The following is a 55,540-nucleotide window of genomic DNA, read 5'->3' on the forward strand; positions in this document are numbered from 1 at the left end:
TTCTCGTGGTGGGCGCCGGGCCAGTAGATGCGTGCGCACCCGCGGCACTGGGCGAAGGTGTCGTAGGTGGCGCGGGTGCCGGGCTCGAGGCGGTGGGCGACCTCTTCGGGGGTGACCGGGTCCAGGAGTCCGTTGCAGGCCGGGCAGCGGGTCCAGGGGTCCAGGGGCGGGGCGAAGCGGGCCAGGACCTCGCGGAGTTGGGCATCGGGGTGTTGCCGGCGCACGTGGGCGCCGGCCTGCAGAGCGCGGCGGAAGAGCAGCCCGCGGTCGCGGGTGAGCAGGACGCGTTGTTCGGCGTTGGCCTGGGCGAGCAGGGCGGGGTCCTCGCGGTCGTTGTCGTAGGCGGTGTCCACGCCCAGGAGGCGCAGACGCCGGGCCAGGGCGCCCAGGTGCACGTCCAACAGCAGCCGGGGCGGGCTCGTGGGGGCCGGTTGGGGCCAGGTCCGGGACTCGACCCGGACGCTCTCGCCGGGATCGGGGCGGTGGCCTGCCTCGACGGTGCGGCCCTGGGTGTGCAGGCGCCCGACCTCGGTCAGGGGGATGCCCAGGCTCTGGACGGTGTGGCCCAGGGTGGCGTCGGAATCGTGGGGCAGGCGCAGGCGGCCCTGGCGGTGGCGCGCGGGCAGGAAGAAGCGCAGCTCCGGTGGGATGTGGACGGTGATCGGGCGCGCAGCCATGGCACCAGGATCGCACAGGGCCTTGCGCCGGGACGGAGTGTGCGGGGCCGGGTCCTGTCGGCGGTGCTCGGCGCCGGCCGGTGGCCGGTTGCGGCCAGGCGGGGCGGCCCCGTGGGTGGGGGTGTCCGGTGCAGGGCGCTGTCGTGGCAGGTGAGGGGCGGTCGGTGGTGGTGGCACCACCACCGGCGGTGGGCCATGGCGCAGATGGTTCGGGGTGGCACCGCGATCGAGTTCGGCTGCGTGCGTATCTAACGTGACCGGTGATGGTGCTCAGTGCCCCTGAAGCGGGGCCACGACCACGGGGAGATCCATGATCACGGCCGCACCGCAGCAACCGGGGCTGGGCCCGTTGACCTACCACGAGCACACCTGGCGGGGCCTGCGGCTGCTGGCCCGGGACAGCGAGGGTCCGGGGCGGATCGTGGAGGTTCTGGGCGAGGTGGCAACGGCCGACCACATAGTGGTGCTGGTGCCGGGCAACGACAACCACCTGGGCAACTACTTCGATCCGGGCCGGCGCACCCGTCCGCGGGTCAACGGGGTGGGGTTGTTGCGGACCATGGACCGCCTGGAGCCGCGGAGGCGTTTCGCGGTGGTGGTGTGGTTGGGCTATGCCACCCCCAGCGGGTTCGCGCAGGCCTCGCTGCGGGGCCCGGCCGAGCGCGGTGCGCCCGACCTGGCCCGCTTGACGCACATCTTGCCCCGCGATGCGCACATCACGCTGGTGGGGCACAGCTACGGGGCCGTGGTGTGCGGGTTGGCGTTGGGCGGGGCGCGGGTGCACGACTGTGTGGTGCTGGGCAGTCCGGGCATGGGCGGTTCCTCGGCCTCTGACCTGGGTTTCTCGGGCCGGTTGTGGGCGGCTCTGGGCGGGGGCGACTGGATCCGGTTCTTCCCGCGCGGGCGCCTGGGGCGGTGGGGGCACGGGCCTTCGCCGTTGCGGCCGGGGTTCGGTGCGGTGCGTTTTGCCACGGGAGCGATCGGGGGGCACTGCTCCTACTACACCGAGGACAGCGAGTCGGTGCGCAACATCGCGCGGATCGCGTTGGGCCGTTTCGCCCAGGTCACCCTGGCCGGGCAAGGCGGCGGCCCGCCCATCGGGGCGTCGGCGCCGGCCAGGGAGGTGGCGCGGTGAGTACGGTGATCCGGGCCCAGGGGGTGGGCAAGGTCTACGGGGGCGGGCGCGCGGCCCTGGAGGGGTTCGATCTGCAGGTCGAGTCGGGGACGGTGCACGCGTTGTTGGGTCCCAACGGTGCGGGTAAGAGCACGGCGGTGCGCATCATGGCGACCTTGGCGCGTTTCGACTCGGGCCAGGTGTGGTTGGAGGGGCGCCCGGTGCAGTCCAACACGCGGTGGGTGCGCTCGCGTATCGGGTTCGTGGGCCAGTACGCGGCGGTGGATGAGGCGTTGAGCGGGCGCCGCAACCTGGAGATGTTCGCGCGTTTGTCGCACCTGGGCCGGCGCCGGGCCCGCGCGCGTGCACTCGAGCTGTTGGAGCGCTTTGGTCTGCAGGGGGCGGCCGAGCGTGCGGTGGGTCAGTACTCGGGTGGGATGCGCCGGCGTCTGGATCTGGCGGCGGCGCTGGTGGCCGACCCGGTGGTGTTGTTCCTGGACGAGCCGACCACGGGGTTGGATCCGCGCAGCCGCGCCCGGGTGTGGCAGGAGGTGCGTGAGCTGGTCGGGCGTGGCACGACGGTGGTGTTGACGAGCCAGTACCTGGAGGAGGTCGACCGGTTGGCCGACCGTGTCTCGGTGGTGCGGGCGGGGCGTGTGGTGGCCGAGGGGAGCCCGGGCCGGCTCAAGGAGCGTATCGGGGGCGGGCGTATCGAGGTGGTGGTCGAGCCCGGTGATCTGGCTGTGGCCGAGCGGGTTCTGGGCCGGGTGGCCGGTGCGGCGGCGCGGGTGGAGGCCGAGGCGGGGCGGGTGAGTGTGCCGGCCGGTCAGGGGACTCTGGGGCTGACCGAGGTGGTGCGGGCCTTGGACAAGGCGGGGTTGGTGGTGCAGGACGTGGCGTTGCGCCGTCCCACCTTGGACGAGGTGTTCTTGAGCCTGACCGGTGAGGAGGGGGCCTGATGGGTGAGGGGCAGGGCCGCTCCGGGCCCGGAGCGGCCGAGCGGGCGGGGTGGATGGTGGCCGACACCTGGGTGGTGGCGGGCCGCTACCTGTCTCACCTGGTGCGCAAACCCGAGGAGATCGTGGGCACGTTGTTGATCCCGGTGCTGGCGGTGTTGCTGTTCGGGTTCGTTTTCGGTGAGGCGATGGGTGCGCTCCTGGGCGGGGGCGGTGATTACCGCGAGTTCCTCATGCCGGGCTTGTTCGTGTTGACGATGGCGTTCGGGATCGGTAACACCACGATCGCTGTGGTCACCGATGTGGGCCGTGGTGTGGTGGACCGGTTCCGGACGTTGCCGATGGCGCCGTCGGCGTTGTTGGCCGGGCGCAGTGTGGCCGATGTGGTTTCGGCGCTGGTGGATCTGGCGGTGCTGGTGGCCATGGGGTGGTTGGTGGGTTGGCAGTGGCACAACGGGCTCTGGGCGGCGCTGGCGGCGTTGGGGTTGTTGTTGTGGTTGCGGTTGGCCTTCACCTGGATCGGGATCTGGTTGGGGTTGGTGGTGCGCAGTCCCGAGGCGGCGATGAAGTTCTTCTCGTTGGTGTTTCCGTTGGCGATGGTGGCCGAGACCTTCGTTCCGGTGGAGACGATGCCGGGGTGGTTGGTGCCGGTGGCGGAGTGGAATCCGTTGTCGGCCACGGTGGTGGCGGCGCGGGAGTTGTTCGGTAACCCGGCCGGCCCGGGCCAGGGGTGGCTGGCCCAGAACGCGGTGTTGGTGGCTCTGCTCTGGCCTGCGGTGTTGTTGGCGGTGTTCGTTCCCCTGGCGGTGGGCCGGTTCCGGAGGATGAGCCGCTAGGGCCGGTGCCGGGCCGGGTAGGGCGCAGGGCGCTGCGGCCTCATCCGGGGTGTTGTCCCCGGGCCTGGATGAGCCAGGCCGGTTCCCACCAGTAGTCGCACAGGTGGTGGGCTCCCACGTCGGTGAAGCCGGCCTCTTGCAGGTCCTGGACCCAGTCCTGGACGGAGTGTTCGTAGTTGGTGCGGGTGTGGGTGGCGAAGTGGCCCAGGACCACGGGCAGGATGAAGCCGCTTCCCACCAGGTCGCGGTCGTCCTCGTACTCGCGCAGGCCGCGTTCGAGGCGCTGCAGGCAGGAGTTGAACCACTGCGGGTCGAAGGGGTCGGGAACGTGGGCGACGTCGAACTCGACCACGGCCAGGTGCCGGGTGCGTTCGGCCAGGGCCTGCAGGAGGGGGCCGCGCTCGTGCGGGGGCAGCGACTGCAGGGCGAAGGTGGACTGGGTCAGGTCCCAGCGCTGGTCGGGGTGGCGGGTGAGTAGGTTCTCGACGGTGGTGTTGAAGGCCCGGTGGCCGATGCCCTGTGCCTGCAGGGCGTCGGTGGCCCCCTCGAGCAGGGCGGTGCTGGGTTCGACCAGGTCCACGTGTGGGGCGGGCCCTGCGGCGTCGTTCAGGGCGGGCAGTAGGGCCAGGCCGTCGCCGGGGCCGACGTCGAGCAGGGTGCGCGGGGCGTGTTCGTCGAGGTTGCGGGCCAGGGCACGGGAGGTGGCGTGGTAGAGCTCGACGTTGCCGCCGCCGCGGATGAAGGCGCCGAAGGCCTCGGGTGAGTCGTAGACGCCGGTGTGTTCGTGCTCCAGGTGGTGGGGCAGCAGGCGGGCGAACTCGCTGTGGGGGTCGAGACGGCGGGCCAGCTGTGCGTGCTCCCGGGCCGGGTCGGGGCGGCCGTCGGCGTGGGCCCACAGGGCCAGGTACAGGGCGGCCGGGGCGGTGTGGGGCGGGTGTGCGGCGGCGGCCTGGTGCGCGCTCAGGCCTTGTTGGCGGGCGCGGTGCAGATCTGTCAGTGGCATGGCCTGCTCCGTTGCGGTGTCGGGGCTCAGGTGTCCAGGCGTTCGGTGAGGCGCGGGTGGCGTTGGCGGGCGGCCTGGGCCGAGCCCAGGCCCAGGTGCTGGCCCATTCTCTGCCAGGTCATGCCGCGTCCTTTGGCCATGGTGAGCAGGCCCAGTTCCCTCTGGTCGAACTCGGCGCGGGCGTGGGGCAGCAGGGTCAGGGCATCGGCCAGGTCGCCGACGCGGCGTACCGCTCCGTAGGGAGTGAGGGGCAGGCCGGCCTCGCTCCAGCGGGTGTGGGCGGGGCCGGTGGCGTGGCGTTCGGTGAGGCGGATCAGGGCCCGGTGGCGTTCGGTGGGGGTGGGTGGGGTGTCCATGGCTCCAGCGCGGATTTTCAACACTTCGTTGTCAACGAAAAGTTGAAAACAAGGTGGTGGATCCGGATGGTCGAGGTCGTGCGCGGGGCCGGGCCAGAGGCCACGCGCGCCCCTGGTAACCGTCACTGCCCAAGGCGCAGAACTCGGCGAAGGCCTGGCTGGCCACCTTCCGGTCCGGGGCCAGATGCTCCCCGCGGCGGAAGGCGGCCATGACCGCCCCCGGAAGAGGCACCGGGACCGGGCGCCGGCTCGGGCCCACCGAATCCAGATACTGGCGGGCCAGCTCGGTGAAGGGCTGCACCAGCGGCCCGCCCATGTCGGCGACCCGCCCCTGCGGGGCCTGGGAGGCCAGGTGGGCCAGGCGCGCGGCGACCTCGGCCGTACCGATGGGCTGCACGTCCATATCGGGCACCGCCATGACCGGCAGCCGGGCACTGGAGCGCAACAGCAGCCGCACCAGGTCGTGGAACTGGGTCGTGCGCAGCACGCTCACCCCCAGGTCGGAGGCGAGCAGGGCCTCTTCCACCACGTGTTTGGTCTTGTAGTAGCCCAGCGGAACGCGGTCACAGCCCACGATGGAGATGTGCACCAGGTGCTGCACGCCGGCGGCCCGGGCGGCCGCGATGAGGTGGCGGGTCGCGGTGATGTCGCCGCCGGTGGGGGAGGAGGCGCAGTGCACGATCGTCTGGGCACCCTCCAACACCGGGGCCAGACCCTTGCCGGCAGCCAGGTCCACCGGCGCGGTGTCCTCGCCGTCCGGGTGGCGGCTGGCCGGGCGCACCTGGTGGCCCTGCCCGCGCAGCTGCTCGGCCACGGGCCGGCCCAGCGTCCCTGTCGCTCCGGTGACCACGATCGTTGCCATGTGTCCTCCCGCGGCCAGATGTGGTTTCTGGATCGAGAAGCTGACGCTAACACCGGCACGGCCACCAGTTCGGGTTCTGAACGCGTGTGGCGCGGGGAGGGGCCCCGAACCTGCGCGCCCGGGCACGCGGGGGTGCCCGTTAGGCTGCGCCCAACGTCGCCGCAGCAGGTGCGGGGACCCAGGCGTGAAGGAGCGTGCCCATGTCGGGGGTGGCCGAACAACTGCGGGAGGCGATCGGTACCGATCAGGTGGTGACCGACCCCGAGATCATGGAGGGCCTGGCCCACGACGAGGCCGAGTGGGCCCCCTACGGCAGCCCGGCCGCGGTGGTACGGCCCCGCCACACCCAGGACGTCTCGGAAGTGGTGCAGGTGTGTGCGGAGGCCGGGGTGCCGGTGGTCGCACGCGGGGCCGGCACGGGCCTGTCCGGGGGCGCCAACGCCGTGCAGGGCTGGGTCGTGGTCTCCTTCGAGCGCATGGACCAGGTTCTGCAGGTCGACCCCGTCCAGCAGACCGCGACCGTCCAGCCCGGGGTGGTCAACGCCCACCTGCGCGAACGGGTGGCCCGGGACGGGCTGTGGTACCCGCCCGACCCCGCCTCGGCGCCCTGGTCCACGCTGGGCGGGAACGTGGCCACCAACGCCGGCGGTCTGTGCTGCCTCAAGTACGGCGTCACCCGCGACTACGTGCTGGGCATGGAAGCGGTCATGGGCAGCGGTGAGGTGGTGCGGCTGGGCCGCAGCACCGCCAAGGGGGTGACCGGCTACGACCTGGCCGGGCTCATGGTCGGCTCCGAGGGAACGTTGGGGCTGGTCACCGAGATCACGCTGCGCCTGGTACCGCTGCGCACCGGGGTGGAGCACACCGTGGTCGGCTACTTCGACTCCCTGGTGCAGGCCGGGCGCGCGGTCGCCGCGGTCTCGGCCGCGGGGATCGTGCCCTCGGCGCTGGAGCTGATCGACCGGTTCTGCCTGCAGGCCGTGGACGAGTGGAAGAACATGGGCCTGTCGGCCGAGGGCGAGGTGCTGCTGTTGGCACGCAGCGACCTGCCCGGGGCCTCGGGCGAGCAAGAGGCCGAGCAGATCCTGGCCTGCTTCGAGGGACAGGGCGCGGTCTATGCGGTGCGCTCCACCGACCAGGAGGAGGCCGAGGCGCTCTTTGCGGCCCGGCGCCTGGCCTACCCGGCGCTGGAGCGGTTGGGGCCGTTGCTGACCGAGGACGTGTGTGTGCCCAAGGCCTGCGTGCCCCAGATGCTGGGGCGTATCGAAGAGGCCGCGCGCCGCTTCGACACCCACATCGGCAACATCGCCCACGCCGGCGACGGAAACCTGCACCCGCTCTTCATCGTCCCGGCCGGGGACGAGCAGGCCAAGAAGCGCGCGCAGGAGGCCTTCGAGGTGATCGTGGAGGAGGCCCTGGCGCTGGGCGGCACGGTCACCGGCGAGCACGGGGTGGGGTTGTTGAAGAAGTCGGGGGCCGCGAAGGAGCTGGGCCCGCAGGTATTGGGTATGCACCGGGCCCTCAAGCAGGCGTTGGACCCGGCGCAGGTGTTCAACCCCGGAAAGGTGTTCTGAGCCGCGGGCTGGGGCCGTCACCGGGCCGAAAACCCGGTGACGGCCGGTGGGCGCCCGGGTAATGTGCCCGCCCATGGACGCAGATGCAGCACAGCCGCCCCACTGGCGCGAGAGCAACCGCAGGCACTGGGACGAGAGGGTTCCGGTGCACGTGGCAGGGCACTTCTACGACCTGGAGGGTTTCCGGGCCGGGGATGAACCCCTGCGCGGCTTCGAACTCGCCGAGGTCGGCGACGTCACCGGCAAGACCCTGGTGCACCTGCAGTGCCACATCGGCACCGACACCCTGGGGTGGGCGCGCCACGGGGCGGAGCGGGTGGTCGGGTTGGACTTTTCCGGCGCGGCGGTGCGGGCCGCCCGCGACCTGGCCCAGGAGGAGGGCTACTCGCAGGAGCGGGCCGCTTTCGTGGAGGCCGACGTGCACCAGGCAGCTTCGGCCCTGCCCGAGGACTCCTACGACATCGTCTACACAGGCGTGGGCGCCCTGTGCTGGCTGCCCGACATCGACCGTTGGGCGCAGGTGGCGGCCTCGCTGGTGGCCCCGGGCGGGTTCTTGTACCTGGCGGAGTTCCACCCGCTGACCGATGTGCTCGATGACCGCACCGGCACGCGGATCGTGCACGACTACTTCTGTCGGCAGGCCCAAGTGCAGGAGGCCCCCGGCACCTATGCGGACTCTCAGGCCCCGACCGTGCACGACCGCAACGTGCAGTGGCACCACCCGCTGGGCGACGTGGTCTCGGCGCTGGCCGCCCAACGGCTGCGTGTGGACTTCCTGCACGAGCACGAGGTCTCGCTCTTCGCCCGCTTCGAGGCCTTCGAGCGCGCCGAGGACGGCACCTACCGGTTCCCCTCCTCCTTCCCGAGGGTTCCGTTGATGTACTCGCTGCGGGCGAGCAGGCCCGCCGGGGCCTGAAAGGCGCCCTCCTCAGGGCCGCAGGTGCTCGGGAAAGCCGCTCCAGCGCAGCTCCTCGGGCAGGTGGGAGAGGTCGTTGTAGACGGTGGGGCTGGCCGGTGCGTCGTGCGGATAGCGGATCACCGTCAGGGAGGCGTGGGCCGGGGCCAGGCTCACCCACCGCCAGTCCGGGGCGCCCAGAGCGTGGGCGAGCAGGAACCCGACGGTGAAGGCGTGGGTGATGACGGCTTCGCGCCGCTCGGGGCCCTGGAGGCAGGGACCGGCGAAGCGTTCCAGCGCCGCCCGGGTCAGGTCGGGCTCCTCCGCTCCGTCCACGCCCTGGACGAAGTCCAGGATGCGGTCGGCGTGCTCGGGCGGTAGCTGCGCGCGGGTGGGTGCGTGCGGGATCAGGTCGCCGGCCTCGGCCCTGACCTGTACCTGGATGCCGGGCAGGTGGTGGGAGAGCGTGTGCGCGGTGGCCCGGGCGCGCGCAGAGGGCCCGCAGTGGAGTGTGTGCGGGGCCAGGGCGGCCAGGCGCCTTCCCAGTGCGTGGGCCTGGCGTTCTCCGGTGGCGCTCAGGCCGCCATGGTCGGGGCCGGCTTCGGCGTGGCGGGCCAGATACAGGTGGCGGGTGGCACTCATGGGGGCCTTTCGGTCGGTGCCGATGGGATGCCTGCGGTGCAGGGATGGTTCACCTCGCCGGGCTCGGGTCTTTGCGCGGTTGAGCTCGTGCCGGCGTGAGGGGGCGCCTTCTGCGTGTCGGTGGCTGCTGGGGCCACCGCGTTGCGCGGGCCCCGGGTGCGGGCCTCCTGGCACGTGGAGAGGGTGGGCCACCTCATGGGGGCATGCATGTGTGAAGTGGGGGCCGCGGTGGGGTAGGGGCGAAAGAGGAGAGCACACGAGTGTGGAGGAAGGAGGCTCTCATGGCTGGGGAACTGAGCGCACGCAAGGTCGCTGTCCTGGCGGCGGACGGGGTCGAGAGGGTCGAGCTCGTCCAACCCCGGCAGGCGCTGCAGGAGGCCGGCGCCGAGGTGGAGCTGGTCTCCACACACGCAGGGCAGATCCAGTCGATGAACGGCGACATCGAGAAGGCCGACCGCTTCGACGTGGACCGGCAGGTCTCACAGGTGGGGGCCGGAGACTACGACGCGTTGGTGGTGCCCGGCGGCACGATCAACCCCGACCAGTTGCGGGTCGATGAGGACGCGGTCGGTTTCGTGCGCGCGTTCGTGCAGGCCCAGAAGCCGGTGGCGGCGATCTGCCACGGGCCCTGGATCCTGGTGGAGGCCGACGTGGTGCGCGGGCGCACCGTGACCTCCTACCCCAGTATCCGTACCGACATCAAGAACGCGGGCGGCACGGTGGTGGAACAGGAAGTGGTCACCGATCAGGGTGTGACCACCAGCCGCGACCCCAACGACCTGCCGGCGTTCTGCGAGCGCATCGTGGGTGAGTTCGCGCGCTCCTGAGCACGTGCTCGGCCCGGCCGGTGCACGCAGCACCGGTCGGGCCTTGGTGTGTCAGGGGATCAGGCCAGGGCCAGGAAGAGTTTTTCCAGTTCCTGCTCACTCATGGGGGGTTCCTCGCCGTTGGCGTGGGCGACGGTGCAATCGCGCATACCACCGGAAACGATCTTGAATCCGGCGCGGTCCAGGGCTCGGGAGACCGCGGCGAGCTGGGTGAGGACCTCCGAGCACTCCTGGCCTTGTTCGATCATGTGAATCACCGCCGAGAGCTGGCCGTGAGCACGGCGCAAGCGGGTGAGGGCGTTGCCGGCCATCTCGGGTCTCATCTGCATGGATTGACTCCTTCCCTGGCCAACATACCGACCCCGGTATGGAGCCGCCCGCAGCGGGTGGCATGCGGGCGGCTCGCGGTGGTGCGGGATGCTTCTGTGGACCTCAGTCCTGCTCGGGTTCTTCGGGGTGGCGCAGCAGGTGGAGTACTGCGGCTGCCAGCCCGCCCCACAGCAGGAGCATGGACAGGACCATCATGACGATCGCGCTGGTGCTCATCGGCGCTCCTCCGCGTCCTGCTCGTTCTCGCCCGACTCTTCCCGGGCGTCGTATTCGGCGATGCGGTCGGCCCGCTTCCAGGGCAGCAGGGCCATGACGATACCGAAGGCGATCGCGCCGAGGGCCACGCCCCACCCGGTGAGCAGCAGGAAGGTGTCGGGGTAGCCCTCATAGTTCTGCGTCAGTTCCACACGCAGGCTGTCGAACATCATGAAGCCCAGCAGCAGCGGGGTGATCACACCCAGCGCCACCCGCCACCAGGTGCCCAGCCGCACGAGGGAGACCTCGTTGGCGTGGCGCTGGAAGTAGGGCAGGCGGCGCAGCACCCAGCCGAAGACGATGATGAGCACGAGCCCGGCCAGGGCGATGCCGTACTGGTTGATGAAGTGGTCGAAGGCGTCAAGGATGTAGAGGCCTTCGTGGGTGGGAAAGAGCAGGATCGAGGCCAGGGCGGTGGCCCCGCCCACCAGCGCCACGGACTGCACGCGCCCCAGGCGGGCGCGGTCCTGCACCGCCGAGACGATCACCTGCACGATGCTGATCAGCGAGGTGAGACCGGCGATGGTCAGCGAGAGGAAGAAGAGCACCCCGAACAGCGTCCCGCCCACGGGCAGGCTGGAGATGATCTGGGGGAAGGCCACGAAGGCCAGGCCGATGCCGTCGGCCACGACGGTGTCCACGCTGGTGCCGGCGGTGGTGGCCATGAAGCCCAAGGCGGCGAAGACACCGATGCCGGCCAGCAGCTCGAAGGAGCTGTTGGCGAAGGCGGCCGTGATGGCCGTACCGGTCAGGTCGGCCTTGCGCCGCAGGTAGGAGGCGTAGGTGACCATGATGGCGAAGCCGATGGACAGGGAGAAGAAGATCTGTCCGTAGGCGGCGATCCAGACCCCGCCGTCGAGCATGGCTGACCAGTCGGGGGTGAACAGGGCGTTGAGGCCCTCCACGGCGCCGTCCAGGGTCAGCGCCTGCACGACCATGACCAAGAAGAGCACGACCAGGACCGGGATGAAGACCTTGGTGGCCTTCTCGATACCGTTGCGCACACCCAGACCCAGAACGAGCAGGACGACCACCCACACCCCGATCAGGGGCCAGGCCACGCCGGAGACGTAGCCGGAGATCATCCCGGGCTCCTCGGCCACCTGCAAGAACTCCGCGTTGAAGAAACCGTCGGGGTCATCGCCCCATTGCCGGCCCACGGAGAACCAGGTGTAGCGCACGGCCCAGGCCACGATGACGGCGTAGTAGACGGCGATGACGAAACAGATCGCCACCTGCCACCAGCCGATCGCCTCCGCGGGGCGTTTGACACGCCGGTAGGACAGCGGAGCCGAGGAACGGTAGCGGTGCCCGATGGTGTATTCGAGGATCAACAACGGGATACCCGCGCTCAGCAGGGCGATCAGGTAGGGCAGCAGGAAAGCGCCGCCCCCGTTGTCGTAGGCGACGTAGGGGAATCGCCAAATATTTCCCAGTCCGACGGCCGAGCCGATAGCGGCCATCAGAAAGCCCGCGCGCGTTCCCCACTGCTCGCGAGTCTGTTGGACCATGTTCAGGTCTCCTAAATCATCCCGTAGTTCGCGAGCCGCACGCTAGCAGGAGTTGCGCCCTTGAGCACGATCACAAGTGCAGAGTGATCAGGATGTCGTACAACCGTGGGCTTTTCATGATGCTACGTCCAATCCCTGCTCAGAGCAGGCAAGGGCCAAGCCTTCCTTGAGCAGAGCGTGTAGGCACCCTGAAGCCCGGGCAGGCGGCACCAGATCCTGCCACCGCGCGCCCGCCCCACCACGGCTTGCCCCCGCCCGGGACCCGGCCCGGCAGCGGACCTACTCGGGCCAGGGGGAGTCCTTGATGGCCTGGACGAAGTCACCGCGCACGAACCCGGGCACACAGTGGGCGAGCACATCGGCCTTGACGTTGCCGAACGTGGTCTGGGGACGATGCCTGAGACCCTCGGTGAAGGCCCCCAGGATCCGGTTCTTGAAGTCGGGCCGGGGATGGGCCGCCACCACGGCCTCACGCTGCTGCTCAGAGACCGCGTGGTAGCCCACCCCCAACACATCCAGCTCCACCCCGCGCGTGAGCAGGGCGACCTCCGACTCCATGTGCAGCGGAACCTCCGGCGTGGTGTGCAAGGCGATGGCCCTCCAGACCCGCTCGGCCTGCGGACCCCAGACGCCGTGGGCCTGCAGGAAACGCCGCGCCTCATCGGCACCATCGATCTCAAAACGCTGGTCGCTACGGCCAAAGCGCTCGGTCAACCCCAGGTCGTGGAACATCGCTGCGACGTAGAGCAGCTCCGCATCAAAGCCCACCCCCTGTTCGCGTGCGCGCAGCGAGGCCCACAAGAACACGCGCCGGGAATGGTCGAACAGCAGTCCCGGCGCTGTCTCACGGAGCAGTTCGCCCGCCTCCCGCGCCAAGGCACTGTCGGGGATGGCCACGCCTGCGATCGACTCGCTCATGATCTCTCCACTCCAAGCTCATACGGCCTGCCCCGGGCCGCTCCCGCGCGGTCACCGTGCACCGGCCCGGCGCCCTGTCCTTGCGCGCTCAGGCCAAGGCACACGAGACCGGCCCAGGGCACACCTGCCCGCCCCCCGTGCGCGGGTCCGGCACTCACCATTTCATGTGCACGTGCTCGGCGAAGCCCGCCAGAGCGCGCACGGCGATGACGGTGCCCTGGTCGGTGCGCACGGTGCCCTCGTAGTGGCCGAAACACTGGGTGGTGTCGTTGAGCACCAGCCCGGCATCAGTACGCTCGGCCCGCTCGTGGAAGGGGGTGAAGGCCAGATCCACCTGCGCGGAGCCGGGGGTGTAGAGCCGCCAGGGGCGCAGGGGCGCGGCCAGGTCGTAGTCCCACCGCAGCTCCTGGCCGATCTTGGTCAACTGCCCGTCCACGCACAGGGCGTTCTCGGTCAGGCCGGTGCCCTGGGTCCACTTGCCGCCGAACTGCAGCCCCAGGGTGTGGCCGCCGGTGTTGCCCGCGGCCGCGCCCCAGTTCCAGGTGCTCTCGTAGGGCCAGCGTCCGCGCCCGTGGTCGAGCACACCCCAGGCGTCGGTGAAGTCGATGTCGCGGCCGGCCAGGCGCACGGTGCCGTGGGCGGGGCGGGCCGTGTGCTTGGAGGTGTACTGGAACCGGGTGGGGCTCCAGGGGATGACCACGTTCATGCTCTGGTGGCCGGGCGGGCGGGTGATGGTCAGATCGGCGCTGAGCGGGCCCTGGGAGGTGGTGCAGGAAAACCGCAGGCGGGTGCCCTGGGCCCTCTCGTGCACACGGGCGCGCAGCGGCCCCAGGGCGGTGACCGGCCCCGATCCCAGGCTCTGGGGCACGTGCACACCGTGGGCCAGGGGGCGCAGGGCGGTGCGGGTGAGTTCCCGGCCCCCGTGCTCGAGCAGGTAGATGCTGCTCAGGCCCAGGTAGTCGATGTCGGCCACGGTCAGCGCGATCGAGTGCGTGGGGGAGCTGACCAGCCAGTACTCCCAACGCTTGGTGCGCCCCCATCCGGGCAGCGGGGTGGAGTGCAGCGGGGTGCGCGACCAGCCCACCGCCTCGGGGTTCAACCGCCCATCGGGGGTGGCCAGGGACACGGGTTCGGTGAGTTCGTGTTCGTGTGTGGACATGGCCGAACCCTAGAGCGCCCGGCTCCACCGGTGCTGTTGCCGGGGCCGCGGGCGAGCTTGGCCCCGCAGAGCCCGCCGGTGCGAAATGGTGGTGTTCTTCCAGGCGGTGGGCGGTGTCGAGCACGGCAAGGGCATCGGTACCCTGCAGAGGGCAGGCCTTCCCACAGCTGCAGGGCCTTGCGGTTGAGTGCGGCGGCCCGGTCGGTGCAGAGGGAGCCGGGCCGGCTCCGGATGTCGTGGCCCCCACACGGCCTGCGCGGGCACAGCGACCCAACTGCATATGGTCCATCTCACCTGCGTCCGAGTATGACAGAGGTGAATGCAGGCGCCCCCCGGGAAGAGCAGTTCGGAGTCAGTAACCCGGCACGAGCACAGGTCAATGAGGACCGAAAGCCTGGTCAGTGACCGAATAGGCCCCAAGGTCACCGAGTAGACAAGGAACTGCGGGGAAATATCCCGAAACACCCTCGGACACGCGTGTGTGTTTCGGGTCGGCCACAACGGCGTGGTGTACAGCAGAACAGCCACAAGAAGGGACCTGGTACCTCCATGGCCAGCGAGTCCGACCTCCACGACCACCACACCGGTGTGCGTTCGGCCTACAAACACGTGGTACGGCGCAACCCCTACGAGCCCGAGTTCCAGCAGGCAGTGCTGGAGGTGCTCGACAACCTCTCCCCGGCACTGACACGCCACCCCGAGTACGACGACCAGCGGATCCTGCAGCGCTTGTGTGAGCCCGAGCGCCAGGTCATGTTCCGCGTGCCCTGGCGCGACGACAACGGCAACGTGCACGTCAACCGGGGCTTTCGGGTCCAGTTCAACAGCGCCCTTGGCCCCTACAAGGGCGGACTGCGTTTCCACCCGAGCGTGAACCTGGGCGTGATCAAGTTCCTCGGGTTCGAGCAGATCTTCAAGAACGCGCTGACCGGGATGAGCATCGGCGGCGCCAAGGGCGGCAGCGACTTCGACCCCAAGGGCCGCTCGGACAACGAGATCGAGCGTTTTTGCCAGTCCTTCATGACCGAACTGCACCAGCACCTGGGTGAGCACACCGACGTCCCGGCCGGCGACATCGGGGTGGGCGCCCGCGAGATCGGTTACATGTTCGGCCAGTACCGGCGCCTGGCCAACCGGTGGGAGGCCGGGGTGATGACCGGCAAGGGCCTGGACTGGGGCGGCTCGCGCGTGCGCACCGAGGCCACCGGCTACGGCACGGTGCTGTTCACCCAGCGCATGCTCGAACGCAACGGCAAGGACCTGGACGGGCGGCGCGTGGTCGTGTCCGGGGCGGGCAACGTGGCCCTGTACTCGATCGAACGCGCCCAGCAGCTGGGGGCCAACGTCGTGGCCTGCTCCGACTCCAACGGGTACGTGGTCGATGACAAGGGCCTGGACCTGGATCTGCTCAAGCAGGTCAAGGAGGTCGAGCGCGCAGGCATCGACGTCTACGCCGAGCGGCGCGGCCAGAGCGCGCACTACGTCCGGGGCGCCGGCGTGTGGGAGGTGCCCTGTGATGTGGCCCTGCCCTCGGCCACCCAGAACGAGCTGGACGCGAAGGCGGCGCGCACCCTGATCGACAACGGGGTGATCGCGGTCGCCGAGGGCGCGAACATGCCGACCACCCCCGAGGCGACCTCGCTGCTGCGCCGGGCCGGGGTGCTGTTCGGCCCGGGCAAGGCCGCCAACGCCGGCGGTGTGGCCACCAGTGTGTTGGAGATGCGCCAGAACGCGCGCCGCACCTCCTGGTCCTTCGACCACGCCGAGCAGGAGCTGGCCGAGACGATGGCCGGTATCCACGACCGGTGCGAGGAGGCGGCCGAGCGCTACGGCTGCCCGGGCGACTACGTGCTGGGGGCCAACGTGGCCGGTTTCGAGCGGGTCGGTAACGCGATGCTGGCCCAGGGCCTGGTCTAAGGCTTGCTGGCTGGGGCGCCGGAGGTCTTCCGGCGCCCCAGCAGCCCCACCCCTGCAGCGGGGCAGGGGCGCTGGGCATCAGGGGCGGGCCCGAAAACCAGGTGACAGGGCCACAGGAGCCCGCCACCATGGACCGATGGTCGATGCCCACTACAGCGATCCGGACCTGGCCGCGCTCTACGACCTCTTCAACACCTGGCACTCCTCGCCCCAGAACCCCTTCTACCTGGAACTGGTCATGGCCGCCGGCGACGCCCTGGATGCAGGGTGTGGGACCGGCAAGCTGCACCGCACCGCGCGCGAACGGGGACACCGCGGGCGCCTGGTGGGCCTGGACCCTGCCGAGGCGATGCTGCGGGTGGGGCGCGCCGACCGCGAGGACATCGAGTGGAGGCTCGGCGATCTGGTGGCGGGCCCCTCCCAGGGGCAGGACCGAGGGCCCTACACGGCCGAGTTCGACCTGGTCACGATGTCCGGGCATGCTTTCCAGGTCTTGCTCACCGACCAGGAGGCCCGCGCCCACCTGGCTGCGGCGCGGCGTGCGCTGCGCGCCGGCGGGATGTTGGCCTTCGAAACGCGCAACCCGGCCGCGCGCGCCTGGCAGAAGTGGACGCCGCAGCACGAGCGCAGGGTCACCGCGCCCGAGGGGCGCACGGCCACCTCGGTGCACACCCTGGAGCGCGTCGAGGGCGAGCTGGTCACCTTCTGCACCGCCTATCGGATCGATGGGTGGAAGGAGCCGGGCCACAGCCGCAGCACCCTGCGCTTTCCCGGGGCGGAGACGGTGAACGCGCTGTTGACCGAGGCGGGCTTCGCGGTGCAGGGACAGTACGGGGACTGGGACCGCGGCCCGCTCACCGACGCATCTGCGGAGATCATCACCCTGGCCCGGGCCCTCTGAAGGCCCGCGCACGGTTGCGCGGCCGCCGGTGGGCATACTGGACCCACATGGCCCCGGCGCTGTTACTGGGAGGCGCACGTGTTCTTCTTCTACAACGGCCGGATGGGTTGCGCGGGCTCGTTGCTGGTCTCCATCGCCCTGAGTGCGGTGCTGTTGCTGGCGCTGCGCGCGTGCGGGATGTGGTGAAGGCCCCGGCCCCGAAAACCTGACTCGGCCTCCCCGCTCGCCTGTGCCCAGGCGCGGGCCTGGGCGGTGGTGGAGGCTGCCGCGCCCCGATATCCCTGGCCTGGGGGTAGGGGCGACTACAAAAACAGAATGATCCGGACAATAGCGATCATTCTGGGGAAAGTGAATTTTCTTCTTGCGTGTGCGGGGGTTTTTCGAAAAACCCAGCGAACTGGTGTTCGGCGCGCTAGCTTGAGCTGCGTAAACAAAAAGCCCCGGACGGTGCGACAACACCGGTCCGGGGTTTGGTCGGCCCCTGTGCAAAACAGGGCCCGACTGCGCCACCTCCCTGCTCAACCAGGAAGGCGACCTCGCCACCTCCCTGCAACACCAGGAAGGCGACCTCGCCACCTCCCTGCTCAACCAGGAAGGCGACATCGTGGATCCTACACTCGATGCCCCTGCCGCAACACCCGGAACCGGTTTTTCGGCCGGGCCGACCCAGCGCCCCCGCGGATGCATGCGCCCCGTCGGGTTCGCTCCTGCCATCTGGGTCAACATGGCGCTCGCACAAGGCCTCTTTCCCACCGCGCGCTCCTTCGCCGTGGCCTCGGCCCTCGCCCGCGCCGTGGACGCCGACGGGCGCTGGTGCTTCAAGCACCTGAGCACCCTGGCCTCCTCCTCCGGCCGCATGCTGAGCAAACGCACGGTCCAGCGCGGGATCGAGGACCTCATCCGGGCCAAGATCGTGCGCAAGCTCGACGACCCGCAGACCCAGACCTTCTTCTGGCGCACGATCGCCTCCGGATGGCGCTCGGCCGAGCACATGCCCTGCGTGCTGGAGCTGTGCATCCCCGCCCGGGACTTTCCCGATGCGCAGCTGGAGCAGATCAACCGGGTGCGCCGCGAGCTGGGGGAGGAGCCCCTGGAGGAGACCACCCGCCCGCGGCTGTATCCCGCGCCCGAGAAGGAGCGCTGCGCCCCGGCGAAGAAGGCACCCGCCCCACGCACCAACTGCACGAACCAGGACGCCGACACCCCCACCCCGTCAAGCACAGAGAGTAGTATTTCAACTACAGAGAGTGAAGAGAGTGGACACTTTGACCAGACCCCCTGGTCAAGTTGGCCACCAGACCTTTCCCCCACTGACTTCTTTTCAACAGGGGCGGGCACGTCCGTGCGTGGGACCTCCACCACAGGGCGGCGCGCACACGCGCTCATCGCACGCATCCCCAACGCCCTGCTCAACAACCCCGCCGGCGACCGCGACCTGCTCGGCCGGGCCGTTGAGGCCCTGGCCGAGCACGGCATGGACGAGCAGCAGCTCACCGCCCTGCTCAGCGGCGCCGAGCAACTGCGCAAGCCCTTTCCCGGGCTGATGAGCAGGCTGAGCTCGCCCCAGCGCGCCCTGGCCTTCCTGGAGGGGCAGCTGGGCCGTGGAGTCAACTCGTCCTGGCCCCACGGGCCCACCCGGGGCCCGCAACCACCGGCCCGGCCCTGGCCCGAGTACGAGCAGGAGGCGGAATTCGTCCTCGACGCTCACGGGCGCGCCGCCCGTACTTGCCCCGACCATCCCGGGGTGCGCAACCCACCCGGTGGCACCTGCTCGGTGTGCGCCCGCCCCTGCCGCACCGATCCCGGCCACGAACCACCCGAACCCGCCCCGCCCCAGCCCGAAGAAGCCTGCCCGGAAACCGAGCCCGAACCCGCCTCCGAAACTGACGGCGACCCCGAACTGGCCCGGCGCATGCTCCAGTCCCTGGAACAGGCAGGCAAGGCAGAGCCCACCGCACCCGCCGCCGACCAAGCGCCCCCGCGCAACCCGCCCGCACGCCAGGCCACCATCGACGCCCTGCGCCGGCGCCTGAGCCCGCCACAGCAGGCCCCGCACCCCGAGCCCGAGCCCCCGACGGCGAGCCCGCCGCCGGCTCGGCCTGCCCCACCCGGAGCCCGGGACAGGACCCCGCTTCCAGGAACAAGCCCGCCCCGAACGGGTATGCCACTACCCGGCCCGGCCCCCACCGGGGCGCACGCTGTCCAAGACCCCCGACCACACCTTCAGGAGGCCCCGATGAGCACCCTCACCACCCGCACCGGCACGCCGCACGTTCCCGCGCCCCGCCTCGGGCGAACCGGCAACAACACCCGCGCGACAACACCGATGACCGCCAAGGCCGCCACCGTGGCCGGGGCGAGCCTTCTGACCATCGCCCTGGCTCCCGCAGCGCCGGTCTCCGCGGCCCAGGACACCTACGCCGACTACGCCGAACTGGCCGCCAACGAGAGTGAGGGCACCGACTACCGGCGCACCACACGCCAGGGCGAGACCGACGTGGCCCACATCGCCATCCACGGCGGCGGTATCGAACGCCCCACCACCGAACTGGCCGACCACGCCGCACAGGAGGGCGAGCACGCCTTCGCCACGTTCGAGGGCATCAAACCCACCGGAAACAGCATCCTGCACATCACCTCCACCAACTTCGACGAACCCATGACCCTGGAGGTCGTCGCCGACGCCGAGCACACCCTCTCCTGGCACGGGGCCGCCGGCGAGGACTCCACCACCTACGTCGGCGGTCTGGACACCGACCTGCGCGAGCGTGTTCGCGAAGAACTGCGCGCGGCCGGATTCGATGCCCCCGAGCAGATCCCCGACGGCCTCAAGGGCGAGAGTCCCGACAACATCACCAACCGCAACGCCCGTGGCGAAGGTGTCCAGCTCGAGCTCACCCGAGCCCAGCGCGATGCCTTCACCGATCAGGACGGCAGCCCCACCGAGGCCTTCCATGACTACACCGCCGCCGTGGAGCGGGCCGTGGACCAGCGTTGACCCGCTCGGGCGGTCNCCACATACCTCAGGTACTTCTCGTGCACCGGGTCGAAGGGGCACCGCGCGCTGTGGGCAGGCCCACGCCCGCAGAACTGCCCCCGACCCGGCGCTGGGCCCTGCGGCCTGGTCCAACCACCTGCGACAGACCGACCCAGGGCACTAGCGTCGAAGTCCCACCACCGACGACAGGAAGAGCCCATGTCCACCCAGAAGGAACGCATGCTCGCCGGCCGGCTCTACAAGGCCGGCGACCCCGAGCTCCAGGCCGATCTGGAGCGGGCCGAGAACCTGACCGTGGCCTTCAACGCCACCCCGGTCAACACCGAATCGCGCATGAAGGCCCTGGGCGAACTGTTGGGCAGCGTGGGCGAGGGCGCCTACCTGCGCCCACCCCTGGCGGTCGACTACGGCTACCGCATCAGCCTGGGCGCACACACCTTCGTGGGCACCGGCGCCGTCATGCTGGACGTGGCCCCCATCACCATCGGCGAACACACCCAGATCGGCCCGAGCGTACAGCTGCTCACCCCCACCCACCCCCTGGACCCCGCCCAGCGCAAGGAAGGCTGGGAGAGCGCTGAACCCATCACCATCGGCGACAACGTCTGGCTGGGCGGCGGGGTCATCGTCTGCCCCGGCGTGAGCATCGGCGACAACACCGTCGTGGGCGCCGGCTCGGTGGTGACCAAGGACCTGCCCCAAGGCGTGGTGGCCGTGGGCAACCCCGCCCGCGTGGTCAAGAGTCTGTGAGCACACCCTCCGGACGCAGGGCCGGGGTGACCTCGCAGCGCTCCTGCCACCCCAGAGAGCGGTAGAGGGCACGCCCGGCCTGGGTGGCCACCAACACCCCCCGCTCGGCGCCCTGATCCGCGCTGATACGGCCCAGCACCCCCATCAGGGCCCGGCCCAGACCGCGGCGCCGGTGCGCCGGAGCGGTACAGACCCGATCAAAGACCGCATGGCCCCCGTGCAGGGCCGCCCACGCCTCAGCGGCCGGCTCGCCCCGCCCGCTCAACGCCAACGCCCGGTGGGTGCCCCCCTGGGACTGGATCTGCAGCCGGTAGGGCTCAGGGGCCGGATCGCGCCACACGCTCAACGGGGCGGTCATCAACACCTCACTCCGGCCCACCCGCCACCCGGGCCCCAACGCCGCCACCGCCTCCGGGCGCGGACCGAAGACCTTCACGACCGTGCCCGGTCCCCTCCAAGCGGGCACGTGCCAGGCCAGGACCCGGGCCGAGGCCACCACATAGCGCACACGGTGCTGGGGCAGACCCACCTCCAAACGGTGGGCCTGCCCCGAACGCGTGGGAGCCCCGACATCGCGGGCCAGGGCCCAACCATGGGCCCAGACCTCGGCCAGGTGCGTGATCTGTTCGCTCGCGGCCTGCATACCTTCCAGGATGTCACCACCGGGGCAAGGCCCGGTCCCGTGGCGTGGCGCCGCCGACGGGACCGGGGCGGGCCCAGGTGTGCCCGCACACGCCTGGGCCCGGTCTTGCTCAGAGACCGGCCTCCACAGGCTCCTCCTCTGAGAACTGGGTGCGATACAGCTGGGCATAGCGCCCACCGCGGGCCAGAAGCTCGGCGTGGGTGCCGCGCTCGAGGATGCGGCCCTGCTCCACCACGCAGATGGCATCAGCAGCCCGGATCGTGGACAGGCGGTGGGCGATCACCAGCGAGGTGCGCCCGGAAAGCGCCTCACCCAGAGCCTGCTGCACCGCCACCTCGGAAGTGGAGTCCAACGCCGAAGTGGCCTCGTCCAGGACCACCACCTGCGGCTCGGCCAACAGCAGCCGGGCGATGGTCAACCGCTGGCGCTCACCCCCGGAGAAGCGATACCCCCGCTCACCCACCACCGTGTCCAACCCCTGAGGCAAACCGGCCACCAACCCACCCAGACGGGCACGCTCCAACGCCCGCCAGATCTGCTCATCACTGGCACCGGGCGCGGCAAGGGCCAGATTGGCGCGGATGCTCTCGTGCAGCAGATGGCCGTCCTGGGTAACCATGGCCACCTTCGAACGCAACGTGGCAAAGGTCAGATCACGCACGTCGTGCCCGCCCAGGCGCACGGTCCCGGCATCAGGGTCGTACAGGCGCGGGACCAGCGCGGCGATGGTGGACTTGCCCGCCCCCGAAGAACCCACCAGCGCCACCATCTGCCCGGGCTCCACGGTGAAGGAGACCTGGTCCAACACTTGAGCAGAACGAGTGGCATCCAAGGTGGCCACATCCTCCAGCGAGGCCAAGGAGACCTGCTCGGCACCGGGATAGGTGAAATCCACCTGCTCCAACTCCAACGACAGGGGCCCCTCGGGCAGGGCGCGGGCCTGCTCCTTCTCAGCGACCAGGGGATGCAGATCAAGGACCTCAAAGACCCGGCTGAAGCTGACCAGGGCGCTCATGATCTGCACCCGCGCCCCGGCCAGCTCGGTCAGGGGCGCATACAACCGGGTCAGCAGCATGCCCATGGACACCACCGTGCCCGCCTGCAGACCCCCCGAGAGCGCGTAGAAACCACCCAACCCGTAGACCAGCGCCAGCGCCAGCGCCGAGACCAGCGTCAGGGCGGTGAAGAAGACCTCCTGGACCATGGCCGTGCGCACACCGATCCGGCCCACCCTCTCGGCGCGGCGGGCGAACTCGGCCGACTCGGCCCCGGGGCGGCCCCAGAGCTTGATCAGGGTGGCACCGGGCGCGGAGAAACGCTCGCTCATCTGGGTGCCCATGGCGGCGTTGTGCACGGTGCGTTCGCGTTCGATCCGCGCCAGACGCGCACCCATACGGCGGGCCGGCAGCACGAACAGCGGCAACAGCACCAGGGTGATCAGGGTGATCTGCCAGGACAGGACCAGCATCACCCCCAGCGCCAACAACAAGGTGACGACGTTGCTCATGATGTTCGAGAGCACGTCACTGAAAGCGCGTTGGGCCCCGATGACGTCGTTGTTGAGGCGGCTGACCAGAGCGCCGGTGCGGGTACGGGTGAAAAACGCCACCGGCATGCGCTGGACGTGGTCGTAGACGCTGGTGCGCAGATCCACGATCAACCCCTCACCCACCCGGGCCGAGAGCAGGCGCACCCCCAGCCCCAGACCGGCCTCGGCCAGGGCCACGGCGGCGATCAGGGCGGCGATGGCCACCACCGTGCGCAGGGGCCCGCCGCCCACGATGACCTCGACCACCTGCCCGGCCAGCAGGGGAGAGGCCACCGCCAGAGCTGCGGTGAGCACGCTCAAGGCCAAGAACAACACCAAAGGCCGAGCGTAGGGACGGGCGAAGGCACCGATGCGTCTGAGCGTGGCCGCCGAGAAGGGGCGACGGTCCTGCTCGGCGTGCGTGGCGTGGTACATGGCGCTCCACGCGGCCATCTCCATACTCATGGGCCCTCTTCCGTGGCTCGTGCGGTGTCGTCGCCACGAACGTAGAACCTCAACCTTTGTTCAGGTCAATAGGGGAGTGGCACCCCGACCCGGCCCCACCCCTGCACGGCCCTGCGTACGAGCCGCCCCACCAGGGCGGTACTGTGGCCAGCGACGTGCGAGGGGAGGGGAGCCCTTTGACCACCACCGACACCGGCCAGAGCCAACCAGAGCTGAGCTACCGCGCCGCCACCGAAACCGACGCCGGCGCCCTGGCCGAACTGGTCAACTCCTGCTACCGGGGCGAGAGCTCCCGCCAGGGCTGGACCACCGAGGCCGACCTGCTCAGCGGCCAACGCATCGACGCCGAGGCCGTAGGCGCCCTGATCCAACGCCCCGACACCACCATCCTGCTGGCCGAGTCCGACCGGGCCCTGGTCGCCTGCTGCGAACTCCAGCGCGGGGTCAACGGCACCTACTTCGGCATGTTCTCGGTCTGCCCCCGCTCCCAGGGCATGGGCCTGGGCAGGCGCGTACTGGCAGAGGCCGAATACACCGCCGCACGCCTGTGGCGCTCACGCCTGATGCGGATGAAGGTCATCAAGCAGCGCACCGAACTCATCGCCTGGTACGAACGCCGCGGCTACACCAGCACCGGACGCACCGAACCCTTCCCCTACGGCGATGCCGCCTTCGGCGAACCCCAACGCCAGGACCTGGCCTTTGTGGAACTGACCAAAGAACTGCAACCCATCGCCTGAGCCCGGGCGCCGGCCCGGGTGCCTTCACCCGTTCTCCAGGTTGGCCGACATCTGCTCCAACACCTGCACCGCCGCCCGGTAATCGCGCTCACTGACGCCCTCGCTCAAGCGCCGCTGCGACTGCTGGATCCGTTCGAAGAGCTCTTGGTGCACCCGCCCCCCGGCCTCGGTCACCGACAACGAGCCCTGGCCCTGCACCCAGCGGCGCGCGCGCAGCTGCTCTACCACCGGGGCCACGGTCTGCTCCTGCTCCTGCAGGAACGGGGCCAGACGATCATCCAGCTCATCCACCGTGGCCGAACCCCCGTGCAGCGAGTGCAGCACCTGCCAATGGCGCCGGCCCAGCGACTCAGCAGCCAGGATCCGATCGAAATCACTCTCGATGAGCCGGTCCAGATGCTTGAGCCAGTAACCGATCGGCAGCTCGGACATGGACTTCCTCCCGCGCGTGGGCGACCTCGCCTCCGAGCGCCCTGTCAAACACGCCCCGAGGTGTGGTGGAGCCCTACCCGCCCGCCCCGGCCCCTCCACATCCGCCCCCCGGGCCCCTCACACCCGGCACAGCAGAGCCCCGCGCGCAACCACGAACACCCCGTCGGGATCCTGGCTCCAGCGCAACCACCCCGCCGAGATCTCCTCCAACTCCTGGCGCGTGGCCAACCCCTCCTCCAGGGCCTGGCGGGCGGTGTCCGAGTCCAGGATGCGCCGGGCCCACATCTGCCCCCACCAGGTACGGCGCCCAGGACTCGAATGGTTCCAGGACTCGACCACGTAGGTGGGGTCGGCGAACCCGGCCGCACGGGCCCAGGCGAGCATGCGCCGGCCCGCATCGGGCTCGCCCCCGTTGCGCCGGGCCAGGCTCTGGTGCAGTGCCATCCACGCCTCCAACTCGGGCAGAAGCGGATACCAGTACATGCCCGAATAATCGGAGTCGCAGGCCGCCACCACCCCACCAGGGCGGGCCAGGCGGCCCATCTCGGACAAGGCAGCCACCGGATCACCCACGTGCTGCAACACCTGGTGGGCATGGACCACGTCGAACATGCCATCTTCCAGATCCAGCGCATGCACGTCACCGACCAGGAAATCGATGTTGTCGACCCCCGCCTCGGCCGCGCTCTGACGGGCCAGCTCCACCGCCGAAGCAGAAGAGTCCAGGGCCATGACCCGCCCCGGGGCCACCCGCGCAGCCACATCGACAGTGATACTGCCCGGCCCGCACCCCACGTCCAGGACCCGCCGGCCCGGAGTGAACTCGGCCAAAGCATAGGCCGCGGAGTTGGCCGCGTTGCGCCAGCGGTAGGAATCGGTGACGGTGGGATGCTGCCCATGGGTGTAGCGGGCCATGGTCCGCCCTTCTGCGTGATCGTGCGAGCAAAGCGACCCTAACAGCACCATCTCTTCAGGTAAGACCGCCGTCTCTGCATGCGAGAAACACAGGGTGTTTGTCGCCCGGTACCACCCACCCGCGCCCGCGGCCCCGAGCTCGAACACACGAGCCCGGCCGGCCCGGGCACCACCGCCGCCGAAAGGACGATTCGTTGGCAACCGGCCAGAGGAGCCACCTCACCCACACCCACATCGACACAGGCACCACCACCCTGCACGTGGCCCAACAAGGCAGCGGCCCCCTGGTGGTGCTCCTGCACGGCTTCCCCGAGAGCTGGTACTCCTGGCGCCACCAGTTCACCGCCCTGGCCCGGGCCGGCTACCGGGTCGTGGCCCCCGACCAGCGCGGCTACGGCTCCAGCCACAGCCCAGAAAACATCCAGGACTACACCCTGCCCCACCTGGTCGGCGACCTCATCGGCCTCATCAAGGCCCTGGGCCACGAACAAGCAACCGTCGTGGGCCACGACTGGGGCGCCCCCGTGGCCTGGGCCGCGGCCCTGATGCGCCCGGACATGGTCCGCGCCGTGGCCGGACTGAGCGTGCCGCCCTCCCCGCCCGCCTTCATGCCCCCGCCCTCGCTCACCCGCCGCCTCTACGGCGAAGGGTTCTACCAGATCCGCTTCCAAGAACCCGGGGTGGTCGATGCCGAACTGGCCGCCGACCCGGCCGCCACCCTGCGCCGCTTCCTCGTGGGCGCCTCCGGCGACGCCCCGGGCCTGAAGGAACCGGCACCGTGGGTGATACCCCAGGACAAGCAGGTGCTGGACACGATGCCCGAACCCCAGTCCCTGCCCCCATGGCTGGACACCGAGGACATCGAGACCTTCGCCCGCGACTACGCCCACCACGGCGAGCGGGCCTTCACCGGGCCGCTGAACTGGTACCGCAACATCGAACGCAACCAGCACCTGATGTCCCCCTTCGCCGGACGCACCATCGACGTGCCGGCCCTCTACATGGTCGGGGACCTGGACATGGTCACCTCCCTGCACGGGATCGCCGAACTGCGCCAGTCCCTGCACCTGATCGCCCCCCAGCTGCACGCCCAACACACCCTGGCCGGATGCGGGCACTGGACCCAGCAGGAACGCCCCGAGCACGTCAACGAGGCCCTACTGGACTTCCTCGCCCACGTACACGCCTGAGCCGCCCGGGGCGGGTTGTTCACCCCAGAGCGCAGTCCCCGCACAGCCCGCCCCCACCCAACCGGTAATACAGGCAACACGTGGTCCGGACGAACCGCTCCTGCCCCGCCGGGCCGGTGCAAGAACCCGACAGCTCCAGGCCCGGGCGGGCCAACAACTCCCCCGCCAACTCTCGGCCCGCCCGCCCCCACCCAGGCATCCCGGCGCCCAACGCACCCACCGCCCCCACCAGAGCCGAGGCCGCATTGCCGCGCAACAACCGTGGTGAGACACGCCCCGCCCCGGCCAGAGCAGCCTCCACACGCCCCAACACCCCCTGCTCGGGGTCCAGGACCGTGCGCCCCACCCAGTCCGCGGCCCCGCCCAGAACCCGGCTCCCCTCAGGCACGCGGACAGCACGGCCCTGATCAGTAGCCAAAGCGATCGACCCGCCGGTGCGCTCGGGATCCCAATGCAACCGGTGCGCCTCGATACCCACCCCGTGGCACAGGGCCGCGGCCACCACCGGTGAGAGCACCCGAGAAGCCAGACCCTGATGCAACAGCGAAGCAGCCACCCGCCACTCCACCCGCTCCACGCCGGTGCCCGACAACAGGGCCAACCGGGCGCGGGTGCGCTCGACCTCCCCAGCCACCACCGCCACACCCAGACCCGCTCCGTCCAAACGGCGCCGACCCGGCGCGCACGCCGCCTGCTCCAGGGCGAACATCATGTTGATGCGCCCCACCCGCTCCAACACCGGCCCCACCGCCACGTCCTCACCCACCGCGCTCCACCCCTCCTTCGCTCACCAGGCCCGGCCCGCCCCCGCCCGCGGTGGTGATCGCACTACCCCCGAGCCACGTGCTGGTGGCATCGATCAACACCGGGCCCCGAGCCTAGGTTTGAGAGTGTGAGCAGCCACCAGCCCCACACCCCGGCCGCCGAGCCCCAACGCCCCGGCCCCGAACCCGCCTGGCGCACCCGGGCAGTGCAGGTCCTGCACCTGCTGACCTCCCTACCGCTGGGGCTGTTCTACCTACTGCCCGCACTCATGCTGGCCACCGCCATCACCGCACTGGCACTCACCTTCGCCCACCCCTGGCTCGCCTGGACCCAGGAACTGAGCATCACCCCCCTGACCTGGCACACACCCATCTACGCCGCCCTCCTGTGCGTGGCAGCCACCCTCACCGCCCGCCTGGCCTGCCGGATCCAACGCGAGCGCCTCGACACCGTCTTCGGCATCGTAGAAACCCAAACCCCCGACCCACTACCGGCCCCCGGCCCCGCCCTGCGCACCTGGCGCCTGCTGTTCGGCCCACACGCCTGGTCCATGGTCCTCTACAGCACCGCGGCCGGCCTGCACGGCCTCCTGCTGGCCGGAACCACCGTCCTGCTCGTGGTCTGCGGCACCGCCACCGCCGCCGGAGCCCTCCTGGCCCTGGTGGTGATCCTGGCCGAGACCGCCCCCGCAAGCCAGGCGTGGTGGCCCCTGGCCCTGATGCTGGCCGCACCCCTGGCCGCCCTGGCCGGCATCCGCCTGGCCCCCCTGGCCGTGGCATCGGAAATGTACCTGCACCGCACCCTGCTCCTGGAAGCCCCCCAAGCCCGAGTACGCCGCCGCCTACTACACGTGCACAACAGCCGCCTGCGCATGGTCGACGCCGCCGAAACCGAACGCCGCCGCATCGAACGCGACCTGCACGACGGCGCCCAACAACGCCTGCTCGCCCTGACCCTGACCCTGACCCGCGCCCGCGCACACCTGGCCACCGACCCCGACAGCGCCCTGGACCTGATCACCCAGGCCCAACACGCCTCCCACGAAGTCATGGACGAACTACGCCGAGTCGCCCGCGGCCTGCACCCCAAGGTCCTGACCGACCACGGCCTGGCCTGGGCCCTGCCCGTGGCCGCCGAACGCGCCCCCGTCCCCGTCCAGCTGCACCTGCACCTGCACCAACGCCCCTCCCCACGAGCCGAAGGGGTGGCCTACTACGTGGTCTGCGAAGCACTGACCAACGTCGCCAAACACGCCCGCGCCGACCAGGTCACCGTGCGCGCCGAACACATACCCGCCACAGGCCCAACACCCGCCCTGCTGCGCGTGAGCGTGGCCGACAACGGCCGCGGGGGAGCCGACCCCGACCGGGGAAGCGGCCTGTACGGACTCTGGGACCGCCTGGACGCCCTCGACGCCACCCTGAACGTGACCACCCCCCAAGAGGGAGGCACCGTCCTGACCGCACACATCCCGTGGAAGGCATGAACATGCACGGCCCCAGCGAACACGAACCCGCCCCGGCCCAAGGCCCGCGCGTGATCATCGCCGAGGACTCGGTCCTGCTGCGCGAAGGCATGGCCCTGCTGCTGCAGGAATCAGGCGTGCACATCCTCGACCAGGTCGGCGATGCCCGAGCCCTCCTGGAATCGGTGGCCACCCACCCCCAAACGGACCTGTGCCTGATCGACATCCGCATGCCACCCACCTACTCCGAGGAAGGCATCGAGGCCGCCGTGCACATCCGCCGCCAACACCCCCAGGTGGCGGTCCTGCTGCTGTCCCAACACGTGGTCAGCCGCTACGCCGCCGACCTGCTGGGAGCCGGCTCCACCAAAGTCGGCTACCTGCTCAAGGACCGCATCGCCCACATCGAAGAATTCTCGGCCACCCTGCGCCGAGTCGCCGACGGCGGCGCCGCCATCGACCCCGAAGTGATCACCCAACTCCTGAGCCGCAACCGCGACCACGCCCTACAGAACCTGACCCCCCGCGAGAACGAAGTCCTGCAAATCATGGCCCAAGGACTCAACAACGCCGGAATCGCAACGGAACTGACCATCACCGAACGCGCCGTGGAAAAACACATCCGCTCGATCTTCACCAAACTCGACCTGGGCCAGGACGAACACGAGCACCGCCGCGTCCAAGCAGTACTGCACTTCCTACGCGGCGCCCACCATCTCTGAACGAGCACACAACGAACACCTGAAGGACCACGACCCCCCACGGAAGGCAAACACCGTGACATTCAAGGCACGAGGCCTCTACGCCTCCTCCAGCAAGGTACCGCGCCGCCCGCGGATGGGCCTGTGGCTGCTTCTGGGCGCCCTGCTGGCCCTGGCCCTGGTGGCGGCCACGGTCCTGTCGGTACTGGGCAACGTCGCCCTCACCCGCCAGCAGACCTCCGACACCTACCAGAACCAGGAACGGGTGGAAATCGACAACCGCACCAGCGGCTCGGTCGAAATCACCACCGCCGACACCGACCAGATCCACATCGAACGCACCCTGAGCACCAGCCCCCTGCACCACGTCGAAGAAACCATCGACGAAACCGGCGACAGCGTGCAGCTACAAGCCCACTGCCCCGGACCGAACCTGTTCTTCACCACCTGCGCGGCCGACTACGAGATCACCCTGCCCCAACAGAGCGATACACAAGTACACACCACCACCGGCCAGATCCACACCCACGGACTCCAAGGACAGATGCAGGCCAGCACCACCACCGGCCAGATCCACATCAGCAACCACCAAGGACCGGTACAGGCCGAATCCACCTCCGCGCTCCTGCAGCTGTCCCACGTACAAGGCCCGGTCCAGGCCCAGACCGTCAGCGGCGACATCGAACTCACCGGCCAGGGCGAACAGGCCCGAGCCTCCACCACCTCCGGCCAGGTGGACCTGAGCGGCTTCACGGCCCAGAACGTGGAAACCACCACCACCAGCGGCGAAGTGAACATCGGCGACTTCACCGAAGCCCAGGCCTCCAGCGTCTCGGGCAGCATCCACATCCGCAGCAACCAGCCACTGCAGTCACTGACCGTGGACACCACCAGCGGCAACGTGAACGCCCAAATACCCGAGGAGGACTACCACGTCAGCGGCAACTCCACCTCCGGCGACCGAGAAATCGCCGTGGCCACCTCACCGCAGGCCGGCGCCCGCATCACCATCGACACCGTCAGCGGCTCGGTGCAACTCACCCACCCCCCGAGGTGAGCGGCCCCTACCCCTGCACGGGCTCGAACCGCAACGCCGCCCAATCCGAATCGATCGGCACCTGGGCGGTACTGCGCCAACCCGCATCGACCAAACTGTCCCACCCCTTCTGAGCAGTCAGATCGGTGATGATGGTGCCACCACGCTGAGGAAAACACACCCACAACCGAGTGCCCGGACCCACCGCCGCCAACACCCGCGGCGTCTCACGATCGACCGTGCCCCGATCCAAAGTGAACAAGTGCACGTCGTCATAGACCACACCCTCGATCGGACCCAGATCGATGTGCAACTCAGCAGGCGGATCCAGCAACCGCACATAACGCTCAGGGGCATTGAGGACGAGCAGCCGGTCGCCGGCCTGCACCCCCAGTCGCTGGGCGAGCGTCTCCGACATTCCTCCTCCTTCGGTGTGCCGCACGGGTTGGCCAGCAACCCCTCTCGGAGGCAACAGTACGACCCCCGAGCCACCAAACCCAGGATCTACCCCTCTCCCACCCTAGAGGGCCCCATTCTCAGGATGCCTCCATGGCAAAGGAGAACCCCGCCCCCCGCTGGGGCGTGATGGGAACAGGCGGGCGCGCCCACGCCCTGGCCCGGGCCCTGGGCCCACACCTGACAGCCGTGGGCTCACGCTCACACGGGCGCGCCCGCGCCTTCGCCCACACCTGGAACCTGCCGACGGCCCACGACAACTACGCCGACCTGGCCGCCGACCCCGGCGTGGACGTGGTCCACGTGGCCACACCCCACCCCTGGCACCACCCCCACACCCTGCTGGCCCTGCACGCGGGCAAACACGTACTGGTCGAGGCACCCCTGGCCATGAACGCCTCCCAAACAACCCACCTCCTCCACACCGCACACGCCGCCGGATGCTTCCTCATGGAAGGCTCACCCCCGCGCCACCTTCCGATACACCGCCTGGTACACCGAATCGTCGCCCAAGGGGCCATCGGGCAGGTCAGCTCGGTGCACGCCCAATACCACCTACAGATCCCCTACGACCCCGCACACCGCCACTTCGACCTCGAACAAGGCGGCGGAGCCCTGCTCGACGCAGGCATACACCCGCTCCGGCCGACCCACTGGTACCTGGGAGAACTGACCGTGGTGGGAGCCACCCGCCCCCTGGCCCCGGGCCAGATGGTGGACACCGCCACCACGGTGCTCGCGCACGGGGCCGGCGGGGCCACGGCCACCCTCTCCTGCGCCTCACAAACACCCAGCACCCAACAAGCCCTGATCACCGGCACCACCGGCCAGATCCAGATCCAGGGACTGTACAGAGCCGAGCACGCGGTACTGCACCGCCAGGGCCATGCCCCCCAACCCCTGTACCGGCCCGCCCAGAACGGCGCTCACCCGCACCAGAGCCAAGAGGTCACCCGGTGCCTGCAACAAGGACGAACACAGAGCCCGGTGATGCCCTGGGCCCACAGCCGAGCCCTGGCCCAGACCCTGGACCGGGTCCGCGACACCGCCACCCTGCTGCCCGACCCCGCACACCTCACCAGCACCCCCCGGACCTGAGCGCACCCGCCCACCCGCGCGCACGCTCGCGCACACACCGCGAGGCGAGGGCCCCGGCCAACAACGGCGCGTTCATCCGCGCCACGACCATGAGCGCGTCCTTGCCCGCGACCCGGTCCGTGAAGTAGGCATCGATACGCTCATCCCCGCACACCGGCTCACACCCATACACCTGGCCCTGAAACATCCTGTAGGCATCACGCACCAACAGCTCCTCCGGCTCCAGATTGGGACCATCCCCCAACCAGTGGGCCGCCTCCTCCGCCACACGCCGGACCTGAGCGGGGACGGCCCGGTACTCGTTGGGAAAGACACGGCCCGCACCCAGGCCCTTGCGCCACCCCGCATACACGGCCGGATGGCGGGTGCGCAGCAGCACATACGTACTCACCAGCGGATGACGCCAGACCTCCCGGACCATGAAATGCAACGTCAGAGCGGCCGAGAGCCCGAACCGGCGGTGTTCGGGCACCACCCCGGCCGCATCCAGATACAAGGCCCGACGGCCGGCGAAACAATGCCGGTGGTAGCCGCCCCAACCCACCGGCCTACCGTCCGGCCCCAGGATCAGGGCCAGAGTGGAGATGCGGTCGAAGAACCCGCCCGCCACACGCGCATCCCAATAGTCGGAATGGTCGACCTCGAACGCGCGCGCGGCCAAGGACCGCAACAACACCTGCACACGTTCGCGACACCGGGCCCCCAAAGCCCAAGGCTCCTCCCACAAGGCCAAGCGGTAACCGGAACTGAGAGCACGGACCTCGGGCTCCACACTGAGACCACGCAACTGCGGGCACGGGGGCCGGATCTGAGCAGGCAACCGAACTCCCTACTTTCCTCACTAGACGCAACCAAACGACTCCTCAACGTAGTTGATCACCCGCACGCACGCCCGCAGTTCCCCCACACAAACGATCGATCATCACCGGCCCGGTCTGCGCCGAACCCGCCGGGCATGTTCAACCAACACCCGTCCCCCGAGGAGAGCGGTCGCTACCATGAGCTCCGAGAAACACGAGCGCAAGGAGCAGAGCATGGGGGCCCAACCCGTACCCGACTGGATGGTTCCGCCCGTCGACGGGTTCAGATCCCAGGACTTGGACACCCTGCCCGATCTGCCCCCGCACACCGAGCTCATCGACGGGAGCCTCGTCCTCGTGAGTCCTCAGAAGGGCTTCCACAGCATCGTGCTGGACCACTTGGTTCAGGCTCTGCGCACGGCCGCCCCCGATCACTACCGCGTCCGCCGCGAAATGACTGTGACCTTGGGCCCGCGCCAACGCCCCGAACCCAACCTGATGGTGGTGCGCGCCTGCTCCATCGACAACGAGCAGACCACGTTCGCACCCCAGGACGTGGCCCTGGCTGTGGAGGTCGTCTCCCCCGAGTCCACCGAGCGCGACCGCAACCGCAAACCTTCGTTGTACGCCGGCGCGGGTATCGCGTACATGTGGCGGGTGGAGAACATCGACGGACTGCCCGTGGTCTACACCTACGAGCTCGACCCCGCCGGACACGCCTACGGCCTGACCGGCATCCACCACGACCGTCTGCGCACGGTTCGCCCCTACCCGCTCCAGGTCGACCTGACCGAAGTCACACGCCTGTGACAGCCCCTGAGCCCGGCCGCCGCAACGACAGCACCCCGTGCGTGAGCGCGGCCAGGAGGTGAACTCCGGCCGCCACCGCCAAGCACAGCATCACAGAGCGCTCGACCAACGGGCCCGCTACAGCGGCCCCCAGGGCGAAAGCCGAGATCTTCAGGCTCGCACCGACGGTGAAGACCTGCGCCCGCAAATGCCCGGGAGCATGGCGGTGGCGCACCGAGAACAACGCGGTCAACTGCGGGCCCTCGGCCGCGCCCAACACCAGCGCGGCCACGGCCATCCCCACCCACGACGGCGCCACCGCAACCAGAGCCGTCCCAGCCGCCTGGGCCAGTACGCACACCAGGATCAAAGCGCCCGGGGACGGGGCACAAGTGCGCCGCGACAGCACCAGGTTGGCCAGAAGCGAGCACACCGCCATCACCGACAACAGCCACGCCCCGTGGGCGGCCGCGCCCAGAAAACGCTCACCCAGCATCGGCACACACACCACAACCATGCCGGTCCCGGCCAGCGACAGGGACGTGACCGCGGTGGCACGCAGCAAAGGAGGCGAACGCAGGCACACGGCCGCCCCCGCCAGAAGTTGAGCCCCGACCCGCCCCTGCTCTTTCACATGGCCCACCACGGGCAGGGAACGGGCCAGAGCAGCCGCCAACACCAGAGCCCCCGCCGAAGCCCACACCGCCACCCACGGTCCGGCCCCGGCGGCCACGGCCGCGGCCAGAGCGGGCCCGATCAGGGCGGCCGCCCCGAAGGTCATCGCGTCCCAGGTCGTGATGTGCTCCAACCGATCGGAGCGAACCAGGGCGGGCAACTGGGCCGTCCATCCACCCGAGAGCACCGGCCCCAGCACCCCCAGGACCAGCGCCGTTGCCACGGCCCAACCCAGAGGAAGAGCAGAGCCCAACACGAGTGTGAGCGCCACCAAACCGAACGCGTACAGAGCCAACAACCACGCCAGCAACCGGGCGGGGCGGGCACTACGATCCAGAGCCAACCCCACCAGCGGCCCACCCAGAGCCGAAGTCGCAGTCAGCGCTGCCCACAGAGTCGAACCGGTACTGATCGAACCCGTCGCGCTCAAGCCGAGCAAGAGCAGGGCAGGCCCGGACATCTCCTCACCGGTGCGGGCCCAGGCGGCACCGATCAGATACCGCACCGAGGAACGGGGCATGTGCATGACCGCGACACTAAAAGGTAACGCCTCAACACAGAAGAGGCGTTACCATGGCCGCATGGACACCACTCACCGGTGGCATGCGGTCTCGGGGCAGTCGGTCCGGTCCGTGGCCGAGCGCACCGCCGACCTGCTCAACACCCTGGCTCAGGAGGATGCGGGCCCCGCCCAGATCGAGGAGGTCCTGCGCGCCCACGGCGAGAGCGAACCACACCTGAGCAGAACCGACCTGCGCTGCCTGCACCGGGCGGCCGCGCAACTGCGCCACGTGCTGCGCGCGAGCACCACAGAACAGGCCGCCGAACGCCTCAACCACCTGTTGACCGCCACAGCCCACCCGCCACGCCTGACCGACCACGGCGGCACCACCCACTGGCACCTGCACCTGGACAGCCACGACGACGCCCCCTGGGCCGAATGGGCGGCCTCCTCGGCCGGCATGTGCCTGGCGCTACTGCTGAGCGACCGCCAACGCCCACCCGGGGGCGTGTGCGCGGCCCACGGGTGCGCCCGGATCTTCATCGACACCGGCAGCGGCAGCCCGCGCCGCCACTGCTCACGCCGGTGCGCCACACGGGCGCGCGTGGCCGCGCACCGGGCCGCTCCTCAGAACTCGGCGAGCACCGCCACCGCATCGACCTCCACGAGCTGGTCCTCATAACCCAGCGCGGCCACCCCCAACAGGGTGCTGGGCGCATCGTGCTCACCCATACGGGCCCGCACCCCCTGCCAGGCCGCCACCAGATCCTCCTGACACGAACTGGCCACATACACCGTGGTCCTGACCACATCGGCCAGTCCCGCCCCCGCATCGGCCAGGGCGGTGGCCAGGTTGTCCATCACCTGTGCGGCCTGCCCGGCCACATCGCCAACGGCGACCGTGCCACCCCGCGCATCCAACGGGCAGGCACCCGCGGTCCACACCACCCGCGCGGGTGTGTGCGCCACCGCCGCATAGGCATAGTCAACGTGTTCGCTCAGGCTCTGACTGCGTACGAGCACGACATCCTCCACCAGTCGGAAACACTCTCCCCCCAGGAACGGGCCCGGACCGGTCAGAGTTCGCCCTTCTGCGCCCGGCAGAACCCGCCCAGCACCGCGCACCAGCACACCCAGACAGCTCACCCGGGCCCGGAGCGCCTCGCACCCGCAGATGTCGACGCCCAGCACCGACCCCAGGTGTTCGCGCCCCCCGGCCCCGGGCAACACCAACCCATGGACGTGATCGTTGTCGGCAGCGGCATCGTGGGGGCCAGCACCGCCTACCACCTGTGCAAGAAAGGCATCGCGACCCTGCTGGTGGAGACCAACCACACCGGCCAGGCCACCCAGGCCGGCACCGGAGTCATCCACCCCTGGCCCTTTCCCCGGGACACCCCCGCCGACTGGGACTTCAAACTCGCCGCCGCCACCCACCTGCCCCACCTGATGAACGAACTGGACCAGGACGGCCACCCACCCGGCTACGAAATCACCGGCTCCCTGTCAGTGCAGACCCAGGGCTCCCGATCGGCCTTCGAGCTGATGGACTCCCTGTCCCGACGCGAGGGCTTTGAGACCATGGGGCACGTGCACCGCCTGGGCCCGGGCCAAGCGCGCGAACTCTTCCCCCTGCTGAACGAACACGACCAAGGCGTGCACATCGAGGGCGGGGCCCGCCTGGACGGCGCCCTGGCCCGCCACGCCCTGCTCGAGGCCGCCCAGGAACGCGGCCTGCACCTGCGCGCCGGCCAGGCCCACCTGCTGTGGGAGAACCAGCGGGTGAGCGGGGTGCAGGTGGGCGATGAGCACCTACGGGCGCCGGTGACGGTGGTGGCCGCAGGCGCCTGGTCGGCCCAGCTGCTCTCCCCGACGGGCGTGCAGTTGCCCCTGTTTCCCGTGCGCGGACAGATGGCCCACTTCACCCTGCCCGGACAGCAGACCCGCACCTGGCCGGGGGTGCGCTTCGGCGACCACGACTTCCACGCGCTCGCCTTCGCCCCCAACCACGTGGCCACCTCCGGCACACGCCGCCCCGAGGCCGGATTCACCCACCAGGCCACCGTCACCGAGCTGTCCCAGCTTCTCGACACCGCGCTTCAGACCATGCCGGGCCTGGGCCAGGCCTGCCTGTCCCGGACCCGGGTGGGTTTTCGCCCGGCCACCCACGACGGCCACCAGCTCCTGGGCCCGCTCCAGGATGCGCCGGGGGTGCTCATCGCCACCGGACTGGACTCCCAAGGCCTGACCCTGGGCCCCTTCCAGGGCAAGGTCGCCGCCCAACTGGCCCTGGGCGAGCCCACCGGCCTGGATCTGGCACCCCTGCGCCCCGACCGGCCCACCCAGGCCCCCTGAACAGGCCCTCGACCCTTGGGCGCGCTCGCGCTCCCGTGGTCCACCCCCCGTGCCTCTGGGCGGGCACCACCGGCCGCGGCCAGATCTGGTGCACACCCCCGAACTCGGGGATCGGCCGTGGGGCCGCGGCAGGCACGGGCCGGGTCATGGTTCTTCTCCTGCACTCTCGGGCCCGGTCAGGTTGCGCTCCTCATAACTGTGGCGGGCCCTCTTGTCGGCCAGCGCGGCGATCTGGTCGGGCACGGCCAGACGCAGCAGGAAGTCACGCAGCCCCTGAGGCAGGACCTGGGCCCACCTGGCCAAGGGCCCCACATGAGCGGGCAGACTGACCTCGAAGCGCGGGCGGCGCACCAAGCCGGCCACGGCCCGGGCCACCTCCTCGGGGGTGAGCAGCCGGGCCGCCCCCGTGGCGGTACCGGCGGCCAGCTCGGTCCGCACCACCCCCGGCAGCACCACCGACAGCTGCACCCCGCTACCGCGCAGCTCCGAGCGCACCCCGCTCAGGTAGCCGAGCACCCCGTGTTTGGTGGCCGCGTAGGTGGATTCACCCGCAGGTGAGAGCCTGGCGGCAGCCGAAGCGATCGTGATGATGTGGCCGCGGCCGCGTTCACGCATGGCCGGCGCGGCCAACTTCACGCCCCGGATCGTTCCGTGGAGGTTGACCTCGATCTGCCGGCGGGCCGCTTCCTCCGGTTCCTGATCGAAGGGGCCCACCCACATCAGGCCGGCGTTGTTGACCAGTACATCGATCGGGCCCAGGCGCTCGCGCACACTCTGCAGGAAGAGCGAGAAGGAGGAGGTGTCGGTGACATCGCAGCCCAAAGCCTCGACCTTCCCGGGAAGCTGCCCAGCGCTCGCACGCGCCTGCTCCAGATCGCGGTCGCCGATGGCCACACGGGCACCGCTGCGGGCCAGGTGGGCCGCCACCGCCCGTCCGATCCCACGCGCTCCTCCGGTGATGGCCACGACAGGGCCCACCAGTACTCGGCCCACACCCGTCCTCCGATCCGGGGATTCCAATCTGACATGCACACGTGTCAGATGCGCGGACAGCGTGCCACAGCCAACAGGACAGGGGAAGAGGTTTGACCGGCAAAACAGCACAAACGCAACCCAGCAGGAGCCGATACTCAGGACTGGACGCCCCAGAACGCACACGCCGACGCCGACAGGCACTGCTCGAAACAGCCCTGGAACTGTTCACCACCCAGGGCTATACAGCCACCTCGGTCAAAGACCTCTGCCGCCGAGCCGGACTCACCGAACGCTACTTCTACGAATCCTTCCGCGACCGCCACGCCTGCCTGGTCCAGCTCTACGACGAACTGGCCGCACAACTGCTCGAGAACACCACCACCGCCACCCGGCAAACAGGCGACCTCGACACGGACCAGATCACCGAGCGAGCACTGTCGGAGTTCATCGACCACCTGGCCCGCGACCCCCGGCGCGCACGCCTGATCCTGCTCGAGGTCGTAGGCGTGTCCCAGGAACTGGAAGAACGCAGACACACCGTCCTGCGCAGCTTTGCCGAACTGACCGCCAACGTCTGGACGCAACAGCTCGCACACACCAACCCCACCCCCCACCAGCACCTGGCCACCATCGGACTCGTGGGCGCCCTCAACCACCTGCTGGTCGACTGGCTGCACCGGAACCAACAGGAAACACAAACCGAACTCGTGCAGGTCTGCACCCGCATGTTCTGCGCCGTCCGCCGCCAGATGGAGCAATGACCCGACCAGAGGCGAAGAAACCCCAGCACAACAGGGTTATGGTGACTTATTGCGCCCCCTGGGGTGACTTAGGTCAAGTATGCGTAGTAAGGTCCTGCGCAGCCGGTTCGACCTCGGCCACCTGCCATATCGGCCCCACACCGGCCCACCCATACACACACCGCCCGGCACACCCCGCCCACCCCCCACGGGCACCGGGCGCCACACCCCTGGGGGAAGGAAACCACCATGAGCTCAACCGACACAGTCGGGGACCCGCGCCCCGGCACCGGAGGGGCGAGCCTGACCCACATCACCCTCATCGCTGCCGCCGCAGCCATGGGCGGGTTCCTGTTCGGCTACGACAGCTCCGTCATCAACGGCGCCGTGGAGGCCATCCAAGGCCGCTTCGACGTCGGCCCCGGCACACTCGGCTTCACCGTGGCCTCGGCCCTGCTGGGCTGCGTCCTGGGCGCAGCCCTGACCGGCCAGATCGCCGACCGGCTCGGCCGCCTGCCCGTCATGCGCATCGCCGGCACGCTGTTCCTCCTCAGCGCCATCGGCTCCGCCCTGCCCTTCACCATCTGGGACCTGACCGCCTGGCGCATCCTGGGCGGGATGGCCATCGGCCTGGCCTCGGTCATCGCCCCCACCTACATCGCCGAAGTCTCACCCGCCCCCTACCGCGGACGCCTGGCCTCCCTGCAACAACTGGCCATCGTCCTGGGCATCGCCGCCTCCCAACTGGTCAACTACGCCATCGCCCAGATCGCCGACGGCAGCGCCGCCAACACCCTGGGCCCCCTGCAGGCCTGGCAATGGATGCTGGCCATCGAGACCCTGCCCGCCCTGGCCTACATCGCACTGAGCTTCCTCATCCCCGAATCACCCCGCCACCTGGTCCGCGTGAACCAGACCGACCGGGCCCGCCAAGTCCTGGCCCGCATCGAGGGCCCCGACGCCGTCCAGGACCGCATCAGCGAGATCCGCCGCGCCCTGGGCACAGAAGTACGACCCAAGCTGGGCGACCTGGCCGGACGCTACGGCCTACTGCCCATCGTCTGGATCGGCATGGGCGTCTCCGCCTTCCAACAACTGGTCGGCATCAACGTCATCTTCTACTACTCCAGCTCGCTGTGGCAGTCGGTAGGCATCGACGAAGGCAGCTCCCTGCTGCTGAGCCTGTTCACCTCCGTGGTCAACATCATCGGTACCCTCATCGCGATCGTGCTCGTGGACCGCATCGGCCGCAAACCCCTGCTGCTCATCGGCTCAGCCGGCATGACCCTGGCCCTGGCCACCGCCGCGCTGGCCTTCAGCAACGCCACCGGCCAGGGCGAGGACGTGGCCCTGCCCTTCGCCTGGGGCGTGATCGCCCTGATCGCGGCCAGCTCCTTCGTGCTCTTCTTCGCCCTGTCCTGGGGCGTGGTCGTGTGGGTGCTGCTGGGGGAGATGTTCCCGCTGCGCATCCGCGCCGCCGCCATGGGCGTGGCCACCGCGACCCAATGGCTGGCCAACTGGCTGGTCACCGTCAGCTTCCCCGCCATGAGCGACTGGAACCTGAGCCTGACCTACGTGATCTACGCCCTCTTCGCCCTGCTCTCCCTGCTCTTCGTGTGGAAATTCGTCTCCGAGACCAAGGGCAAGACCCTGGAAGAAATGCAAGGCTGCCCCGCCCCACCCACCCCGATCCGCCCCCAGGGCCCAAGAACAGGCCCTGGGGGCACACCTTTGCCCCAGAACACCATGCGCCCGCCCCCGCCCTGAGGCCCCCGAGCCCCCGCCCCGAGCAAAGACACCCGCACAAAAGCAAGGAAGAGGCCAGAGCCGACCCCGCCCGGGCCCGCCCCAGAGCGGCCTTGCACCGCAAGAACTCCTCACGGCCCCCGCACCCGAGCACAAGGAAGACCATGGACCACAACACCGCCACCCAAGAAGCCATCACCGCAGAGCTGCACCTGCTCGACCCCCACCTGCGCGCCGACCCCGCCCGCGCCCGGGCCCTGCTGGAGGAAGACTTCACCGAATACGGCTCCTCCGGGACCGTCTACGACCGCGAGGCGATCCTGGACCTGCTCGCGCGGGAAAACAGCGGGGGAGCGGTGCGGCACCGCCCCCACGTACACGGACTGACCGGCCACGAACTGGCCCCCGGCCTGGTACAGCTGACCTTCACCACCAGCTCCGCCGAACACCGCTCCCTGCGCAGCAGCCTCTGGCGCCAAGGCACCGACGGCATCTGGCGCTGCCTCTTCCACCAAACCACCCCCACCCGCAGCTGACACACGCACCAACCCGGCAACAGGGCCCGCCCCCACGTACACGCCACAGCCCCGCGCACCAAAGGGCCGCCCCACCGCGCACACGGTACGGTTACGGCCATGGACAACGCACCGACACGACCGTCCACGTCGGTCGAGGACTACGTGAAAGTCATCTACGACCTGCAGGAGAGAGGCACCAAACCGGTGACCATCTCCGGCATGGCCGAACGACTGTCGGTGTCCAACTCCTCCGTCTCAGGCATGCTGCGCAAACTCAACGAACTCGGCCTGGTCCAACACCAGCGCTACGGCACGGTCAACCTCACCGAAGCCGGCACCAAGGCCGCCCTGTCGGTCCTGCGCCGCCACCGCCTCCTGGAGACCTACCTGGTCGCCGAACTCGGCTACTCCTGGGACGAGGTCCACGACGAAGCCGAAATCCTCGAACACGTGGTCTCCGACAAATTCGTCGACCGCATAGCCCACCACCTGGGCCAACCCATCGTCGACCCCCACGGCGACCCCATCCCCACCCGCGAAGGCGACATCGTCCAACGCCCCTCACTCCTGCTCTCCCAAGCCGAGGAAGGCACCACCGGCACCATCGTCCGGGTCAACGACACCGACCCCGACCTACTGCGCTACCTCGCCGAAGTCGACCTGGGCATCGGCATGCACCTGCGCGTGGAACGCCACCAACCCTTCGCCGGCTCCATGGAGATCACCGTGCACACCCCCACCCAGGACGAGCCACGCCACCAAGCACTGGGACTGGTGGCAGCCCAAGCCCTGTGGATCAGCCCCGAAAACCCCTGAACCACCCACCCCGGCACCCGCACAGGACCAGGGCCTGGCACCGAGAACGAACCTCCCCCTACCCTGAAGCCATGCACAAGCGACGCTGACCCACCACCGGAGGTCGGTCGACCCCGCGGGCACGCGGGCCCCCACCAGGGCCCGCCACCACCCGCGCCCGGCGACCCGAAAGACCTCCATGCGCGCCCCGTTCACCCGCACCCACCACGCGCGCCTGCAACGCCTGACCCGCCCCCTGTACACCTACGCCGTGTGCCAGGAGTTCGTGCTCCTGTACCCGGTCTACACACTGCTGTTCGAACAGAACGGGCTCTCGCTCACCCAGATCAGTTCCCTGTTCGTGATCTGGTCCCTGACCGGCGTCCTGCTCGCCGTGCCCGCCGGCGCCTGGGCCGACCTCCTGCCACGCCGACACCTGCTGACCCTGGCACCGCTCCTGACCGGCGCCGCCTTCACCCTGTGGCTCCTGGCCCCCTCCTACACCGCCTTCGCCACCGGGTTCGTGCTCTGGGGCGCCGGCGGAGCCCTGGCCTGCGGCGCGCTGGAGGCCCTGGTCCACACCGAACTGGCCCACCGCGGCGCCACCGGCCACTACGCCCGCATCATGGGCACCACCCGCGCCCTGGCAGTGGCCTCGGCCGGCGCCGCCACCCTGCTGGCCGTACCCGTCATGGCCCAGGGCGGTTACACGGCCCTGGGCACGGCCAGCATCGCGGTGTGCGCACTGGGTTCCCTGACCGGGCCGGCCCTGCCCGAGGAACGCACCACCCACCGCCACCCACCGCAGGACCAGCAGCCCGAACCCGAACCGGGCTACATCCGCACCCTTCGCGCCGGCCTGCACCAGGCCCGCACCAACCGCCCGGTCAGGTCCGCCCTGCTCCTACTCATCGTGGCCACCGCCTTCTGGCAGAGCCTGGAGGAATACATCCCCCTGCTGGCCTCCGACAGCGGCGTACCCACCGCCACCGTGCCCGCGGTCCTGTTCCTGGTCTGGGCCTTCCTCACCATCGGCGGCCTGATGGCCGGGCGCGCGGCCCGGTGGCCCCACCCGGCCCTCTTCACCCTGTTCGCGCTGCCCTACGCCGTGGTGGGCCTGCTCCTGCTGTGCCCGGGCCGGCGCACACGCACCAAGGGCCGCCCCCGCCTCCGACCTCAACAGGACCGGGGCAAGGGCGGCCCCCGCCTTCGCCCAGGACCGCTAACCGCCCCCGGGGCCCCTGCCCGAAGCAGGCGAGGAGAGCCGCTGCTGAGCATGCTCCTCCTCATCCTCCCGGTCCCTCTCACGCAACATCCCCTTCTCGGTGGAGGCGACCACACGCGTACCCGCCAAATCACCGGTGACGTTGCACATGGTGCGGGCCATGTCCAACAACGCGTCGATACCGGCCACCAGAGCCACCGGCGCCATGGGCAGACCCACCGACGTGGTGGCCATCGTCAACATGACCAGCCCCGCCCCGGGCACCCCGGCGGTACCGATGGAGGCCAACACACCCACCAGCACGACCGTGGCCAACTCGCCCACACTCAGGCTCTGCCCGGCGATATTGGCCACGAACACCGTGGCCGCACCGACATAGATCGCGGTGCCGTCCATGTTGACGGTCGCACCCAGCGGCAAACTGAACCCGTACACACCCTCGCGCACACCCATACGCCGGGCCGCCGCCGTGGACACCGGCAGGGTGCCGCTGCTGGAACGGGTCACGAACGCAGTCACCATCGGATCCTTGGCCGCACCGAAGAAACGGACCAACGGCACACGGAACAGCAACAGGATCAACGCATAGACCACGACCATCAACACGACCGACCCGTAGACCACACCGGTCAGCTGCAGCAGCGGACCGATCGCCTCGGCCCCGGTATCGGCCAGCACCGCCGCGATCAGCGCGAACACACCCACAGGCGCATACTCCAGCACACCACGCACCACCCGAAAAACCAGGTCGGCAGCGGCGTCGATGCCCTTGCGCAAGAACAGCCCCAACTCCTGGGCGCGCTCGTCCTCGCTGTTCATCATGTAGGTCAGCGCCAGACCGAAGACCAACGCCAAGAACATGATCGCCAGCACATTGCCCTGAACCAGCGCCTGGAAAGGGTTGGCGGGCACAATCCCCACCAGCGTCTCGACCACCGAGGGCACCTCAGCGGCCTCTTCCTCGGCCCGGCCGGGCATGCTCAACCCCGCACCGGGCGAGAGAGCCAAAGCCAGACCGAGCCCCACCACGAGGGAAAAAGCCGACGTGAGCAGGTAGAACGCGAAAACTTTCACCCCGATGCGCCCCAACCTCTGCGGGGAGATCGAGGTCACCCCCACGATCAACGTGGTGATGATCAGCGGGAAGATCAGCATCTGCAGCAAGTTCAGGAAGATCTCACCGAGCGGATCCAGCACGGGCAGAGCCCGCTCCTGCACACCGGCGGCATTGATCACCAGACCCGCCACCACGCCCGCCACCAGGGCCACGGCCATCTTCCAGATCAGGGCGATGTTCAAGTATCGACGCAGCAACGAGGCAGAAGCTGCCGGGGGTTGGGTGGACATCGGTGTCCTTCATCGTCTTGGCCATTTACTCGGAAAAACACGGCGAGGACCACCAAAACAGGTGGTTTCCCCTCAGCCGCCCACAGCAGATACCCCTACAACCCGGCCACCAACCGCTCCGGGCCACCCGTCACCACTTCGATACACACCCGCCACACTCCGCCCCCACCTGCACCGAAACCACCCGCCTGACCCAGCACAACCAGCAGGAGCGCAGGTCAGCACAGAGCAAATCCTTGGACAAGGTCCACCTTCACCCGCACACACCTATGTCCACATCGCACCCAGTGCCCGAGGATGGACGACAGGGCCGACCCCAAGAAGGAGGTGGAGCAGGGCGGGGGGAACACACGCCCTGCACACACATGGACCTGGGTTTCCTGCGACCTCTCTACAGCACCGAAGCCCCCGTGGCCTCGGTACACCTGGACACCAGCCGCCAGAGCACCGACTCCGACAAGGAAATCGAACTGCGCTGGCGCCACCTGCGCGAACACCTGGCCGAACTGGGCACCGACCACGCCACCCTCCAAGCACTCCACGAAGCCGTGGGCCAAGGCGCCTCACGCTCCTACGGCACCCACGGCCAATCCCTGTTCGCCTCCCGAGGCCAACTCCTGAACACCCACACCCTGGCCGTTCCACCCCAACGCGACCACGCCACCTGGATGCCCGTACCCGACCCGCTACCACTGGTCCTGGACCGCGCACGCCACGTCCCCTACGTCCTCATCGCCCTGGACCGGGTCAACGCCGAGATCGTGGGCTACACCGACCAACCCGCCCAAGGCCCCGTCCTACAAGAAAACCCCACCGGCCAAACCATGCACGACCTCGACGGCCCCATCGGCCGCAGCGGCCCAGGACAACACCGCGGACTGGGCGCACGCGGCAACGCCCAACACGCCGCCCAACAGATGTGGCGCGAAAACACCGCCGCCTTCGCCGAACACGTACGCGAAGCCGTACGCGCGGTCCAGGCCAAGATCATCCTGGTGGGCGGCGACGAAGAAGCCATCACCTACCTGCGCCAGAACCTGGGCCCGCGCCAACTGAGCATCCCCATCCGCATCATCGCGGGCGGACGCGGGGGACAGGCCGCCCGCGACCGCCTGCACCAGGCCGCCGAACAGGCCCTGAACGACTTCATCGCAGACGAACACGCCCGCGCCCTGGCCGACTACCAGCAAAAACTCGCCAACGAACAAGCCGTGCAAGGAACCGGAAAGGCCGCACACATGCTCACCGAGGCCCGCGTGCAGACCCTGCTGCTGAGCCCCGACCGCGAAGAGGAGGAGCAACTGTACGCAAGCCTGCACCAACCCGTCCCGGTGGCCCAGCACAGCGCCGACCTGGGCCAACCCGACCAGGACGTCTTCACCGCCCCGGCCAGCGCCCTGATGCTGCGCTCAGCGGTGGCTTCCGACGCCTCCTTCACCGAGCTGACCGAGCAGGAGCGCACCGACCACGGCGCCCTCCTACGCTTTGCCGACAACAACCACTGACGGGCCGGCTCAGGCCCGCCCCAACCCCAGCAACGCCAAGAAGTGCGCCTCGTCCACGACCCGCACCGCCTGGCCCCGGGCAGCATAGGCCTCGGCCTGGCGCTGCTTGGCGCTCTTACCGCCGTGGTCGTTGCGCCCGGCCACCAGCACACCGGTCTTCTTGGTGACGTTCTTGGCCGGATGCCCGCCGGCCTCGGCCACCCGCTTCCACGCCTCGGTCTTGTCCATGGACTCCAGGTCACCGGAGACGCACACCACCTGCCCGAACAGGGCACCCTCCGCATCGGCCTCGGGGTCGGCCCGGGGCAGCTCGGCCCGGGCCTGGCTCTGCCAGCGACCGAAACGCTCCGACCCGGACTCGGGCGCCGCCTCGGGCCCGACCTCGGGAGCGGCCACCGCAGCCCCGGCCGGCAGATGCGACAGGGCCAGCCCACTGGCCCCGGACAACTCCAACAAAGAGGTGGTGCCGTGGTGGGCCATGGCCGCCAACATCACCTGCGCAGCCGCCTCGGCATCGGCATCGGCCCGGTGGTGGGCACTCAACACATGACCGATGTGCGCACACACCGTGGGCAGCTTGTGGTCGGCCAACTGCCCCCAAGTGCGCCGCGACAACGCCAACGTGCACACATAGTCCCACTCGGGGCGGGCCATGGCGCTGTGCGCACACGCCCGGACCAGCACCCCCATGTCGAAGGCGGCGTTGTGCGCCACCAGCGGGCTCCCCGCGCAAAAATCGACGATGTCGCGGTGCACCTCCGGCCAACCGGGGGCCTGGGCCACATCAGCGGCAGTGATGCCGTGCACGGCCGTGTTGCGGGCACTGAAGAAATCCACCGCCCGCGGCGGACGGATCAGGGAACTGTAACGCTCGAGCACACGCCCGCCACTGACCCGCACCAACCCCACCGCGCACGCACTGCCACGGTCGTTGTTGGCGGTCTCGAAGTCGATCGCGGTCCAGGTGTCGAGCACCACGTACCTCCTGTAAGGCAAGGGCGGGAATCGACCACGAGGATACCGCCCCCACCCCCGCCCCCGGCCCCCGGCGCATCGCCGCGCAACCGTGCTCAGAACACCCTCAGACCGCGCTCTCGACATGAGCACCGGGACCGGCCCCGGGCTCACCCTCAGCCAGGAAATCACGCACCAAGGCATTGACCAGGCCGGGGGACTGGCGGTGCAGCCAATGCCCGTGCCCGCGCAACATACGCAACCGCGCCCCCGGCACCCGGCGCATCGCCGCGATGGTGGCCCGGGGCGAGAGGACCACGTCCCGATCCCCCTGCAGGAACAACACGGGCGAGGCGATACCCCCCAAGTACGGACGCAGATCCACATTCAGCCCGAACGGGTTCAACGAAGCCTTCTGCCAATCCGAGGGGCCGGCACCGTTCTGGCGCGCCTCCGCCCAGATCTGCTCCACCACCTCATCGAAATCGGCCACGGGACCGTGGAAGAGCACACGGCGGGCCATGGCCGCCACCCGGCAGCGCCTGCGGCTGAACATCGCGGGCACCGTGGTGTTGAGCAGACGGCTGCGCCCACTCAACCACAGCAACTGGTGCAGCCCCGGCGCGTAAGAACTCACCCCGCCCGGAGCCATGGCCACCACCCGCCCCACCCGGCCGGGACGAGCAAGGGCCTGAGCCAGAGCCAGAGCCCCGCCCTGGGAGGACCCCACCAGATGGGCGCGCTCGAAGCCGAAGTGGTCCATGAGCGCTTCCACCACCTCCACCAGGCCGGGATGGTCGGCCACACCGTTCCAGGGGCGGCTCCGGCCCTGCTTGGGCCAGTCAGGAGCCACCACCCGGTGATCGGCGGCCAGATCAGCGATCAAGGGCCCCCAACTGAGCAAGGCGTTGTCCAAACCGCCCCCGCCCAGCAACACCACCGGACTGCCCCGCTCTCCGGCGCTCAGAACACTGAGCGGGCCCTCGGGCAACTCCAGGGTGGTGCGCTGCAACGGCTCAGTGGTGGTCATGGTCGAGGAGTCTAGGGCCCGGGCGCACAGCAGGGCGGGCCACCACGCCCACCCCGGCCCGGACCGTACCCCCGGCTGCGCGCGCTCACCCACCACCGATGTGTTGTGCGCCCAGCCCGTGATAAAAAGTTAGGCGAGGCGAACTTGAGAGATTGGTGCGCTTCATACCCAGGATCGCGCCCCGGCCCGCCACCCCGGCCGACACGGCCGAGGACACCGGCACCCACGCCCCCCTGCAGGCCGCCCCGAACCTTTTGCACCACCACACCCAAGGACCCACACCCCCAGAACAGGAACACCCATGAACCCAGCAGCCATCGACGTCACCGACACCACCGTCCACCACGGCCACATCCTGGCCCTGGACCGCCTCGACCTGCACATACCCCCCCAAACCGTCTGCGGCCTACTGGGCACCAACGGCTCAGGCAAATCCACCCTGTTCAAAACCATCCTCGGCCTGACCCGCCCCGACCACGGCCGCACACGCATCATGGGCCACACCCCCACCGCCGCCCGCCGAGCCGGCCTCCTCGCCTACCTCCCCCAAGCCGAACAAGTCGACTGGACCTTCCCCCTACGCGTGGACGACGTGGTCATGATGGGCCGCTACAACCACATGGGCCCCAGACGAGACCCCCGCCCCACCGACCGACAAGCCGTCGACCAAGCCCTGCACCGCACCGCACTCACCGAACTCGCCCACCGCCAGATCGGCGCCCTGTCCGGCGGACAACGCAAACGCGCCTTCCTCGCCCGCGCCCTGGCCCAGAACGCCCCCATCCTGCTCCTGGACGAACCCTTCGCCGGCATCGACAAACACTCCGAATCCACCATCACCGACCTACTACGCACCCTCCCCGCCCAAGGCCACACCCTGCTCATCTCCACCCACGACCTGACCCAGGTCCCCACCCTGTGCGACCAAGCCCTGCTACTCCAACGCCGCGTCCTGGCCCAAGGCACCCCCGAACACGTCCTACGCCCCGAACTACTCATGCAAGCCTTCACCACCCACACCCCCCAAGAAGACCCAGCATGAACGAAACCCTCACCGCCCTGACCGACTTCTTCGCCCTGCCCCTGCAATCCCCCCGCATCCAACGCGCCCTCCTGACAGCCGTGGCCGCCGGCCTGGTCTGCGCCGTCCTCTCCTGCTGGATAACCCTCATGGGCTGGTCCCTGATGGCCGACGCCATCTCCCACGCCGTCCTGCCCGGCGTCGTCCTCTCCTACATGTTCGGCCTGCCCATCACCCTGGGCGCCCTGATCTTCGGAACCGGATCAGTCGCCCTCATCGGCACCGTCAACCGCACCTCACGCATCAAAGAAGACGCCGCCATCGGCGTCGTCTTCACCACCATGTTCGCCCTGGGCCTGGTACTGAACTCCCGCATGCCCACCCGAACCGACCTGGAGGACATCCTCTTCGGCAACATCCTGGACGTGAGCAACACCGACACCGCCCAAGTCCTGACCCTGACCGCCCTCGCCCTGACCCTGCTCTGGTACAAACACCGCGACCTGACCCTGTACGCCTTCGACCCCGTCCACGCCCACACCCTGGGCCTGCACCCACGCCGACTGGAAGCCCTACTGCTGGGCCTGCTCGCCCTGACCGTCGTGGTGGCCCTCCAAGCAGTCGGCATCATCCTGGTCGTGGCCATGGTCATCATCCCCGGCACCACCGCCCGCCTGCTCACCGACCGCTTCGAAACCATGCTCGCCCTCGCCTCGGCCATCGCGACCACCGCCGCCCTGCTGGGCGTACTGACCAGCTTCCACCTCAACACCCCCACCGGCGCCACCATCGTGCTGACCCAATCCGGCGCCTTCACCCTGGCCTACCTGCTCTCACCCCGCCACAGCCCGCTCACCCGGCCACGCCAACGCACCCGCACCTGAAGAAAAACCCAGCACACAGCGACCACAACAACACACCCACCCCCTCGCCGCCCCGGTTGCCCACACCCAGAGCCCCCCATAACGTTCTGGCGGAAAAGACCAGTTCAACCACCAAACCGGCAACCCACCCACCGGCGAAGGAAAACCCCGATGACACTTCTACTCGCCCACATCAGCGACCTGCACCTGGACGAAGGCACACGCGCCACCGAACGCGCCACCCACGCCCTGAACCACCTCACCCAACTCTCCCGCCGCCCCGACGCCCTCCTGGTCACCGGAGACGTGGCCCACACCCCCGCCACCGCCCGATACCACCAGGCCGCCCACCTGCTCGACCTGCCCTTTCCCGTCCTGACCTGCCCCGGAAGCCACGACGACCGCGCCGCCCTGAGACAACACCTGCTCGGCCTGGCCCCCACCACCGGCCCCCTCAACCAACTCCACCACCTCAACGGCACCGCCGTCCTGGTATGCGACTCCACCACCCCCGGACGCGAAGGCGGACACCTACGACCCTCCACCCTGATGTGGATCAACCACACCCTGCAGGAACTGCCCGAGAACACCCCCGCCCTGCTCGCCCTCCACCACCCACCCGCACGCGTGCACCACCCCCTGGCCGACCACCTGCGCCTGGACAACGCCCAAGACCTGGCCGGACTCCTACGCGCCCACCCCCGCGTAGCCGGCATCCTGGTCGGCCACGCCCACACCGGCGGCGCCACCACCTTCGCCGGACGCCCCCTGCTGCTGGCCCCCGCCCTGATCCGCAGCGCCCCCATGCCCTGGGACAGCGAACACACCGCCGCCATGGACCAGCCCCCCGGCGTGGCCTTCCACCTGCTCGACGACGAGCACCGCCTGACCACCCACTTCCGCGCCCTCGTGTGAGGAAGAGGCCACAAAAAAGAGGGGGCCACCGGCCCCCACCCCCTCACACCAACATCGCCAACTGACGGGCCTGGGCCACCAGCACACCCGAGCGGTCCCAGATCTCCATGTCCTCCTCGTGCAACCCACCGCCCACATGCTTGGTGAAGACCCGGCAGGCCAACCACCCCGCCACCGGACGCGCTCGCACGTGCACAGTCAACTCCACCGTCACCGTGGAGAACTCACCGACCTCCAACACCGCCGGCGCAGCGAAATCCACCATCGAGACCAGAGAGCGGGTATCGGCCGGACGCCCATCGGCAAAACGCATCCAGAACTCCGCATGGGGACACCCCCCGACCTCACCGTCCAACCAGCCGGGCCGCTGCGCGTACCGGTACTGCACACTCGAAGCGATCGTCAGCTCCCGGGGCGCCTCGAACTCGGCCGGAACCAGGCACTGCTCGGGATCGGGCAACTGCGGGGGCCGGTCCAGACTCAACACCCGCGCCTGGGGATCGGGGGAGAGGTCGCCATAGGTGGCCCCGGCACGCACGACCTCCTTACCGCCCTGCTCCAACACCACCTGGCCCGTGGCCGTACGCCGCCCCTGGCGCACCACCTCGGTACGCACCACGGCCCCACCCGGGGCGGCCGGACGCAGGAAGAAGGCCGAGACCACCAAAGGATCGGGGTGAGGCAGCTGCCGGTCCAGCCCGGACAGGGCCGCGCCCAGCACATAGCCGCCGTTGGGATGGGTGGTGAAGGTCCTCCAAGCATCGGTGAGGGTGGCGGTGAACTCACCCTCGGCGCGCTCCTGCACCGCGGTGTCGCGGTCGAAGCGGTACTCGTGGCAGGTGTCGTGCAGGCTCATACCCCTATGTTACCGAGCGGTAGGAAGCGTGGGGGCGCCCACCCTTCCCGCCCCCACGCGCCTCATGCGCGCCCCGGCCCACCGCCCCGGACAGGCCTGCACCGCGCCCCCACGAGCCGGCCGGAACACCCCTGACCCACGCACGCACCAACCTGTTCCCGCAGGTCATGAACCCGAGCCACCCCGCCCGCGCGAGACCCGGTGAGAAGTTCCACAAACCCCGCCTTTCCGGTAACGTTACCCCCGCGTTACTCATAGGCTCAGCGCTCGGACCCCGCAAGAGTCCTCCTCAAGCGCCCACACGCACCCCTTGTTCACCCAGGTCGCCCTTGCCCACCCGGCCCCGACGCCACCTCCCGGGACCCGGACCGACCACCAGGGGGCACACGCCCACGGCACGGCCCACGGCCACCAGGGCACACCGCTCACCCTGTTCCCGTTCGAAGGACACACCTGATGGGCACACACCAACCCGACTCCGGCCAGGACGAGGCCACCACCCTGGGCCCGCGCCGCGCAGCCACCCGCCACCGCAAGAGGCGCGCACTGTTCTTGGGCTCGGCCCTGAGCGCGACCCTGCTGGTGGCCGCCACCGCCGCGGTCATCGCCACCGACACCGGCCCCGAGGACGCCACCCAGGCCGCCACCGTCCCCGAAGCGGCCACCGACCCCCTGCAGCCCTCCGGCCAGGACGAGGACGAGACCGGGGGAGAGCACCCCCAGGCCTCCGGCGAGCGCACAGAGCACAACGCCACCTCCTCCTCCCAGGGCCAGGCCATCACCGAAGAGGACGAACCCACCCACAATCCCTCCCAGACCCAGGACAACCACACCCCCGATCCCTCCGACTCCTCGGCGCAACCCACCGGAGAAGGCGGCACCTGCCAAGCCTCCTTCTACGGCGACGGCTTCCACGGCTCCACCACCGCCAACGGCGAAACCTTCGACACCCACGCCATGACCGCCGCCCACAAAACCCTGCCCTTCGACACCAAGGTCGAAGTCACCAACCCCACCAACGGCCGATCCGCGACCGTACGCATCAACGACCGCGGCCCCTACATCGACGGCCGCTGCCTGGACCTGTCCACCGCCGCCTTCGACCAAGTCATCGGCACCGGAGCCGGCGTGGGCACCGTCCAATGGCAAGTCCTCCAATAACCCCCCCACCCCGCCCACCGAGCCCCACACACCCGCACCACCACCAGAAAAAGCCCCACCACCACCCGGTTTCGGGCACCGACCCGCGTGGAGTACGTTGGTCACACAAGGCGCCACCACCTGCCCCACCAGCACCGGGGCACCCACCCGAGCCCCACCCGCAAAAGGGGCGCCCACACCAACCCAGCCGCCATGGCCCGCGCCGCAGAACCCGAAAGGCACCACGGCCCCCGTGTCTGACCGTCCCTCCACCACCGGCGGTGGCCACAACACCCGCCACCCCACCGGAATCCGCATCGTCCTGGCCATCCTGGCCACCCTGGCCCTGATCCTGGGCCCAGCCGGCTACCTCATGGGCCTGCAAGCCACCGCCCACGCCGGCTCAGCCGCCGAATGGTTCACCATCGCCTTCGGCGCCGCCGTCGGCCTGCCCTTCCTCGGCGCCGCCGTCGCCACCGTCGCCGGCGACCGCAAAGCCGCCCTGTGGTGCCTGGCCCTGCTGGCCTGGCCCATCGTGTTCGTGTCGGCCATCCACCTGCTCTCCCTGGGCGGGTAAGCTCCCCGGCGTGTCACCCAAGAAACGCAAACGCCACCAACACGAGCCGCCCACACACAGCCACGACACCAGCACCGCCACAGAACCGGCCCGGCGCCCCAACCGCGAACCCGTTCTCGTACCCGACCCGCCCGACCGGCGCATCACAGCCCTGTGGCTGGTCCTGGCCCTGCTGTGGGCCCTGGGCACCCCCCTGGCACTGGCCCACCTGCTCTTCACCTTCATGGACGTGCAGCAAACCCTCGCCAGCACCCACGCCGACCCCAGCACGCCCCTGCCCGGCGACCACCTCAGCGCCCTGGGCACCGCCCTGATCTGGGTCCTGGTCCTGGCCCTGGCCATACCCCTGCTCGCCACGATCCTGGCCGCACTCCTACGCCGCAAGATCGCCTTCTTCGGCTTCGCCGCCGCCCTGGCCGCCACAGCCCTGCCCCTGTTCCTGCTCATGCCACCAGCAGAACTCTGGCAAGCCCTGACCGCCCACTTCAGCGGCCCCTGAAGGCGAAAAGAACCCACATGCACCCACCCCAGGACACCAACGACCACCACGACGAGCACGCCCTGCCCGCCCCCGTGGCCCAACGCCTGCACAAAGCCACCCACAGCGTCCTGGTCGACCCCGACGCCCTCCAAGCCGTCCGCGAACGCTTCGACACCGAACAAGCCCACATCCTGGGCCACTACCTCACCCAGGCCCAATCACCCAACACCCTGCGCGCCTACCGCACCGACTGGAGCCACTTCACCACCTGGTGCCTGGCCGAACACCGCCAGAGCCTGCCCGCCGACCCCGTCGACGTCGCCGTCTACCTCGCCGCCTGCGCCCACACCCGCACCACCACCGGAACCTGGGCCCTGGCCACCTCCACCCTCCAACGACGCGCCGCCGCCATCGCCGCCGTCCACGCCGCCCACGGCCTGGCCTCACCCACCCGCACCGACGTGGTACGCACCACCCTGCGCGGCATCCGACGCACCCGCCGCACCCGCCCCCAACGCAAGAACCCCCTGCTGCTGCACACCCTGGAACACCTGCTCACCCAACGCCCCACCGACGGATGGCCCGGGGGAGTGGCACGCAGACGCGACGCCCTCCTCCTACTCACCGGCTTCGCCGGCGCCCTACGACGCAGCGAACTGGCCGACCTGCACCTGGCCGATGCGCACCTGCGCACCGACCCCACCACCGGCCACCCCACCCTCCTCATCGAACTGGGCGCCACCAAAACCGACCAAGAAGGACAACGCGGCCACCAGGTCGCCCTCCCACGCGGACGCCACCCCCACACCTGCTGCCTGTGCGCCTACACCGACTGGACCAACCTCCTGGCCCTGCACCACACCCACGGCCACCACACCTTGCGCACCCACCTGCAACACACCGCCCCCACACCACCCCCACCCACCACACACCACTGCCACACCCTGCTCACCCACCCACCCCAACTCCCACCCAACACACCCCTCCTACCCACCATCGACCGCCACGGCCGCATCGGCACCCGCCCCATGTCCGGCCGCGCCGTCACCGAACTCGTCAAACGCTACGCCGCACGCGCCGGCCTGGACCCCGCCGACTTCGGCGGCCACTCCCTACGCGCCGGCTTCGCCACCCAAGCCGCCCTCGGCGGAGCAGGCGACCGCGAAATCATGCGCCAAGGCCGCTGGACCAACCCCCGCACCGTCCACGACTACATCCGCACCGCCGACCCCCTCGAAGACAACGCCGTCACCCGCCTGGGCCTGTGACCCCCACCAACAGACCGGGCGAACCCACCCCAGCGACACATTAAGTTAGTAAGGGGAGAAAGGGGACGGACGTATGGTCGAACAATTCCGCACCGCATTCCAACAACTCATCGACGCCTCAGCCGCAGCAGACCCCCACCACTTCCCAGACGCCCTCCACCGCGTCCACACCCAAGCCGCCCACGTACCCACCAACGAACGCGAACTCGCCCTCGAAGCCCTCACCACCCTGCTCCGAACCACACACCTGGCCCCCGGCATCACCGCCGACCTGTCCGTCCTGGCAGGCGCCCTCGTCGAACTCGGCACCGACCCCGGCCCCACCGGCCCCCACATCCTCCACCTACTACACACCGTCGGCCAAGACGCCCTCACCTTCCTCCACGCCTGGAACCACACCGGCGAGGACACCCCACCCGCACCCGACCACACCACCGCCGACGCCGAAACCCGCGTCGCCACCCACCTGGGCCCCCACACCGCCCCCACCGCCACCATGAGCTGGTGGACCCTGGGCCGCCACACCCTGGCCGCACGCACCATGCTCA

57 protein-coding genes and 1 pseudogene (2 of these 58 only partly in view) are annotated in these 55,540 nt (G+C 69.8%); 33 read left to right on the forward strand and 25 right to left on the reverse strand.

Features of this window, described 5'->3' with window-relative positions; translation table 11 throughout:
- A protein-coding gene (locus tag D473_RS0103415; protein ID WP_017607692.1) for a Mut7-C RNAse domain-containing protein crosses the window boundary here: on the reverse strand, positions 1-677 show its 5' portion. It extends 85 nt beyond the left edge of the window; the window shows 677 of its 762 coding nt (coding positions 1-677); its start codon is at positions 675-677; the stop codon falls past the left edge of the window.
- Between the two features lie 310 nt (positions 678-987).
- On the opposite strand from D473_RS0103415, the gene D473_RS0103425 reads away from it, so the two are divergent.
- From D473_RS0103425 to D473_RS0103435, 3 genes are read left to right on the forward strand one after another with little or no spacing between them, the layout of a single operon-like run.
- Positions 988-1,812, forward strand: a complete 825-nt coding sequence (locus D473_RS0103425) for an alpha/beta hydrolase (protein ID WP_017607694.1) — start codon at positions 988-990, stop codon at positions 1,810-1,812.
- Entirely contained in the window at positions 1,809-2,750 is a 942-nt protein-coding gene (locus D473_RS0103430; protein ID WP_017607695.1) for an ATP-binding cassette domain-containing protein, read from the forward strand. Before D473_RS0103425 ends, D473_RS0103430 begins: the two co-directional genes overlap by 4 nt.
- Positions 2,750-3,583 (forward strand): ABC transporter permease, encoded by an 834-nt coding sequence (locus tag D473_RS0103435; RefSeq protein ID WP_017607696.1) that lies wholly within the window; start codon positions 2,750-2,752, stop codon positions 3,581-3,583. The genes D473_RS0103430 and D473_RS0103435 overlap by 1 nt, the downstream gene beginning before the upstream one ends.
- A 40-nt stretch (positions 3,584-3,623) precedes the next feature.
- On the opposite strand, the gene D473_RS0103440 is transcribed toward D473_RS0103435, so the two are convergent.
- The 3 genes from D473_RS0103440 to D473_RS0103450 are packed head-to-tail and all read right to left on the reverse strand — an operon-like array spanning position 3,624 to position 5,804.
- Complete coding sequence (locus tag D473_RS0103440) at positions 3,624-4,586, reverse strand: class I SAM-dependent methyltransferase (RefSeq protein ID WP_017607697.1); 963 nt, start codon at positions 4,584-4,586, stop codon at positions 3,624-3,626.
- A 26-nt stretch (positions 4,587-4,612) separates the two neighbouring features.
- The gene (locus D473_RS0103445; RefSeq protein WP_017607698.1) at positions 4,613-4,942 is read right to left on the reverse strand and encodes a hypothetical protein; all 330 of its coding nucleotides are present in this window, start codon (positions 4,940-4,942) and stop codon (positions 4,613-4,615) included.
- A 31-nt stretch (positions 4,943-4,973) separates the two neighbouring features.
- On the reverse strand, positions 4,974-5,804 hold the full coding sequence (locus D473_RS0103450) for an SDR family oxidoreductase (protein WP_017607699.1): 831 nt from the start codon (positions 5,802-5,804) through the stop codon (positions 4,974-4,976).
- Positions 5,805-6,004: 200 nt separating this feature from the next.
- On the opposite strand from D473_RS0103450, the gene D473_RS0103455 reads away from it, so the two are divergent.
- Positions 6,005-7,378: an FAD-binding oxidoreductase gene (locus D473_RS0103455; protein WP_017607700.1), complete on the forward strand. Its 1,374-nt coding sequence runs from the start codon at positions 6,005-6,007 to the stop codon at positions 7,376-7,378.
- Positions 7,379-7,451: 73 nt separating this feature from the next.
- Positions 7,452-8,294, forward strand: coding sequence for a class I SAM-dependent methyltransferase (locus D473_RS0103460; RefSeq protein ID WP_026126558.1), 843 nt, complete (start codon positions 7,452-7,454; stop codon positions 8,292-8,294).
- Between the two features lie 12 nt (positions 8,295-8,306).
- On the opposite strand, the gene D473_RS0103465 is transcribed toward D473_RS0103460, so the two are convergent.
- Positions 8,307-8,915, reverse strand: a complete 609-nt coding sequence (locus D473_RS0103465; RefSeq protein WP_017607702.1) for a histidine phosphatase family protein — start codon at positions 8,913-8,915, stop codon at positions 8,307-8,309.
- Between the two features lie 281 nt (positions 8,916-9,196).
- Here D473_RS0103465 and D473_RS0103470 point away from each other — a divergent pair, with 281 nt between their 5' ends.
- Positions 9,197-9,742, forward strand: coding sequence for a type 1 glutamine amidotransferase domain-containing protein (locus D473_RS0103470; RefSeq protein WP_017607703.1), 546 nt, complete (start codon positions 9,197-9,199; stop codon positions 9,740-9,742).
- Positions 9,743-9,801: 59 nt separating this feature from the next.
- Here D473_RS0103470 and D473_RS0103475 read toward each other — a convergent pair whose 3' ends face one another.
- From D473_RS0103475 to D473_RS0103495, 5 genes are all read right to left on the reverse strand, one after another.
- Positions 9,802-10,071, reverse strand: a complete 270-nt coding sequence (locus tag D473_RS0103475) for a metal-sensitive transcriptional regulator (RefSeq protein WP_017607704.1) — start codon at positions 10,069-10,071, stop codon at positions 9,802-9,804.
- 103 nt (positions 10,072-10,174) lie between these two features.
- Entirely contained in the window at positions 10,175-10,288 is a 114-nt protein-coding gene (locus D473_RS26300) for a methionine/alanine import family NSS transporter small subunit (RefSeq protein ID WP_017607705.1), read from the reverse strand.
- Positions 10,285-11,838 carry a sodium-dependent transporter gene (locus tag D473_RS0103485; RefSeq protein WP_026126559.1) on the reverse strand — a complete coding sequence of 518 codons (1,554 nt, stop codon included), beginning with the start codon at positions 11,836-11,838 and terminating at the stop codon, positions 10,285-10,287. The genes D473_RS26300 and D473_RS0103485 overlap by 4 nt, the downstream gene beginning before the upstream one ends.
- Before the next feature lie 279 nt (positions 11,839-12,117).
- A complete protein-coding gene (locus D473_RS0103490) occupies positions 12,118-12,756 on the reverse strand; it encodes an HD domain-containing protein (RefSeq protein WP_017607707.1) in 639 nt (212 codons plus the stop codon).
- A gap of 154 nt (positions 12,757-12,910) precedes the next feature.
- Positions 12,911-13,915: a DUF2804 domain-containing protein gene (locus tag D473_RS0103495; protein WP_017607708.1), complete on the reverse strand. Its 1,005-nt coding sequence runs from the start codon at positions 13,913-13,915 to the stop codon at positions 12,911-12,913.
- Between the two features lie 549 nt (positions 13,916-14,464).
- Here D473_RS0103495 and gdhA point away from each other — a divergent pair.
- The 4 genes from gdhA to D473_RS0103525 all read left to right on the forward strand — a co-directional run bounded on the left by gdhA (position 14,465) and on the right by D473_RS0103525 (position 20,481).
- On the forward strand, positions 14,465-15,832 hold the full coding sequence (gene gdhA / locus D473_RS0103500; protein WP_017607709.1) for an NADP-specific glutamate dehydrogenase: 1,368 nt from the start codon (positions 14,465-14,467) through the stop codon (positions 15,830-15,832).
- 136 nt (positions 15,833-15,968) lie between these two features.
- A complete protein-coding gene (locus D473_RS0103505; RefSeq protein ID WP_017607710.1) occupies positions 15,969-16,733 on the forward strand; it encodes a class I SAM-dependent methyltransferase in 765 nt (254 codons plus the stop codon).
- A 724-nt stretch (positions 16,734-17,457) separates the two neighbouring features.
- Positions 17,458-19,731, forward strand: a complete 2,274-nt coding sequence (locus tag D473_RS25965; RefSeq protein ID WP_193373245.1) for a poly-gamma-glutamate hydrolase family protein — start codon at positions 17,458-17,460, stop codon at positions 19,729-19,731.
- A 198-nt stretch (positions 19,732-19,929) separates the two neighbouring features.
- Positions 19,930-20,481 (forward strand): sugar O-acetyltransferase, encoded by a 552-nt coding sequence (locus D473_RS0103525; RefSeq protein WP_017607713.1) that lies wholly within the window; start codon positions 19,930-19,932, stop codon positions 20,479-20,481.
- On the opposite strand, the gene D473_RS0103530 is transcribed toward D473_RS0103525, so the two are convergent.
- Positions 20,468-21,124: a GNAT family N-acetyltransferase gene (locus D473_RS0103530; protein ID WP_017607714.1), complete on the reverse strand. Its 657-nt coding sequence runs from the start codon at positions 21,122-21,124 to the stop codon at positions 20,468-20,470. The two genes, D473_RS0103525 and D473_RS0103530, sit on opposite strands and share 14 nt — an antisense overlap.
- A gap of 109 nt (positions 21,125-21,233) precedes the next feature.
- On the reverse strand, positions 21,234-23,117 hold the full coding sequence (locus D473_RS0103535; RefSeq protein ID WP_026126560.1) for an ABC transporter ATP-binding protein: 1,884 nt from the start codon (positions 23,115-23,117) through the stop codon (positions 21,234-21,236).
- 176 nt (positions 23,118-23,293) lie between these two features.
- Between D473_RS0103535 and D473_RS0103540 the strand changes: the two genes are divergently transcribed.
- Positions 23,294-23,857 (forward strand): GNAT family N-acetyltransferase, encoded by a 564-nt coding sequence (locus D473_RS0103540; RefSeq protein ID WP_017607716.1) that lies wholly within the window; start codon positions 23,294-23,296, stop codon positions 23,855-23,857.
- Positions 23,858-23,881: 24 nt separating this feature from the next.
- On the opposite strand, the gene D473_RS0103545 is transcribed toward D473_RS0103540, so the two are convergent.
- Entirely contained in the window at positions 23,882-24,289 is a 408-nt protein-coding gene (locus tag D473_RS0103545) for a helix-turn-helix domain-containing protein (RefSeq protein WP_017607717.1), read from the reverse strand.
- A 117-nt stretch (positions 24,290-24,406) separates the two neighbouring features.
- A complete protein-coding gene (locus D473_RS0103550) occupies positions 24,407-25,204 on the reverse strand; it encodes a class I SAM-dependent methyltransferase (protein WP_017607718.1) in 798 nt (265 codons plus the stop codon).
- 194 nt (positions 25,205-25,398) lie between these two features.
- On the opposite strand from D473_RS0103550, the gene D473_RS0103555 reads away from it, so the two are divergent.
- Entirely contained in the window at positions 25,399-26,394 is a 996-nt protein-coding gene (locus tag D473_RS0103555) for an alpha/beta fold hydrolase (protein ID WP_017607719.1), read from the forward strand.
- A 19-nt stretch (positions 26,395-26,413) separates the two neighbouring features.
- Here the strand turns inward: D473_RS0103555 and D473_RS0103560 are convergent, their stop codons facing one another.
- Positions 26,414-27,160 (reverse strand): (2Fe-2S)-binding protein, encoded by a 747-nt coding sequence (locus D473_RS0103560; protein WP_017607720.1) that lies wholly within the window; start codon positions 27,158-27,160, stop codon positions 26,414-26,416.
- A 126-nt stretch (positions 27,161-27,286) separates the two neighbouring features.
- Between D473_RS0103560 and D473_RS0103565 the strand changes: the two genes are divergently transcribed.
- From D473_RS0103565 to D473_RS0103575, 3 genes are read left to right on the forward strand one after another with little or no spacing between them, the layout of a single operon-like run.
- Positions 27,287-28,645, forward strand: coding sequence for a sensor histidine kinase (locus D473_RS0103565; protein WP_017607721.1), 1,359 nt, complete (start codon positions 27,287-27,289; stop codon positions 28,643-28,645).
- Entirely contained in the window at positions 28,642-29,346 is a 705-nt protein-coding gene (locus D473_RS0103570; RefSeq protein WP_017607722.1) for a response regulator transcription factor, read from the forward strand. Before D473_RS0103565 ends, D473_RS0103570 begins: the two co-directional genes overlap by 4 nt.
- 55 nt (positions 29,347-29,401) lie before the next feature.
- Positions 29,402-30,382 (forward strand): DUF4097 family beta strand repeat-containing protein, encoded by a 981-nt coding sequence (locus tag D473_RS0103575; RefSeq protein ID WP_017607723.1) that lies wholly within the window; start codon positions 29,402-29,404, stop codon positions 30,380-30,382.
- Positions 30,383-30,389: 7 nt separating this feature from the next.
- On the opposite strand, the gene D473_RS0103580 is transcribed toward D473_RS0103575, so the two are convergent.
- Positions 30,390-30,779: a hypothetical protein gene (locus D473_RS0103580; protein ID WP_017607724.1), complete on the reverse strand. Its 390-nt coding sequence runs from the start codon at positions 30,777-30,779 to the stop codon at positions 30,390-30,392.
- Positions 30,780-30,910: 131 nt separating this feature from the next.
- Here D473_RS0103580 and D473_RS0103590 point away from each other — a divergent pair, with 131 nt between their 5' ends.
- The gene (locus tag D473_RS0103590) at positions 30,911-31,915 is read left to right on the forward strand and encodes a Gfo/Idh/MocA family protein (protein ID WP_026126564.1); all 1,005 of its coding nucleotides are present in this window, start codon (positions 30,911-30,913) and stop codon (positions 31,913-31,915) included.
- On the opposite strand, the gene D473_RS24130 is transcribed toward D473_RS0103590, so the two are convergent.
- Positions 31,893-32,735, reverse strand: a complete 843-nt coding sequence (locus D473_RS24130; RefSeq protein ID WP_241474699.1) for a GNAT family N-acetyltransferase — start codon at positions 32,733-32,735, stop codon at positions 31,893-31,895. The genes D473_RS0103590 and D473_RS24130 overlap by 23 nt on opposite strands.
- A gap of 178 nt (positions 32,736-32,913) precedes the next feature.
- Here D473_RS24130 and D473_RS0103600 point away from each other — a divergent pair, with 178 nt between their 5' ends.
- Complete coding sequence (locus D473_RS0103600) at positions 32,914-33,525, forward strand: Uma2 family endonuclease (protein WP_017607727.1); 612 nt, start codon at positions 32,914-32,916, stop codon at positions 33,523-33,525.
- Here the strand turns inward: D473_RS0103600 and D473_RS0103605 are convergent.
- Positions 33,512-34,705: an MFS transporter gene (locus D473_RS0103605; protein WP_017607728.1), complete on the reverse strand. Its 1,194-nt coding sequence runs from the start codon at positions 34,703-34,705 to the stop codon at positions 33,512-33,514. The genes D473_RS0103600 and D473_RS0103605 overlap by 14 nt on opposite strands.
- A gap of 55 nt (positions 34,706-34,760) precedes the next feature.
- Here D473_RS0103605 and D473_RS0103610 point away from each other — a divergent pair, with 55 nt between their 5' ends.
- Entirely contained in the window at positions 34,761-35,363 is a 603-nt protein-coding gene (locus D473_RS0103610; RefSeq protein WP_017607729.1) for a CGNR zinc finger domain-containing protein, read from the forward strand.
- On the opposite strand, the gene D473_RS0103615 is transcribed toward D473_RS0103610, so the two are convergent.
- Positions 35,309-35,716 carry a RidA family protein gene (locus D473_RS0103615; RefSeq protein WP_017607730.1) on the reverse strand — a complete coding sequence of 136 codons (408 nt, stop codon included), beginning with the start codon at positions 35,714-35,716 and terminating at the stop codon, positions 35,309-35,311. The two genes, D473_RS0103610 and D473_RS0103615, sit on opposite strands and share 55 nt — an antisense overlap.
- Before the next feature lie 201 nt (positions 35,717-35,917).
- Between D473_RS0103615 and D473_RS0103620 the strand changes: the two genes are divergently transcribed.
- The gene (locus D473_RS0103620; protein ID WP_017607731.1) at positions 35,918-37,036 is read left to right on the forward strand and encodes an NAD(P)/FAD-dependent oxidoreductase; all 1,119 of its coding nucleotides are present in this window, start codon (positions 35,918-35,920) and stop codon (positions 37,034-37,036) included.
- A gap of 144 nt (positions 37,037-37,180) precedes the next feature.
- On the opposite strand, the gene D473_RS0103625 is transcribed toward D473_RS0103620, so the two are convergent.
- Complete coding sequence (locus D473_RS0103625; RefSeq protein ID WP_033352582.1) at positions 37,181-38,029, reverse strand: SDR family oxidoreductase; 849 nt, start codon at positions 38,027-38,029, stop codon at positions 37,181-37,183.
- Between the two features lie 92 nt (positions 38,030-38,121).
- Here D473_RS0103625 and D473_RS0103630 point away from each other — a divergent pair, with 92 nt between their 5' ends.
- The 5 genes and pseudogenes from D473_RS0103630 to D473_RS26305 form a co-directional block, all read left to right on the forward strand.
- Positions 38,122-38,772, forward strand: coding sequence for a TetR/AcrR family transcriptional regulator (locus D473_RS0103630; RefSeq protein ID WP_017607733.1), 651 nt, complete (start codon positions 38,122-38,124; stop codon positions 38,770-38,772).
- A 228-nt stretch (positions 38,773-39,000) separates the two neighbouring features.
- Positions 39,001-40,518, forward strand: coding sequence for a sugar porter family MFS transporter (locus D473_RS0103635; RefSeq protein WP_017607734.1), 1,518 nt, complete (start codon positions 39,001-39,003; stop codon positions 40,516-40,518).
- Positions 40,519-40,661: 143 nt separating this feature from the next.
- Positions 40,662-41,033: a nuclear transport factor 2 family protein gene (locus D473_RS0103640; RefSeq protein ID WP_017607735.1), complete on the forward strand. Its 372-nt coding sequence runs from the start codon at positions 40,662-40,664 to the stop codon at positions 41,031-41,033.
- Positions 41,034-41,132: 99 nt separating this feature from the next.
- A complete protein-coding gene (locus D473_RS0103645) occupies positions 41,133-41,831 on the forward strand; it encodes a metal-dependent transcriptional regulator (protein WP_017607736.1) in 699 nt (232 codons plus the stop codon).
- Between the two features lie 178 nt (positions 41,832-42,009).
- Positions 42,010-42,930 (forward strand): annotated as a pseudogene (locus D473_RS26305) (MFS transporter); the annotation flags it as partial.
- 102 nt (positions 42,931-43,032) lie between these two features.
- Here D473_RS26305 and D473_RS0103660 read toward each other — a convergent pair.
- Complete coding sequence (locus tag D473_RS0103660; protein ID WP_026126567.1) at positions 43,033-44,382, reverse strand: dicarboxylate/amino acid:cation symporter; 1,350 nt, start codon at positions 44,380-44,382, stop codon at positions 43,033-43,035.
- 365 nt (positions 44,383-44,747) lie between these two features.
- Here D473_RS0103660 and D473_RS0103665 point away from each other — a divergent pair, with 365 nt between their 5' ends.
- The gene (locus D473_RS0103665) at positions 44,748-45,887 is read left to right on the forward strand and encodes a baeRF2 domain-containing protein (RefSeq protein ID WP_017607739.1); all 1,140 of its coding nucleotides are present in this window, start codon (positions 44,748-44,750) and stop codon (positions 45,885-45,887) included.
- 9 nt (positions 45,888-45,896) lie between these two features.
- On the opposite strand, the gene D473_RS0103670 is transcribed toward D473_RS0103665, so the two are convergent.
- Entirely contained in the window at positions 45,897-46,862 is a 966-nt protein-coding gene (locus D473_RS0103670) for an exonuclease domain-containing protein (protein ID WP_026126568.1), read from the reverse strand.
- A gap of 106 nt (positions 46,863-46,968) precedes the next feature.
- Positions 46,969-47,871, reverse strand: a complete 903-nt coding sequence (locus D473_RS0103675) for an alpha/beta fold hydrolase (RefSeq protein ID WP_017607741.1) — start codon at positions 47,869-47,871, stop codon at positions 46,969-46,971.
- Between the two features lie 301 nt (positions 47,872-48,172).
- Between D473_RS0103675 and D473_RS0103680 the strand changes: the two genes are divergently transcribed.
- The 3 genes from D473_RS0103680 to D473_RS0103690 all read left to right on the forward strand — a co-directional run bounded on the left by D473_RS0103680 (position 48,173) and on the right by D473_RS0103690 (position 50,670).
- Entirely contained in the window at positions 48,173-48,913 is a 741-nt protein-coding gene (locus tag D473_RS0103680; protein WP_017607742.1) for a metal ABC transporter ATP-binding protein, read from the forward strand.
- Positions 48,910-49,776 (forward strand): metal ABC transporter permease, encoded by an 867-nt coding sequence (locus tag D473_RS0103685; protein ID WP_017607743.1) that lies wholly within the window; start codon positions 48,910-48,912, stop codon positions 49,774-49,776. The genes D473_RS0103680 and D473_RS0103685 overlap by 4 nt, the downstream gene beginning before the upstream one ends.
- A 150-nt stretch (positions 49,777-49,926) precedes the next feature.
- Positions 49,927-50,670 carry a metallophosphoesterase gene (locus tag D473_RS0103690; protein WP_017607744.1) on the forward strand — a complete coding sequence of 248 codons (744 nt, stop codon included), beginning with the start codon at positions 49,927-49,929 and terminating at the stop codon, positions 50,668-50,670.
- Between the two features lie 43 nt (positions 50,671-50,713).
- Here the strand turns inward: D473_RS0103690 and D473_RS0103695 are convergent, their stop codons facing one another.
- On the reverse strand, positions 50,714-51,526 hold the full coding sequence (locus D473_RS0103695) for a thioesterase family protein (RefSeq protein WP_017607745.1): 813 nt from the start codon (positions 51,524-51,526) through the stop codon (positions 50,714-50,716).
- 289 nt (positions 51,527-51,815) lie between these two features.
- On the reverse strand, positions 51,816-51,977 hold the full coding sequence (locus D473_RS27430) for a hypothetical protein (protein WP_161626404.1): 162 nt from the start codon (positions 51,975-51,977) through the stop codon (positions 51,816-51,818).
- A gap of 5 nt (positions 51,978-51,982) precedes the next feature.
- Here D473_RS27430 and D473_RS28340 point away from each other — a divergent pair, with 5 nt between their 5' ends.
- From D473_RS28340 to D473_RS0103725, 5 genes are all read left to right on the forward strand, one after another.
- Entirely contained in the window at positions 51,983-52,687 is a 705-nt protein-coding gene (locus D473_RS28340) for a septal ring lytic transglycosylase RlpA family protein (protein WP_026126569.1), read from the forward strand.
- 232 nt (positions 52,688-52,919) lie between these two features.
- Positions 52,920-53,243, forward strand: a complete 324-nt coding sequence (locus D473_RS0103710) for a hypothetical protein (RefSeq protein ID WP_017607746.1) — start codon at positions 52,920-52,922, stop codon at positions 53,241-53,243.
- A 10-nt stretch (positions 53,244-53,253) separates the two neighbouring features.
- Positions 53,254-53,742: a hypothetical protein gene (locus D473_RS0103715; protein ID WP_017607747.1), complete on the forward strand. Its 489-nt coding sequence runs from the start codon at positions 53,254-53,256 to the stop codon at positions 53,740-53,742.
- Positions 53,743-53,759: 17 nt separating this feature from the next.
- The gene (locus D473_RS0103720; RefSeq protein ID WP_017607748.1) at positions 53,760-54,992 is read left to right on the forward strand and encodes a site-specific integrase; all 1,233 of its coding nucleotides are present in this window, start codon (positions 53,760-53,762) and stop codon (positions 54,990-54,992) included.
- Between the two features lie 73 nt (positions 54,993-55,065).
- Positions 55,066-55,540 carry the start of a hypothetical protein gene (locus D473_RS0103725; RefSeq protein ID WP_017607749.1) on the forward strand. Its footprint extends 866 nt past the window's final position, so the window shows 475 of its 1,341 coding nt (coding positions 1-475); its start codon is at positions 55,066-55,068; its stop codon lies beyond the right edge, outside the window.

This window comes from Nocardiopsis xinjiangensis YIM 90004, from assembly GCF_000341145.1.
GTDB classification, from domain to species: Bacteria; Actinomycetota; Actinomycetes; order Streptosporangiales; family Streptosporangiaceae; genus Nocardiopsis; species Nocardiopsis xinjiangensis.

Excerpts from the sequence above, each read along its gene's own strand:
- D473_RS0103425 (WP_017607694.1), top strand. The coding sequence starts at position 988 with ATGATCACGGCCGCACCGCAGCAACCGGGGCTGGGCCCGTTGACCTAC.
- D473_RS0103435 (WP_017607696.1), top strand. The coding sequence starts at position 2,750 with ATGGGTGAGGGGCAGGGCCGCTCCGGGCCCGGAGCGGCCGAGCGGGCG.
- D473_RS0103440 (WP_017607697.1), bottom strand. The coding sequence starts at position 4,586 with ATGCCACTGACAGATCTGCACCGCGCCCGCCAACAAGGCCTGAGCGCG.
- D473_RS0103445 (WP_017607698.1), bottom strand. The coding sequence starts at position 4,942 with ATGGACACCCCACCCACCCCCACCGAACGCCACCGGGCCCTGATCCGC.
- D473_RS0103450 (WP_017607699.1), bottom strand. The coding sequence starts at position 5,804 with ATGGCAACGATCGTGGTCACCGGAGCGACAGGGACGCTGGGCCGGCCC.
- D473_RS0103455 (WP_017607700.1), top strand. The coding sequence starts at position 6,005 with ATGTCGGGGGTGGCCGAACAACTGCGGGAGGCGATCGGTACCGATCAG.
- D473_RS0103460 (WP_026126558.1), top strand. The coding sequence starts at position 7,452 with ATGGACGCAGATGCAGCACAGCCGCCCCACTGGCGCGAGAGCAACCGC.
- D473_RS0103465 (WP_017607702.1), bottom strand. The coding sequence starts at position 8,915 with ATGAGTGCCACCCGCCACCTGTATCTGGCCCGCCACGCCGAAGCCGGC.
- D473_RS0103470 (WP_017607703.1), top strand. The coding sequence starts at position 9,197 with ATGGCTGGGGAACTGAGCGCACGCAAGGTCGCTGTCCTGGCGGCGGAC.
- D473_RS0103475 (WP_017607704.1), bottom strand. The coding sequence starts at position 10,071 with ATGCAGATGAGACCCGAGATGGCCGGCAACGCCCTCACCCGCTTGCGC.
- D473_RS26300 (WP_017607705.1), bottom strand. The coding sequence starts at position 10,288 with ATGAGCACCAGCGCGATCGTCATGATGGTCCTGTCCATGCTCCTGCTG.
- D473_RS0103485 (WP_026126559.1), bottom strand. The coding sequence starts at position 11,838 with ATGGTCCAACAGACTCGCGAGCAGTGGGGAACGCGCGCGGGCTTTCTG.
- D473_RS0103490 (WP_017607707.1), bottom strand. The coding sequence starts at position 12,756 with ATGAGCGAGTCGATCGCAGGCGTGGCCATCCCCGACAGTGCCTTGGCG.
- D473_RS0103495 (WP_017607708.1), bottom strand. The coding sequence starts at position 13,915 with ATGTCCACACACGAACACGAACTCACCGAACCCGTGTCCCTGGCCACC.
- gdhA (WP_017607709.1), top strand. The coding sequence starts at position 14,465 with ATGGCCAGCGAGTCCGACCTCCACGACCACCACACCGGTGTGCGTTCG.
- D473_RS0103505 (WP_017607710.1), top strand. The coding sequence starts at position 15,969 with ATGGTCGATGCCCACTACAGCGATCCGGACCTGGCCGCGCTCTACGAC.
- D473_RS25965 (WP_193373245.1), top strand. The coding sequence starts at position 17,458 with ATGGCGCTCGCACAAGGCCTCTTTCCCACCGCGCGCTCCTTCGCCGTG.
- D473_RS0103525 (WP_017607713.1), top strand. The coding sequence starts at position 19,930 with ATGTCCACCCAGAAGGAACGCATGCTCGCCGGCCGGCTCTACAAGGCC.
- D473_RS0103530 (WP_017607714.1), bottom strand. The coding sequence starts at position 21,124 with ATGCAGGCCGCGAGCGAACAGATCACGCACCTGGCCGAGGTCTGGGCC.
- D473_RS0103535 (WP_026126560.1), bottom strand. The coding sequence starts at position 23,117 with ATGAGTATGGAGATGGCCGCGTGGAGCGCCATGTACCACGCCACGCAC.
- D473_RS0103545 (WP_017607717.1), bottom strand. The coding sequence starts at position 24,289 with ATGTCCGAGCTGCCGATCGGTTACTGGCTCAAGCATCTGGACCGGCTC.
- D473_RS0103550 (WP_017607718.1), bottom strand. The coding sequence starts at position 25,204 with ATGGCCCGCTACACCCATGGGCAGCATCCCACCGTCACCGATTCCTAC.
- D473_RS0103570 (WP_017607722.1), top strand. The coding sequence starts at position 28,642 with ATGAACATGCACGGCCCCAGCGAACACGAACCCGCCCCGGCCCAAGGC.
- D473_RS0103580 (WP_017607724.1), bottom strand. The coding sequence starts at position 30,779 with ATGTCGGAGACGCTCGCCCAGCGACTGGGGGTGCAGGCCGGCGACCGG.
- D473_RS0103590 (WP_026126564.1), top strand. The coding sequence starts at position 30,911 with ATGGCAAAGGAGAACCCCGCCCCCCGCTGGGGCGTGATGGGAACAGGC.
- D473_RS0103600 (WP_017607727.1), top strand. The coding sequence starts at position 32,914 with ATGAGCTCCGAGAAACACGAGCGCAAGGAGCAGAGCATGGGGGCCCAA.
- D473_RS0103605 (WP_017607728.1), bottom strand. The coding sequence starts at position 34,705 with ATGCACATGCCCCGTTCCTCGGTGCGGTATCTGATCGGTGCCGCCTGG.
- D473_RS0103610 (WP_017607729.1), top strand. The coding sequence starts at position 34,761 with ATGGACACCACTCACCGGTGGCATGCGGTCTCGGGGCAGTCGGTCCGG.
- D473_RS0103620 (WP_017607731.1), top strand. The coding sequence starts at position 35,918 with ATGGACGTGATCGTTGTCGGCAGCGGCATCGTGGGGGCCAGCACCGCC.
- D473_RS0103635 (WP_017607734.1), top strand. The coding sequence starts at position 39,001 with ATGAGCTCAACCGACACAGTCGGGGACCCGCGCCCCGGCACCGGAGGG.
- D473_RS0103640 (WP_017607735.1), top strand. The coding sequence starts at position 40,662 with ATGGACCACAACACCGCCACCCAAGAAGCCATCACCGCAGAGCTGCAC.
- D473_RS0103645 (WP_017607736.1), top strand. The coding sequence starts at position 41,133 with ATGGACAACGCACCGACACGACCGTCCACGTCGGTCGAGGACTACGTG.
- D473_RS0103660 (WP_026126567.1), bottom strand. The coding sequence starts at position 44,382 with ATGTCCACCCAACCCCCGGCAGCTTCTGCCTCGTTGCTGCGTCGATAC.
- D473_RS0103665 (WP_017607739.1), top strand. The coding sequence starts at position 44,748 with ATGGACCTGGGTTTCCTGCGACCTCTCTACAGCACCGAAGCCCCCGTG.
- D473_RS0103675 (WP_017607741.1), bottom strand. The coding sequence starts at position 47,871 with ATGACCACCACTGAGCCGTTGCAGCGCACCACCCTGGAGTTGCCCGAG.
- D473_RS0103680 (WP_017607742.1), top strand. The coding sequence starts at position 48,173 with ATGAACCCAGCAGCCATCGACGTCACCGACACCACCGTCCACCACGGC.
- D473_RS0103685 (WP_017607743.1), top strand. The coding sequence starts at position 48,910 with ATGAACGAAACCCTCACCGCCCTGACCGACTTCTTCGCCCTGCCCCTG.
- D473_RS0103690 (WP_017607744.1), top strand. The coding sequence starts at position 49,927 with ATGACACTTCTACTCGCCCACATCAGCGACCTGCACCTGGACGAAGGC.
- D473_RS0103695 (WP_017607745.1), bottom strand. The coding sequence starts at position 51,526 with ATGAGCCTGCACGACACCTGCCACGAGTACCGCTTCGACCGCGACACC.
- D473_RS28340 (WP_026126569.1), top strand. The coding sequence starts at position 51,983 with ATGGGCACACACCAACCCGACTCCGGCCAGGACGAGGCCACCACCCTG.
- D473_RS0103720 (WP_017607748.1), top strand. The coding sequence starts at position 53,760 with ATGCACCCACCCCAGGACACCAACGACCACCACGACGAGCACGCCCTG.